Source organism: Verticiella alkaliphila (assembly GCF_018904615.1).
Taxonomy (GTDB): domain Bacteria; phylum Pseudomonadota; class Gammaproteobacteria; order Burkholderiales; family Burkholderiaceae_B; genus Verticiella; species Verticiella alkaliphila.
The window spans coordinates 110877-163582 of the sequence record NZ_JADCNH010000007.1 but is presented as its reverse complement, the minus strand read 5'-3'; the positions used below and the strand labels follow the sequence as shown (position 1 = coordinate 163582).

Annotated in this window: 43 protein-coding genes and 4 pseudogenes; 23 read left to right on the top strand and 24 right to left on the bottom strand. The window is 68.5% G+C overall.

What is annotated here, in order from left to right; genetic code table 11:
- Window positions 1-127 precede the first annotated feature (127 nt).
- The 5 genes from IMZ29_RS07705 to IMZ29_RS07685 form a co-directional block, all read right to left on the bottom strand.
- Window positions 128-1567 carry an MATE family efflux transporter gene (locus tag IMZ29_RS07705; protein WP_216182466.1) on the bottom strand — a complete coding sequence of 480 codons (1440 nt, stop codon included), beginning with the start codon at window positions 1565-1567 and terminating at the stop codon, window positions 128-130.
- An 89-nt stretch (window positions 1568-1656) separates the two neighbouring features.
- Window positions 1657-3363: an ArnT family glycosyltransferase gene (locus IMZ29_RS07700; protein ID WP_216182464.1), complete on the bottom strand. Its 1707-nt coding sequence runs from the start codon at window positions 3361-3363 to the stop codon at window positions 1657-1659.
- A 174-nt stretch (window positions 3364-3537) separates the two neighbouring features.
- Window positions 3538-3798, bottom strand: a complete 261-nt coding sequence (locus IMZ29_RS07695; protein ID WP_216182429.1) for a type B 50S ribosomal protein L31 — start codon at window positions 3796-3798, stop codon at window positions 3538-3540.
- A 159-nt stretch (window positions 3799-3957) separates the two neighbouring features.
- A complete protein-coding gene (locus tag IMZ29_RS07690) occupies window positions 3958-4809 on the bottom strand; it encodes an NAD-dependent protein deacetylase (protein WP_216182426.1) in 852 nt (283 codons plus the stop codon).
- Window positions 4810-4877: 68 nt separating this feature from the next.
- The gene (locus IMZ29_RS07685; protein ID WP_216182424.1) at window positions 4878-5549 is read right to left on the bottom strand and encodes a TetR/AcrR family transcriptional regulator; all 672 of its coding nucleotides are present in this window, start codon (window positions 5547-5549) and stop codon (window positions 4878-4880) included.
- 263 nt (window positions 5550-5812) lie between these two features.
- Between IMZ29_RS07685 and IMZ29_RS07680 the strand changes: the two genes are divergently transcribed.
- From IMZ29_RS07680 to IMZ29_RS07605, 15 genes and pseudogenes are all read left to right on the top strand, one after another.
- Window positions 5813-7456, top strand: a complete 1644-nt coding sequence (locus IMZ29_RS07680) for a 3-(methylthio)propionyl-CoA ligase (protein ID WP_216182421.1) — start codon at window positions 5813-5815, stop codon at window positions 7454-7456.
- A gap of 71 nt (window positions 7457-7527) precedes the next feature.
- Window positions 7528-8778, top strand: a complete 1251-nt coding sequence (locus tag IMZ29_RS07675) for an ABC transporter substrate-binding protein (protein ID WP_216182418.1) — start codon at window positions 7528-7530, stop codon at window positions 8776-8778.
- Window positions 8779-8791: 13 nt separating this feature from the next.
- Entirely contained in the window at window positions 8792-9688 is an 897-nt protein-coding gene (locus IMZ29_RS07670) for an SMP-30/gluconolactonase/LRE family protein (RefSeq protein WP_216182415.1), read from the top strand.
- Complete coding sequence (locus IMZ29_RS07665; protein WP_216182412.1) at window positions 9678-10451, top strand: SDR family NAD(P)-dependent oxidoreductase; 774 nt, start codon at window positions 9678-9680, stop codon at window positions 10449-10451. Before IMZ29_RS07670 ends, IMZ29_RS07665 begins: the two co-directional genes overlap by 11 nt.
- Window positions 10452-10531: 80 nt before the next feature.
- On the top strand, window positions 10532-11287 hold the full coding sequence (locus IMZ29_RS07660) for an ABC transporter ATP-binding protein (RefSeq protein WP_216182409.1): 756 nt from the start codon (window positions 10532-10534) through the stop codon (window positions 11285-11287).
- A complete protein-coding gene (locus IMZ29_RS07655) occupies window positions 11280-12011 on the top strand; it encodes an ABC transporter ATP-binding protein (protein WP_216182406.1) in 732 nt (243 codons plus the stop codon). Before IMZ29_RS07660 ends, IMZ29_RS07655 begins: the two co-directional genes overlap by 8 nt.
- A gap of 27 nt (window positions 12012-12038) precedes the next feature.
- Window positions 12039-12923: a branched-chain amino acid ABC transporter permease gene (locus IMZ29_RS07650; protein WP_253206935.1), complete on the top strand. Its 885-nt coding sequence runs from the start codon at window positions 12039-12041 to the stop codon at window positions 12921-12923.
- A gap of 9 nt (window positions 12924-12932) precedes the next feature.
- Window positions 12933-13865: a branched-chain amino acid ABC transporter permease gene (locus IMZ29_RS07645; RefSeq protein WP_216182402.1), complete on the top strand. Its 933-nt coding sequence runs from the start codon at window positions 12933-12935 to the stop codon at window positions 13863-13865.
- Window positions 13866-13995: 130 nt separating this feature from the next.
- A complete protein-coding gene (locus IMZ29_RS07640; RefSeq protein WP_253206934.1) occupies window positions 13996-15180 on the top strand; it encodes an acyl-CoA dehydrogenase family protein in 1185 nt (394 codons plus the stop codon).
- 7 nt (window positions 15181-15187) lie between these two features.
- Window positions 15188-16321 carry an acyl-CoA dehydrogenase family protein gene (locus IMZ29_RS07635; protein WP_216182396.1) on the top strand — a complete coding sequence of 378 codons (1134 nt, stop codon included), beginning with the start codon at window positions 15188-15190 and terminating at the stop codon, window positions 16319-16321.
- A gap of 38 nt (window positions 16322-16359) precedes the next feature.
- Window positions 16360-17343, top strand: a complete 984-nt coding sequence (locus tag IMZ29_RS07630; RefSeq protein ID WP_216182393.1) for a Bug family tripartite tricarboxylate transporter substrate binding protein — start codon at window positions 16360-16362, stop codon at window positions 17341-17343.
- Between the two features lie 8 nt (window positions 17344-17351).
- Window positions 17352-18091, top strand: a pseudogene (locus IMZ29_RS07625) (SDR family NAD(P)-dependent oxidoreductase).
- 29 nt (window positions 18092-18120) lie between these two features.
- Window positions 18121-18783 carry an SDR family oxidoreductase gene (locus tag IMZ29_RS07615; RefSeq protein ID WP_216182385.1) on the top strand — a complete coding sequence of 221 codons (663 nt, stop codon included), beginning with the start codon at window positions 18121-18123 and terminating at the stop codon, window positions 18781-18783.
- A gap of 31 nt (window positions 18784-18814) precedes the next feature.
- The gene (locus IMZ29_RS07610) at window positions 18815-19582 is read left to right on the top strand and encodes an enoyl-CoA hydratase/isomerase family protein (RefSeq protein WP_216182382.1); all 768 of its coding nucleotides are present in this window, start codon (window positions 18815-18817) and stop codon (window positions 19580-19582) included.
- 80 nt (window positions 19583-19662) lie between these two features.
- Window positions 19663-21276, top strand: coding sequence for an AMP-binding protein (locus tag IMZ29_RS07605; RefSeq protein ID WP_216182379.1), 1614 nt, complete (start codon window positions 19663-19665; stop codon window positions 21274-21276).
- 4 nt (window positions 21277-21280) lie between these two features.
- On the opposite strand, the gene IMZ29_RS07600 is transcribed toward IMZ29_RS07605, so the two are convergent.
- The 8 genes from IMZ29_RS07600 to mutS all read right to left on the bottom strand — a co-directional run bounded on the left by IMZ29_RS07600 (window position 21281) and on the right by mutS (window position 32910).
- Window positions 21281-22648: a DUF1254 domain-containing protein gene (locus IMZ29_RS07600; protein WP_216182377.1), complete on the bottom strand. Its 1368-nt coding sequence runs from the start codon at window positions 22646-22648 to the stop codon at window positions 21281-21283.
- A complete protein-coding gene (locus IMZ29_RS07595; protein ID WP_216182374.1) occupies window positions 22645-23958 on the bottom strand; it encodes a DUF1254 domain-containing protein in 1314 nt (437 codons plus the stop codon). The genes IMZ29_RS07600 and IMZ29_RS07595 overlap by 4 nt, the downstream gene beginning before the upstream one ends.
- A 14-nt stretch (window positions 23959-23972) precedes the next feature.
- Window positions 23973-24950, bottom strand: a complete 978-nt coding sequence (locus tag IMZ29_RS07590) for a Bug family tripartite tricarboxylate transporter substrate binding protein (protein ID WP_216182371.1) — start codon at window positions 24948-24950, stop codon at window positions 23973-23975.
- A gap of 56 nt (window positions 24951-25006) precedes the next feature.
- Entirely contained in the window at window positions 25007-27103 is a 2097-nt protein-coding gene (locus tag IMZ29_RS07585; RefSeq protein ID WP_216182369.1) for an acetate--CoA ligase family protein, read from the bottom strand.
- Window positions 27104-27122: 19 nt separating this feature from the next.
- The gene (locus tag IMZ29_RS07580; RefSeq protein ID WP_216182366.1) at window positions 27123-28379 is read right to left on the bottom strand and encodes an alkyl sulfatase dimerization domain-containing protein; all 1257 of its coding nucleotides are present in this window, start codon (window positions 28377-28379) and stop codon (window positions 27123-27125) included.
- A 176-nt stretch (window positions 28380-28555) separates the two neighbouring features.
- Window positions 28556-28783 carry a hypothetical protein gene (locus tag IMZ29_RS07575; protein ID WP_216182364.1) on the bottom strand — a complete coding sequence of 76 codons (228 nt, stop codon included), beginning with the start codon at window positions 28781-28783 and terminating at the stop codon, window positions 28556-28558.
- Between the two features lie 322 nt (window positions 28784-29105).
- Window positions 29106-30260, bottom strand: coding sequence for a JmjC domain-containing protein (locus IMZ29_RS07570; protein WP_371820159.1), 1155 nt, complete (start codon window positions 30258-30260; stop codon window positions 29106-29108).
- Window positions 30261-30267: 7 nt separating this feature from the next.
- Complete coding sequence (mutS, locus tag IMZ29_RS07565; RefSeq protein WP_443083794.1) at window positions 30268-32910, bottom strand: DNA mismatch repair protein MutS; 2643 nt, start codon at window positions 32908-32910, stop codon at window positions 30268-30270.
- A 325-nt stretch (window positions 32911-33235) separates the two neighbouring features.
- Here mutS and IMZ29_RS07560 point away from each other — a divergent pair, with 325 nt between their 5' ends.
- The gene (locus IMZ29_RS07560) at window positions 33236-34183 is read left to right on the top strand and encodes a GGDEF domain-containing protein (protein WP_216182360.1); all 948 of its coding nucleotides are present in this window, start codon (window positions 33236-33238) and stop codon (window positions 34181-34183) included.
- Between the two features lie 3 nt (window positions 34184-34186).
- Here the strand turns inward: IMZ29_RS07560 and IMZ29_RS07555 are convergent, their stop codons facing one another.
- Both IMZ29_RS07555 and IMZ29_RS07550 read right to left on the bottom strand, forming a co-directional pair.
- Window positions 34187-35269: a S1C family serine protease gene (locus IMZ29_RS07555; protein ID WP_216182359.1), complete on the bottom strand. Its 1083-nt coding sequence runs from the start codon at window positions 35267-35269 to the stop codon at window positions 34187-34189.
- A gap of 89 nt (window positions 35270-35358) precedes the next feature.
- Window positions 35359-36582: an MFS transporter gene (locus tag IMZ29_RS07550; protein WP_216182357.1), complete on the bottom strand. Its 1224-nt coding sequence runs from the start codon at window positions 36580-36582 to the stop codon at window positions 35359-35361.
- A 169-nt stretch (window positions 36583-36751) separates the two neighbouring features.
- Here IMZ29_RS07550 and IMZ29_RS07545 point away from each other — a divergent pair, with 169 nt between their 5' ends.
- Window positions 36752-37300, top strand: coding sequence for a carboxypeptidase-like regulatory domain-containing protein (locus IMZ29_RS07545; protein ID WP_216182355.1), 549 nt, complete (start codon window positions 36752-36754; stop codon window positions 37298-37300).
- A gap of 30 nt (window positions 37301-37330) precedes the next feature.
- On the opposite strand, the gene IMZ29_RS07540 is transcribed toward IMZ29_RS07545, so the two are convergent.
- The 5 genes and pseudogenes from IMZ29_RS07540 to IMZ29_RS07525 form a co-directional block, all read right to left on the bottom strand.
- Window positions 37331-37462, bottom strand: coding sequence for a DUF2474 domain-containing protein (locus tag IMZ29_RS07540; RefSeq protein WP_216182352.1), 132 nt, complete (start codon window positions 37460-37462; stop codon window positions 37331-37333).
- Window positions 37459-38469 carry a cytochrome d ubiquinol oxidase subunit II gene (gene cydB, locus IMZ29_RS07535; RefSeq protein WP_216182349.1) on the bottom strand — a complete coding sequence of 337 codons (1011 nt, stop codon included), beginning with the start codon at window positions 38467-38469 and terminating at the stop codon, window positions 37459-37461. The genes IMZ29_RS07540 and cydB overlap by 4 nt, the downstream gene beginning before the upstream one ends.
- A 5-nt stretch (window positions 38470-38474) precedes the next feature.
- Window positions 38475-39836, bottom strand: a pseudogene (locus IMZ29_RS07530) (cytochrome ubiquinol oxidase subunit I); the annotation flags it as partial.
- Window positions 39831-40949: pseudogene (locus tag IMZ29_RS22635) on the bottom strand (DEAD/DEAH box helicase); the annotation flags it as partial. The pseudogenes IMZ29_RS22635 and IMZ29_RS07530, both read right to left, overlap by 6 nt.
- Window positions 40950-41079: 130 nt before the next feature.
- Entirely contained in the window at window positions 41080-42003 is a 924-nt protein-coding gene (locus IMZ29_RS07525) for a methyltransferase domain-containing protein (RefSeq protein WP_216182346.1), read from the bottom strand.
- A 94-nt stretch (window positions 42004-42097) separates the two neighbouring features.
- On the opposite strand from IMZ29_RS07525, the gene IMZ29_RS07520 reads away from it, so the two are divergent.
- The 5 genes and pseudogenes from IMZ29_RS07520 to IMZ29_RS07500 all read left to right on the top strand — a co-directional run bounded on the left by IMZ29_RS07520 (window position 42098) and on the right by IMZ29_RS07500 (window position 48045).
- The gene (locus IMZ29_RS07520) at window positions 42098-42859 is read left to right on the top strand and encodes a ComF family protein (RefSeq protein ID WP_253206933.1); all 762 of its coding nucleotides are present in this window, start codon (window positions 42098-42100) and stop codon (window positions 42857-42859) included.
- Window positions 42860-42896: 37 nt separating this feature from the next.
- Complete coding sequence (gene dcd / locus IMZ29_RS07515) at window positions 42897-43460, top strand: dCTP deaminase (protein ID WP_216182338.1); 564 nt, start codon at window positions 42897-42899, stop codon at window positions 43458-43460.
- Between the two features lie 171 nt (window positions 43461-43631).
- Window positions 43632-45889, top strand: a pseudogene (locus IMZ29_RS07510) (Orn/Lys/Arg family decarboxylase).
- Window positions 45886-47073, top strand: a complete 1188-nt coding sequence (locus IMZ29_RS07505; RefSeq protein WP_256445163.1) for a BaiN/RdsA family NAD(P)/FAD-dependent oxidoreductase — start codon at window positions 45886-45888, stop codon at window positions 47071-47073. Before IMZ29_RS07510 ends, IMZ29_RS07505 begins: the two are co-directional and overlap by 4 nt.
- Window positions 47074-47622: 549 nt before the next feature.
- Complete coding sequence (locus IMZ29_RS07500; protein ID WP_216182335.1) at window positions 47623-48045, top strand: OsmC family protein; 423 nt, start codon at window positions 47623-47625, stop codon at window positions 48043-48045.
- A gap of 20 nt (window positions 48046-48065) precedes the next feature.
- On the opposite strand, the gene IMZ29_RS07495 is transcribed toward IMZ29_RS07500, so the two are convergent.
- From IMZ29_RS07495 to IMZ29_RS07485, 3 genes are all read right to left on the bottom strand, one after another.
- Window positions 48066-49073 carry a Bug family tripartite tricarboxylate transporter substrate binding protein gene (locus tag IMZ29_RS07495; protein WP_216182332.1) on the bottom strand — a complete coding sequence of 336 codons (1008 nt, stop codon included), beginning with the start codon at window positions 49071-49073 and terminating at the stop codon, window positions 48066-48068.
- Between the two features lie 107 nt (window positions 49074-49180).
- Window positions 49181-49669 carry a MaoC family dehydratase gene (locus IMZ29_RS07490; protein ID WP_216182329.1) on the bottom strand — a complete coding sequence of 163 codons (489 nt, stop codon included), beginning with the start codon at window positions 49667-49669 and terminating at the stop codon, window positions 49181-49183.
- 2 nt (window positions 49670-49671) lie between these two features.
- A complete protein-coding gene (locus tag IMZ29_RS07485; RefSeq protein ID WP_216182328.1) occupies window positions 49672-50892 on the bottom strand; it encodes a CaiB/BaiF CoA transferase family protein in 1221 nt (406 codons plus the stop codon).
- A 71-nt stretch (window positions 50893-50963) separates the two neighbouring features.
- Between IMZ29_RS07485 and IMZ29_RS07480 the strand changes: the two genes are divergently transcribed.
- Window positions 50964-51878 (top strand): LysR family transcriptional regulator, encoded by a 915-nt coding sequence (locus IMZ29_RS07480; RefSeq protein ID WP_216182326.1) that lies wholly within the window; start codon window positions 50964-50966, stop codon window positions 51876-51878.
- Window positions 51879-51924: 46 nt separating this feature from the next.
- On the opposite strand, the gene IMZ29_RS07475 is transcribed toward IMZ29_RS07480, so the two are convergent.
- Window positions 51925-52635: a FadR/GntR family transcriptional regulator gene (locus tag IMZ29_RS07475; protein WP_216182323.1), complete on the bottom strand. Its 711-nt coding sequence runs from the start codon at window positions 52633-52635 to the stop codon at window positions 51925-51927.
- Between the last annotated feature and the right edge of the window lie 71 nt (window positions 52636-52706).

Below are 52706 nucleotides of genomic sequence, written 5' to 3'. Positions count from 1 at the left end.
CCCCGCCCCCGACCGCCGCGCCAGCGGCGCTGCGACGCGTCGAGTTCGCCTGGCCTCGGGGCCTCGCAGATTGCAGCCCTCGGCCCGCCCGGGCGCGCCGAGGGCGTGTTCAGAACCGCGGTTTCCCTCAGTCCCCCAGCCCGATCCCCCGCTGCGCCCGCCCGACGGCGCGCCAATACAGCGGCTGCAAGAGCGCCAGCGACGTCAGCATGCCCGCAGTCGCCATCAGCCACAACGTGACCGTGCCCACCGGCACGCCGGGTGCCAGCCAGCTCGTCAGAGGCGCGAGCGCGCCTGCCCCCGGCCCGTAAGCGAGAAACCAGCCGCCCATGAGCCCGACGCCGCTCAGGGCGAACGCCTGCACGCACATGGGCACGAAGGCAATCCGGTAGGCGCGCAGTTGATAGATCGTCTGCGCGTGAAAGGCGTCGGCCAGATGAAAGAGCGGCAGCACGGCCAGCAGCGGCAGGGCGATGGCCTTCACCTGGGCACTGTTCGTGTAGAACGACAGGATCCAGGGCCCGGCCAGGATCAGGATCGTGAGTGTCAGCAGCACTTCCAGGCTCGTGAGCGCGAGCCCTGCCTGACCCATGCGCCGGGCAAGGAAGGCATCGCGCGCGCCCAGTGCCTGCGCAGCCTGCGAGGAGGCAGCGATGCCCACGGCCATCGGCGCCATGTAGCACAGGGCGGCCAGATTGGCAGTGATCTGGTGGGCGCCCGTGACGGCAATGCCTTCGCGGGCCACCAGCAGCGCCATGAATGTGAAGGCCATGACCTCGATGAGGTAGGAGCCGCCCATCGGCAGGCCCAGGCGCAGCAACTCGCGCTGGTCAGCCCAGCGCGGACGGCCGATGCGCAGGCCCAGGGTGGAGAAGACCGGGTCGCGCCGCAGCACGACGAGCCCGATGCCCACGCTGATCCAGAACACCAGCGCCGTGGCGATGCCGGCACCCACCGCGCCCAGGGCGGGCAGGCCGAACTGACCATAGATCAGCAGCCAGTTGAAGAAGGCCTTGAAGCCCACGCCTACCAACGCGATGGTGGTCATCACCTTGGGCCGCGAGATGGCTGCGCCCAGCGCATACATGCTGCGAAAGACGAGCGCGGCGGGCAGACCGCACGCGAGCGCGATGAGGTAGGCCTCGACGCGGGCGCGCACGTCCGGGTCGATGTTGCCCGACAGGCTCAGCCAAGGCCCGGGGAACAGCAGGGCCATGGCACCCACGGCGGAAAGCCCCAGGGCCAGCCACACACCCTGGCCCCAGCTCTCGCCCACGGCATGCAGCCGGCCGGCGCCGAAGTGACCCGCCAGGATGGGGATGAGGGCATGCACCACGCCCATCAGCCCGACGAACACGGTGATGTTGATGGACACGGCCAGGGCCATCGCGGCGAGATCGGTGGGCGAGGCGTGACCCGTCATGCTCGTGTCGAGCACGCCAAAGGCGATGCCGGCCCACTGGCCGATCAGAATGGGCCAGGCCTGGCCGACCAGGCGGCGCAGGATGGCTCCGAAGGGCTGGCCGGCCAGGGCCGGTACGGCTGCCGTCGAGCCTGCGCGGGCCATGGACGCCGCCGCCTGCGACGGCGTCTCTGCCGCGTCCGCCGACGGGGCGAGCGATGCCGCCCGGCCGGCCGGACGCTCGCCAGGCGCGGTCACGGCCGCACCCGCATCAGCCGATAGAACTCTTGCCGGTCGGACGGGCGGGCACCCTGCCACAGGATCTGGTAGCCGGGCGGCGCCGGGTCGACGATGTCCTGGGTAGTCTGTTGCAAGACCAGGGGGCAGCTGCTGTCGAAGCTGAACACCAGGCCTTCGAGCACGGCGAACGAGGCGCGCTGCGGCAGGTTGAGCCCGCTCGTGCGCACGCAATCCTGCGGCGGCTGCTCGGCCAGGACGCGGTTGATGTGCTCCGCCACGGGGCGATAGCTGCGGGCGTAGTCGATGTGGGGCAGCCAGAGCGTGTTGAGCAGCACCCAGGCGACCAGGACGCCGCCCGCCGACAGCATGGAGCCGCGCCAGAGCGCGACCGGCAAGGTGCGCAGGCGCCAGGTCAGCAGCACGATCCAGGCAGCGGTGGCGATGAGCGCGGCGAGCAGGGCGAGCCACACGATCTCATGCGCGAAGCCGGGTGTCTGGCGCTCGATGTTGGCGGCGATCTGGCGCGGCCAGCCCGAGAGCGCCGTCGTCCAGCCGAACCAGACGAGAAAGGCGGCCACCGAGAACGCCATGACGGCGAACCAGTCGAGCGCGTTCACCTGGCCACGGCGCAAGGTAGGCAGGGCGAGCGCGCTCAGGGTGGCGCCCGGAATGATCAGGCCGAGGAGCTCGGGCTCGCCCGGGTGCCCTACGATGAGCAGCATGGCGAGCGCGCCGCCCGCGAAGGCAAGCGGCATGCGCAGGTGCGGCGCACGCCACCAGCCGCGCCAGCGCCAGACGGCCAGCAGGGCCAGCGGCCAGAGCGGCCACAGGAACCAGGGGGCATTGCGCAGCGCACTCGTGAGGCCAGTGAACGTGACGAGGCCGAAGAAATCCGCGTGCCAGGCGCGCCAGCCTGCCATCCAGTAGGCGCTCGTGTCCGCCGCCACGCTCCACCACCACACGCTGGGAACGATGGCCAACGGCAGCGCGAGCAGCGCGGCAGCACGCAGGCCACGGCGCCCGGTGGCGGGCAGCGCGAACGGCAGCGCGATGAGAATCGGGATGAGGCTTGCGCCGCCGCGCGTGAGAAAGGCGCCGGCGAGCGCCAGGCCCAGCGTGGCGGCGCCCGTCCACGGGCGGTCGAGCATGCGCGCCACCGAGTAGAAGGCGAGCGCCTGCATCGCCACGACCGCGGGGATGATCGAGGTCTCGTGGCTGCGCCAGGCGAGCCCCAGGGTGGCGATGAGCAGCAGCAGCGCGGCATCGGCCAGCATCCGGCCGTAGTCGGCCGAGTTGGGCTGGCCCCCGAAAGGCAGTGCGAGCGGCTGCGCCTCGGCGCGTCGGCCCAGCAGATAGGTGCCGTACCAGAGCGAGCTCGACGTCAGCGCGAACCACAGCAGGTTGGGCAGGCGCCCGGCGGCGATGTCGCCGATCCAGGGCCCGAAGACCAGCATGCTGCCCGCACCCACCCACATGGAGAGCGGACCGTTCGAGGCGGAGGTGACGCCTGCCACCTGCGGCAGCAACCATGCCTCGCCCTGCAGATAGACGGCGCTCCACATCTGCGCGAGCCCGATGACGTCATCCGTCTTCCAGGGGTCGCGGGGGAACAGGCCGAAGATGATGTAGATGAAGCACACCCCCAGCAGCACCGGCCGCGACAGCTTGGCAGCGGCAGGGGCTGTCAGTCGGGCTGGCGTGGCACGAGGGGAGGGGGAGATGACGGACACAGGCGAGTCGACTCGGGTGGTGGGGCCGCGAGGCGGTCAGCCCCGTCCGGCATTATGGAACAACGACGCGCTTGCCACGCCCCGACGCTCGGCGATAAAAAAAGGCAGCGCGAGGCTGCCTTTCGGGTAAACGGGCGCGAGGCAGCGCATGGCTGCCGGGCCGATTTACTTGGCGACGGTGCCCGTCGTGCGCGCGAAGCGGGCGCGGAACTTCTCGACGCGGCCGGTTTCGACGATGCGGGTCTGGGCGCCCGTGTAGAACGGGTGCGATTCGGACGTCACGTCGCACTTGAAGAGCGGGAACGTCTTGCCGTCCACATCGATCGTGTCACGGGTCTGGACCGTGGAACGGGTCACGAACTTGTTGCCGGTCTGGACGTCGAGGAAGTAGACGTCGCGGTAGTTGGGGTGAATGCCTTCTTTCATGGCGAATCCTTGACGTAGCTCTAGCCGCTGTGGCGACTGACGTACTGTAAGTAAAGGGCAAGACTGCCTGAGACCGCATGCGCCTTGGCCCGTGAGCCGGGCAAAAACGGACGCTTTCCCGCCAACAGACAAGGCAGGCGTACCAAAGGTAACTAGCTATTATGGCTGCAACTCAGCCTGAGTGCAAGCGGAAAGTGCGCGGCTCAGTTCAGGCAAGACCCCACCGCATGGCCCTTCGACCTTGCAGGCGAAGAGCTCATCGGCGCGGGTGCGGCCAAGATTCACGCAGGCAACCGGTTTGCCAAGCGCCGCTGCCGCCCGCACGAAGCGCAGACCGGAATAGACCATGAGCGAGGAGCCCGCGACGAGCACGGCGTCCGATGCGGCCAGCGCATCCATGGCGGTGCGGACGACGTCCATCGGCACTGTGTCGCCGAAGAACACCACGTCCGGCTTGAGGATGCCGCCGCACCGTGCGCAGGGCGGCACGTCAAAGTCGTCGAAGTCGGCTTCCAGGTCGGCATCGCCATCCGGCGCCGCCTGCGCCCGCAGGGCGAGCCAGGCGGGGTTGCGCCTTCCGAGCTCCGCCTGGAAATCGGCGCGCGGCAGCCGCACGCCACAGCCGAGACACATCACCCGGTCGATCCGGCCGTGCAGGTCGATGACGGCACGACTGCCCGCAGCCTGGTGCAAGCCGTCCACGTTCTGGGTGACCAGGCACGTGATGTGACCCCGGGCCTCGAGCTGGGCCAGGGCATGGTGCGCGGCATTGGCGCTGGCCCGCCCGAAGTGCTGCCAGCCGATCAGGCTGCGCGCCCAATACCGGCGGCGCACGGCCGCATCGGCGATGAAGTCACGGTGGTCCACCGGCGGCTTGCGCTTCCAGGCGCCGGCATTGTCCCGATAGTCCGGGATGCCCGAGTCCGTGCTGCAGCCGGCCCCGGTCAGGACGAAGAGGCGAGGGTGGGCGCGAACGAGATCGACCAGGTCGGTAACGGCGTTGGCGGGCACGAGCGTGAACGGAGCAGGGAAAGACTCAGTGTAGCGGGATCCGCCCGGCCCGCCCGTGCCCTCGGCGATCAGGCCTTGCCCGGCTCGGCCGCAAGACCGTTGAGCGCGTAATCCACGAAGTGCTGCATGACGTCCTGAACGCTCAGGCGCCCCTTGGGCGAGTGCCAGCGCGCAATGACGCCGAACGAGGAGAGCAGGAACTTGCCGGCGAGCGAGGGATCGACGGCGCGAATCTCGCCGCTCTCGATGCCGTCGATCACGCACTGGCGCAGGATCTTCTCGAACTGGTCGCGCAGGGCCAGGGCCTGCTCGCGATGGGCGCCCGTCTCGGCCCAGAACGCATTGGAGCCTGCCATCCACTCATACCGGTGGTTGTCCAGGTGCTCGGCTGTCGCCTGGAAATACGCCCGGATACGGCCGATAGGCGTCGTGCCCAGCGCGGTGCGCTCACTCACGAAGGCATTCAGGCGCTGCAGCGATTCGATCACCACGCGATCGTAGAGGGCTTCCTTGTCCGGGAAATGGTAGTACAAAGCCGCCTTCGTGATGCCCGCCACTTCGGCGATGTCACGCAGGGAGGTGCGGTCGTAACCCTTCTGGCCGAAGAGGCGACAGGCGATATCGAGGAGCTGCGCTTCGCGGGTGCTGGCGCTCTCGCGCGTCTGCTTGCGGGCAGCCGGGGCGAGCGCAGCAGTGCTGGCGGCCGCGCGCGGTCGGGGGCTGGCAGGACGGGTTGTCATGTCGTGAGACGCCAAAAGGTAACGGAGCATTATCGCCACGATGGCGGGTCGGTTACAAGCCGGCCGGCAGGGCAGCAAGCGCAGTGCCGCGCCATTGGGAGAAACCCCGGCATCGTCGCGCCGCGCGCTGTATTGCCACGCGAGAACGATTGATCTAGTATCGCCTAACTTACCGGCCGGCAGGTTATTTATGGACCGACCAGGCTGGAGGACGATGCCCAGGACAAGGCCATCGTCATCGGGGCAAGACGAGGAGACAAACGATGCTGGGCCTCATGCAACAACAGCCGCTGCTGATCTCGACGCTGATCGAGCATGCCGCGCAATTCCATGGTCGGACCGAAGTCGTGTCCAGCCGGGTCGAAGGCGATGTTCACCGCAGCACCTGGGCCGAGATCGCCGATCGTGCACGCCGGCTGGCCAATGCCCTCACCCAGCTTGGCGTGGGGCCGGGGGACCGTGTCGGCACGCTCGCCTGGAACACCCACCGTCATGCAGAGCTCTACTTCGGCGTCTCCGGCATGGGCGCGGTGCTGCACACGGTCAATCCGCGGTTGTTTCCGGAGCAGATCGAGTACATCGTCAATCATGCCGAGGATCAGTACGTTTTCTTCGACCTGAGCTTCACCGACCTGATCCGCGAGCTCGCGCCGCGGCTCACGGGCGTGCGCGGCTTCGTGGCCATGACGGATCGCGCCCACATGCCGGCGCTGGATGTCCCGAATCTGCTCTGCTACGAGGAGCTGCTGGCGGCCGCGTCGCCCGAGTACACCTGGCCCGTCTTCGACGAGAACACCGCATCCTCGCTTTGCTATACCTCGGGCACCACGGGCAATCCGAAGGGCGTGCTCTACAGCCACCGCTCCACCGTGCTGCATGCCTGGACCGCCTGCGCGGCCGACGGGCTTTCCCTGTCGGCGCGGGATTCGGTGTTCGTCGCCGTGCCGCTTTTTCACGTGAACGCCTGGGGTATCCCGTATGCGGCCGCCCTGTGCGGCGCGAAGATGGTGCTGCCTGGGCCGCGCCTGGATGGCGAGAGCCTGTATCGCCTGATGCGCGACGAGGGCTGCAACTTCTCGCTCGGCGTGCCCACCGTCTGGCTGGGCTTCTTCGACTACATCGATCGGCAGCGCGCCACGCTCGATCTGGCCGAGCTCGCGCTTGCCCGTGTCGTGATCGGCGGCTCGGCCGCGCCGCGTGCCCTGATCGAGCGCTTCGATCGCGAACTCGGTGCCTACGTCATCCACGCCTGGGGCATGACGGAGACCAGCCCGCTCGCCACCATCGGCATGCCGCTGCGTCAGCACGCCGGGCTGCCCGAGGCTGAACGCCATGCGCTGCAGAGCAAGCAGGGGCGAGCGATCTACGGCGTCGGCCTGAAGATCGTCGGCGAATCCGGGGAATCCCTGCCGCACGACGGCGTGGCCTTTGGCGACCTGAAGGTGCGCGGGCCCTGGGTGGTGGAGCGCTACTACGGCGCCGACGCCTCGGCGCTCGATGCCGATGGCTGGTTCGCCACGGGCGACGTGGCCACCATCGATCCGGATGGCTACGTGCAGATCACGGACCGCTCCAAGGACGTCATCAAGTCGGGCGGGGAGTGGATCTCCTCCATCGACCTCGAGAACGCCGCGGTCGGCCATCCTGACGTGCGTGAAGCCGCTGTCATCGGCGTGGCGCACCGCAAGTGGCAGGAGCGCCCGCTGATGCTGGTGGTGCTCAAGCCGGGCGCCGTGCTTGATGCGCCCGCACTGCACGCCTTCCTGGCCGAGCGGGTGGCCAAGTGGTGGCTGCCGGACGAGATCATCGCCGTGGATGCCCTGCCGCACACCGCCACCGGCAAGCTGCAAAAGGTGCGACTGCGCGAGACCTACCGGGCCCATCAGCTGCCCACCGATACCGCCTGAGATTCCGGGGCACCTTGCCCCACCTGCTTCCTGACCCCGATAACCGACGCGATACGTCGGAGGAGACAACCATGTACCAACAAAGATCCGGCCGCGTGCTGGGGGCCGCCGTACGCCTGGGCGCAGCCATCGCAGGTGCCGCCAGTCTTGGCACCACCGCCTTGGCCCAAGGCATTTCCGATGACGTCGTGCGCATCGGGGTGCTGAACGATCAGTCCGGCTACTTCTCGACCGAACTCGGCAACGGTGCGGTCATCGCCGCGCGCATGGCCATCGAGGATTTCGGCGGCACGGTCAATGGCAAGAAGATCGACCTCATCGTGGCCGACGACCAGAACAAGCCGGACGTGGGCATGGCCATTGCCCGGCGCTGGATGGACGTCGAGAAGGTGGACGCCATCCTGGGGGGCTCCATTTCGCCGCTCGCGATCGCGGTGTCCGGCCTCATGCGCGACAAGCAGAAGCCCTATCTGATCTCTGGCTCGGGCACGGCCGATCTGACCGGCAAGGCCTGCTCACCGATGTCGATCCAGTTCGTCTACGACACTTACTCGCTGCCCAAGGCGGCGGTGAAGGCGTTGTCGGAGCAGGGCAAGAAGACCTGGTTCTTCATCACGGTGGACTACGGCTTCGGCACGCAGATGCAGGAGGACGCCACTCGCTTCATCGAAGCGGCGGGCGGCAAGGTGGTGGGCGCGATCAAGCACCCGCTGGGTGCCACGGATTACTCGTCGCACCTCATGCGGGCACAGGCGAGCGGCGCGGACGTGGTCGTCTTCGCCAATGCCGGGCCGGACTTCATCAACGCCGTCAAGCAGGCCGCCGAATATGGCCTGAACGACGGCAATCGCGTGCTGACTGGGTTCGGCGTGACGCCCAACATGGTGCTGGGCGTCGGCTTGGAGGCCACCCAGGGCATGCAGTTCGCCGATCCGCAATACTGGAACAAGGACGAGCCCTCGCGTGAATGGTCCGAGCGCTTCATGAAGCAGAACGGCGGGCGTGCACCCACCTACCAACAGGCCGGCAGCTATAGCGCCGTCATGCACTACTTGAAGGCCGTGCAGGCCGCGGGCACGGATGAAGGCCCGACGGTGATGGCCCAGATGAAAGCCACCCCGATCAACGATTTCTCGATGAAGGACGTGCACATCCGCGAGGACGGCCAGGCCATGCGCCCGATGCAGCTCGTGCAGGTGAAGTCGCCGGCGGAATCGAAGAGCCGTTACGACATCTACAACGTGCGCGGCACTCTGCCGGCCGAAAGCGTCTGGCGCCCGCTGGCCGAGGGCGGCTGCGGCTTCATCACCGCCGGCAAGTGACGCGGACCTCGCCATGACTGAGATCATCCGCTATCCCCATCACGGCATCAGTGTGCTGCCCGTGGGCATCGACCAGCTCGGCGAATGCCCCTTGTGGGACAGCCGCGAGCAGGCGCTCTACTGGGTCGACAGCAAGGGCCGTGAGGTCAAGCGCCTGGTGCCGGCCACGGGCGAGTTCAAGCGCTGGTCCGTGCCGTCGGACGTGGGCTCGATCGCGCTTGCCGACGGCAAGAGCGTAGTGCTGGCCCTGGAAGACGGCTTTCACCAGCTGGATCTCGCCTCCGGTGAGGTTCGCCTGCTCGCCGAGGTCACGCATCCTGCATCGGCCATGCGCTTCAACGACGGGCGCTGCGATCGCGGCGGCCGCTTTCTCGCCGGATCCATGGTGGTGGGGCACGCCAGCCGCGAGGCCGGACTGTACCGGCTTGATGCGAGTGGCCGCGCCGCGCTGCTCGATGGCGACATCGCCATCTCCAACAGCCTGTGCTTCAGCCCCGCGGGCGATCGCCTCTATTACAGCGACAGCCTGGCGCACGCGGTCTACGCCTATGACTACGACTCTGCCAGCGGGCGCATCGGCCAACGCGACGTGCTCATCGACACCGCGCCGTTCGGCTCGGTGCCTGATGGCGCCACCGTCGATGCGCAAGGTCATCTGTGGGTGGCGTTGGTGCAGGCCGGCCGCGTCATGCGCTTCGATCCCTCGGGCAAGGCTGTTGGTGAAGTCCTGTTCCCGGTGACCCATGTGTCGTGCCCGTGCTTTGGCGGGCCCGAACTGGACATTCTTTACGTCACGTCCATCCGCAACTCCGGCAATCTGGTGGTGGACGACCATCCCTACAGTGGCAGTGTGTTCGCCGTGCACGGCCTGGGCGTGCGTGGTCTCGAGGAGGGGCGCCATGCCCAATAGCATTCTGGAACCCCGCCTGGCGGGCAAGGTCGCGCTGGTCACCGGCGCTGCGCGCGGCATCGGCCGGGAAATCGCGTTGCGTCTGGCGCGTGAAGGTGCCGCTGTCGGCGTGCTCGATCTGAAAGCGGAACTCGCCGAGGACACGGTCGACACCATCGTCCAGGCGGGTGGCCGCGCGCGTGCCTTTGCCGGCAACGTCGCCGAGCGCCAGTCGCTCGTCGATGCGGTGGCCGCGCTGGAAGCGGACTACGGCCGCTTCGACATCCTCGTGAACAACGCGATCTGGGTGCGCTATGGCCCGCTCGAATCGATCACGCAGGAAGCCCTGGACCGCATGCTTGCCACCGGCTTTTCCTCGATCGTGTGGGGCATGCAGGCCGCCGCGCCCGCCATGGTGCGCGCGGGCGGTGGCTCGATCATCAACATCGCGTCCGTTGCGGGCTATCTCGCCATGCCTGGCGCCCTCGTGTATTGCGGCGTCAAGGCCGGCGTCATGGGACTCACGCGCTCGGCCTCGGCAGAGCTCGGCCCGCAAGGCATCCGCGTGAACGCGATTGCCCCCGGATCGGTGCCGACCCCGGGGGTCGCCGTCAACGTGGACGAGACCAAGATGCAGGGCCGCATCGAGCGCACGCCCCTGCGGCGCCTGGGGCGCGTCCAGGATATCGCCGGCGCGGCGGCGTTCCTCGCGTCTGCGGATGCGGACTTCGTCACGGGCGAAGTGCTGTCCGTGGACGGCGGCATCACGCACGCCTTCAGCTAGCGGGCCACGCCGCACGCCGGCCGCCCCGTCGCGCATGCGCCGGCGGCGTGCCGGGGCGCGGGCCCCAGGAGACGCATTCTGTGAGTCAAGACTACATTCTCCAGGCCCAGGGCCTGACCAAGACCTTTGCCGGGTTCACGGCCGTCAGCGGCGTGAACCTGGACGTGCGCCGCCACGACATCCACGCGCTGATCGGCCCGAACGGCGCAGGCAAGACCACGTGCTTCAACCTGCTCACGCGGTTTCTCAATCCCACGTCCGGGCGCATTGTCTACAACGGCCGCGACATCACCAACACCAGCGCCGCACGCGTCGCGGACGCGGGCCTCGTGCGCTCATTCCAGATTTCCTCGGTGTTCTCCGGCATGTCCGTGCTCGAGAACGTGCGCGTTGCACTGCAGCGCGCGACCGGCCTGTCCACGAAGTTCTGGCTCTCCGAGCGCCGGCTCGCCCGGCTGGACGAACCGGCCCGGGCGTTGCTGGCCGACGTCGGTCTCGCAGCCGACGCGAACCGGCTCGCGGGCTCGCTTCCGTATGGAAGGCGTCGCGCCCTGGAGCTCGCGACGACGCTTGCGCTTGCGCCGGACATGATCCTGCTCGACGAGCCCATGGCGGGCCTGGGCCATGAGGACATCGATCCGGTGATGGCGCTCATCCGCCGCGCGGCCGAGGGCCGCACCGTGCTCATGGTCGAGCACAACATGCGGGTGATCGCCCAGCTGTGCGATCGCGTCACGGTATTGCGCGCGGGCGAGACGCTCGCCGAGGGCAGCTATGCCGAGGTCGCGGCCGATCCGCGGGTGATCGAAGCCTACGTGGGAGGCACGAATGACTGAATCCCTGCACACACCGACGGCGAGCGCCACGCCCGTGATCGCGGTGCGCGGCCTGACGGCGCGCTACGGCGATACCCAGGCGCTGCATGGCGTGGACATCGAGGTGCACCGCGGCGAGCTCGTCTGCCTCACGGGGCGCAACGGCGCAGGCAAGACCACGATCATGCGTTCGCTCATGGGTCTGGTCGAGCGCACGGGCAGCGTGACGTTCGACGGCACCGAGACCGTGGGCCGTCCACCCGAGGCGATCGCGCGGCTGGGCATGGCGTATTGCCCCGAAGAGCGCGGCATCTTCTCGAGCCTGTCGGTGGAGGAGAACCTGATGCTGCCACCCGTGCTGTTCCCGGGCGGCATGACCGTGGACGAGATCTACCGGCTCTTTCCGAACCTGGAGAGCCGCCGTCGCAGCCAGGGTACGCGACTCTCCGGCGGCGAGCAGCAGATGCTGGCGATTGCCCGCATCCTGCGCACGGGTGCGCGCACGCTGCTGCTCGATGAGCCCACCGAAGGGCTCGCCCCGGTCATCGTCAAGCGCATCGGCAGCGTCATCGCAATGCTGAAGTCGCAGGGCTACACGGTGCTCCTGGTGGAGCAGAACTTCCGCTTCGCCGCCAACCTCGCGGATCGCTTCTATGTGATCGAGGAAGGCCGTGTGTGCGCCGCCGTGAGCCGCGAGGAAGTGGCCGCCGATCCGGCGAGCATCGAACGACACCTCGGCATCTAGACCGAGTCACCCCAAAGGAGAAACCCCATGGCAGCGTTCTTCGCGGACGTCTCGCCGCAGATGTTGCTGGGCCAGATCTTTCTTGGCCTCATCAATGGCTCGTTCTACGCCCTCATGAGTCTGGGCCTGGCGATCATCTTCGGCATGCTGCACGTCGTCAATTTCGCCCACGGCGCCTTCTACATGCTGGGCGCCTACTGCGCCTGGGCCCTGCTCGAGTACCTGGGCGTGAACTACTGGGCGGCGCTCATCATCGCACCGGTCGTGGTGGCCGCCCTGGGCATCGCGCTCGAGAAGCTGATGCTGCGCCGGCTGTATCGCGTGGACTACCTCTATGCGCTGCTCATGACCTTCGGGCTCGCGCTCGTGATCGAAGGGCTTTTCCGCATCCAGTTCGGCACGAGCGGCAACGCCTACGCCAATCCGCTGCCGGGTGGCATGCGCCTGGGCATCGTCTTCCTGCCGTACTACCGGCTATGGGTGATCGCCGCTTCCATCATCGTGTGTCTGGCCACCTGGTTCGTGATCGAGCGCACGCGGCTCGGCGCCTACCTGCGCGCGGCCAACGAGAACCCGGATCTCGTGCGCGCCTTCGGTCTGAACGTGCCGCGCATGATGATGCTCACCTACGGGCTGGGCGTGGGGCTCGCGGGCTTTGCCGGCGTCATGGCCGCGCCCGTCTACCAGGTGAGCCCGCTCATGGGATCGAGCCTGGTGATCGTGGTCTTCGCCGTCGTGGTGATCGGCGGGATGGGCTCCATCCTGGGCGCCATCGTCACGGGCTTCGGGCTGGGCGTGGTCGAAGCCGTGAGCAACGTGTTCTATCCCGAGGGCGCCGGCATCGTCGTCTTTCTCATCATGATTCTGACGCTGGCCGTACGCCCCAACGGGCTCTTCGGCAAGGCACGCTAGGAGCGCCGCATGTCCAAACGTCCTCTGCTGATCGGGCTCGTGCTGCTGGCCGTGTGCGCAGCCGCGCCGTTCTTCTTCTACCCCGTCTTCCTCATGAAGGTGCTGTGCTTCGCCTTGCTGGCGTCGGCGCTGAACCTGCTCGTGGGCTACGTCGGTCTCCTGTCGTTCGGCCACGCCATGTTCTTCGGCGGCGCAGCCTACGTCGCGGGCTACACGATCAAGGTGTGGCATTGGGATCCGCTCCTCGCGATTCTTGCGGGGGGCGTCGTGGCCGGCCTCCTGGCGGGCTTCGTCGGGCTGCTCGCCATCCGTCGGCATGGCATCTACTTCTCGATGATCACGCTCGCCTTCGCGCAGCTCGTGTACTTCGTGTGCCTTCGGGTGCCAGCCACCGGCGGCGAGAACGGGATACAGGACATCCCGCGCGGCACGCTCCTGGGCTGGCTCGATCTGTCCGGCAACATGACCCTCTACTACGTGGTGCTCGCCATCACCGGTCTGGGCATCTTCCTCGTCTATCGGATCGTGCATTCGCCCTTCGGGCAGGTGTTGAAGGCGATCCGCGACAACGAGCAGCGGGTGGAATCCCTGGGCTATCCCGTGCGGGCCTACAAGCACCTGGCCTTCATGCTCTCGGGCGCGCTCGCGGGTGTGGCAGGCGCCACCAAGGTGCTCGTGTTCCAGATCGCCACCCTGCAGGACGTGATGTGGCACACCTCGGGCGAGGCTGTCCTCATGGTGATCGTGGGCGGCCTGCAGACGATGCTCGGTCCGCTCGCGGGGGCGCTCATGATCGTCTCCATGCACAACGCCATGGCGTGGATGGCCGAGTGGGTGCTCGTGATCCAGGGCGCCGTCTTCATTCTCTTCGTGATGCTGTGCCGCCGCGGCATCGTCGGTCAGATCGCCTGGTGGTGGCGTGACCGGGAACGCACGTCGTGAATCCCAGCCATGCCTTCATTTCATGAGGCACCCGGGTTAGTACCGATATTTTTATTAACCGGCCGGCAGGTAAGATTCAGCCATGGAAGCGCGAGCTGCCTGGCCGCGCATCGCAAGGAACCCCACCGTCATGTTGAAGTTGACTCCTGAAGAGGCTGCGTTCTGCGAAGAGGTCCGCGCCTTCTGCGCGCAGACCTTGACGCCGTCCATCACGGCACGCGTGCGCGCCGGGATGCGTCCCACGCCGGCAGACTGGCTGTACTGGCAGGCCGCCCTGCACGCGAAGGGCTGGGGCGCGCCGACCTGGCCGCGCGAGGCCGGTGGCACCGGGTGGTCGCATCGCCAGATCTATCTGTTCGACCGCGAAGTCGCCGCCTGCGACGGCCCGCCCCAGTTCCACCAGGGGCTCGAGCTCATCGGGCCCATCATTTACGCCTTCGGCTCCGAGGCCCTGAAGTCGCGGCTCCTGCCACGCATTCTCTCGGGCGAGGACTGGTGGTGCCAGGGCTACTCGGAACCGGGCGCCGGCTCCGATCTCGCGTCATTGCGCACCCGTGCCGAACGCGTGGGCGATCACTACGTGGTCAATGGCCAGAAGCTCTGGACCAGCTATGCGCAGCACGCCTCGATGATGTTCTGCCTGGTGCGCACGGAATCCGGCGGCAGCAAGCAGTCGGGCATTTCGCTGCTGCTCGTGGACATGAAGACGCCCGGCATCCGCGTGCAGCCGATCCGCACGCTGGATGAGCAGCACCACGTGAACGAGGTGTTCCTCGACGATGTGCACGTGCCGGTGGAGAACCTGGTGGGCGAGGAGGGCAAGGGCTGGAGCTACGGTAAGGTGCTGCTCGATCGCGAGCGCGCCATCACCATCAGCTACGGCCCCCGTCTGCTGCGTCAGCTCGCCTACGTGCGCGAAGCCGCGGCCCAGGTGGCCACGCCCACGGGCCCGCTGCTCGACGAGCCGGTGTTTCAGGCGCGCATCGCGCAGCTGGAGATCGAGATCCTCACGCTGGAGGCCATGGGCCTGCGCACGCTCGAGGAGATCCAGGAGGGCCTGGACTCCGGCCCGCGCGGCTCCATGATGAAGATCCGCTGGTCCGAGCTCCTGCAGACCATGACCGAACTCTGGGTGGAGGCGCTAGGCAGCGATGCCGAGCGTTTTGCCCGGCCTGGCCAGGGCCCCGGCGAGGACGACACGTTCGAGACGGCCGGCCCGATGCTCGCCTATCTGCACGGGCGCGTCACCACCATCTACGGCGGCTCCAACGAGATCCAGCGCAACATCATCGGCCGGCGCGCGCTCGGCCTGTAGGAATCCCATGATCTTCACGTTGACCTCCGAACAGCAGATGTTGCGCGACAGCGTCGCGCGCTTCGCCCGCGATCACTACGGCTTCGAGACGTGGCGCCGCCAGGCCCAGGCCGACCAGGGCTTCGACCCGCGCCACTGGCAGCACATGGCCGACATGGGCTGGCTCGCGCTCGGCCTGCCCGAGGACGTGGGCGGCATGGGCGGCACGGCCAAGGACGTGATGGTGCTGATGGAGGAGCTGGGCCGTTGCCTGGCGCTCGAGCCCTACGTCTCGACCTGCGTGCTCGCCGCCTCGGTGCTGGCCCGGGCGGGCTCTGCCGAAGCGCGCGGCCTGTGCGAGCGCATCGCCACCGGCGCGGCGCGCGTGGCGGTCGCCAGCGAGGAGGCCGACGCCCGCTTCGATCCGGCCCACGTGCGCACGACGGCGTCGCCCAGCGGCGATGGCTTCGTCCTGTCGGGCGAGAAGTCCCATGTGCCGGACGCCGATACGGCCGGTCATCTCATCGTGTCCGCCCGCACGGCGGGCGCCGCGGGCGACGCCCAGGGCATCACGCTCTTTCTCGTGCCGGCCGAGGCCGATGGCGTGCACATCGACACCTGGCGCGGCGCGGATTATCTGCGCGCAAGCCGCGTGACGCTCCAGGGCGTGCGCGTATCGGAAAGCCAGGCCCTGGGCCCCGTGGGCGGTGGCCTCGCGCTGCTGGATGAAGCCCGCGATCGCGCCGCGCTGATGCGCATGGCCGAGGCGCTGGGGGCCATGGACGAGGCGCGCGACATCACGCTCGCCTACCTGAAGACGCGCGAGCAGTTCGGTCGCAAGATCGGCGTGTTCCAGGCCTTGCAGCATCGCATGGTGGACATGGCGATCGCCTGCGAGGAGGCGCGCGCCATCGTGTATGCCGCAGCCGCCCAGATCGACGAGCCCGCGCCCGTGCGTGCGCGCGCCGTGTCCGCGGCCAAGGTGCAGGTGGGCCGGAACGCGATGTACGTGGGTCACCAGGCCGTGCAACTGCATGGCGGCATCGGCACCAGCGACGAACTCATCATCAGTCACTACCTCAAGCGCCTGGGTCGTATCGACGCGGCGTACGGCAATCCGGCCTTCCACCTGGCGCGCTTTGCGGCGCACCCGGTGCAGTAACCCCATTCCTGCATGCCGACATCCCTCAGGAGCCTGTCATGACTGTCCGCATTGCCCGCCGTCTGTGCGTTCTTGCGCTGAGTGCTGCCACCCTGGGGGCCGTCGTGCCGCTGGCCGCGCATGCCGCCGCAGGCAACTGGCCCGACCGGCCCGTGAAGCTCGTGGTGCCGTTCCCGCCCGGTGGCGGCTCGGACACCGTGGCGCGCATCGTGGCCAAGTCGCTCTCCGAGCGCATCGGCCAGGCCGTGGTGGTGGACAACCGCGCGGGCGGTGGCGGCACCGTGGGCGTGGGCTCGGCGCTCAAGTCGCCGGCGGATGGCTACACGCTCATCTGGTGTTCGCCGGCGGCGCAGTACCTGGCGCCCTCGGACGTGCCCTACAAGCCATTCGAGGATCTGACGCCCGTGAGCCTGGCGGTGGAGGCCACCTATCTCCTGGTGACCTCGCCGGATTCGCCCTACAAGACACTGCCGGACGTGATCGCCGCGGCCAAGAAGAATCCGACCGCGATCAACTACGCCACGGCGGGCGCCAATGGCCATGGCCGTCTCATGGGCGAGTACATGAAGATGCTGGGGGGCTTCGACATGCAGGCGATCCCGTTCACGGGGGAAGGTCCGGCCATGATTGGGGTGATCGGGCAGGAAGTGCAGATCGGTTTCATCAGCAGCGCCGCGTCCTGGCCGCAGGTGCAGTCGGGCAAGATGCACGCCATCGCGAACACCTCGGCCAAGGCGTTCCCTGGCATCCCCGAGAGCATCGCCCCGGTGTCCCGGACGCTGCCGGGTTATGACGTGACCGCGATCAACTACGTCGCGGTGCGTACCGGGACGCCGCCCGAGATCGTGCAGAAGGCGAGCGAAGCCCTGCAGGCGGTGCTCGCCGATCCGGAGGTCAAGGCGCAGATCGCCAAGCTGGGCGTGATCGCCCAGGGCAGTACGCCCGATGCCTTGGGCGCGCGTGTGAAATCCGAATACGAGCAGTGGCGCGACGTGCGCAAGCAAGCCGGTCTGCCGGATTGAGGCTCGCCATGGCTGACAACGCATCCTATGCCGTGGTGACGGGCGCGGCGCGCGGCATCGGCCTCGCGGTGGCCGAAGCGCTCGCACGCCAGGGGCACGCCGTCATCGCCCTGGACCTCGATCCGCAATCGGTCGAAATGGCGGCCGCTGAGCTACGCGGCCAGGGGCTGAATGTGCGCGGTGAAGCGCTCGACATCCGTGATCGGGACGGCGCCAAGGCGCTCTTCGACCGCCTGGGGGGCGAGCTGCGCGTGCTCGTGAACAACGCGGGCGTGGCCTCGCCGCTGCTGGGCTTCGAGGCCATCACAGCCGACGCCTTTGCGCGGATGATCGACATCAACGTGCGCGGCACCTTCGTCATGGCGCAGGAGGCCGTGCGGCACATGCGGCCCGGTGCCAGCATCGTCAACGTGGCGTCGCGCGGCTATCTGGGCGGCGCAGGCTCCTCGCACTACGTGGCGAGCAAGGCCGCCGTCGTCGGGCTGACCCGCGCGATGGCGGTCGAGTTGCGCTGGGCGGGCATCCGCGTGAATGCGGTCGCGCCGGGCATGGTGCAGACGCGCATGATCGACGATTTCACCGACGACATGCGGCGCGCCTGGTGAGCCGCGAACCCGATGGCAAGCCGCTGTCGCCCGCGCAGATCGCCGCCGCCGTGGCGTTCCTCGCCTCGTCCGCCGCCGATGCCGTCAACGGCCAGGTGCTGCTGGCCGACAACGGCAAGTCCATCGGCGTGCCGATGTACTGAGCCGCGTCACGACTCTGGAGCCACTTTCCATGCCACACGCCGATCCTCGTCCCGCCGCGCTGCTCGTTGGCGCGGATCTGCCCTTTGGCAGCGACATCGCCCGCGCGCTGGACGCCGCGGGATTCGACGTCGTCGCCCCGGGCGTGCCCGCGAGCCTGACGCCAGGCCTCACCTGGCTCGGGCCGATCCCGAACGACGATCTGGCCGCGGGAGTGCCCGCCGAGATCGCCGCCCGGCTCGACGTGCTCGTCATCAACGCGCCCGTGCAGCAGGCGGGCCTGCGCTTTCTCGAGGTCAGCGACGCGGCCTTTGCGTGCGCGATGCAGCGCCAGTTGCTGGGCCCGGCCGCCTGGGTGCGCGCGTGCCTGCCCTGGCTCAAGACGCAGGCGGGGCGCATCGTGCACGTCGGCTCGCGGGGTGCGCAGGGCGCATGGGGTGGTGCGCACGATATGGCCGGCAGCGCCGGCATCGTCGGCCTTACCCGTTCGCTTGCCCTGGAGTTCGCCGAGCACGGCGTGCGCGCCAATGCCGTGGCGGCCGATTTCGTGCCGGCCGACGGCGCGCCGGCCCAGGCCGACGCCGTGGCGCGCGCCGTGGTCTACCTCGCCCAGCCTGGCGAGGGCCCGAGCGGGCATACCGTATTGATCGATGGCCTGCGCAGCCTTCGCCTGTCCGAGGCACGGCGCCGCTGAGCGCCTGCCCACCCCTTTCCCTGGAGACAACATGAGCCACATCCGTCTGGACATTCGTGACCACATCGCCGTCATCACGCTGGATTCGCCGCCCGTCAATGCGGTCTCGGCACCCTTCATGGAGGAGATGATCCGAGCGATCGACACGCTCAACGATCTGGACGAGGTCCGTGTCGGCGTGATCACGGGCGCTGGCAAGGTCTTCTGCGCCGGTGCGGACATCAAGTCGCGCGCCACGGCCACCTTCGAGCCGGGTGAGCGTTGGGCTCACTCGCGCCGTGCGCGCGAGATGAGCTACTCGATGATCGAATGCAAGAAGCCGCTCATTGCCGCGATCAACGGGCCGGCGCTGGGCGCGGGCCTGGGCATCGCCGCCTCCTGCGACATCCTGCTGTGCTCGGACAACGCGGTCATCGGGCTGCCGGAAGTCGACGTCGGCCTGATGGGCGGGGGCAAGCACACCATGCGCATCTGCGGCCATTCGCTCACGCGGCGCATGATGATGACGGGCTATCGCGTCCCAGGTGCCGAGCTGTATCGCCGGGGTATCGTCGAGGCGTGCGTGCCGCGCGAGGAACTGATGCCGCTCGCCATGGCCATGGCCTCGGAGATCGCGAGCAAGAGCCCGATCGCCACGCGCATGGCCAAGCACGCGGCCTCCACGATCGAGCACATGACGCTGCGCGACGGCTATCGCTTCGAGCAGAATCTGACGGCTGAGCTGTCCGGCACGAACGATTCGCGTGAGGCCATGCGTGCCTTTGCCGAGAAGCGCGCGCCGGTATTCACGGGTACCTGAGCGCACGCCGCGTTCAGCATCGTTCAACCGCCAAGCCGGCTGCGACCGGCGGCGAGAGGGTTAGAGGAGCAAGGCCAGTCATGGTGTGGAATATCGCGGACATCTTCGATGCGGTGGCTGCCGCCGTGCCGGGCGAGCGCCCGGCGGTCATCCAGGGTGAGCACGTCACGACCTGGGCGCAGTTCGACGTGCGCAGCAACCGTCTGGCGCGCCGCTTCCTGGCGGCGGGGCTGGTGCGGGGCGACAGCGTTGCGATGGTCAGCCGCAATCACCCCGCCTATCTGGAAGGCTTCGTCGCCTGCCTGAAGGCGCGGCTCGTGCCGGTGAACATCAACTATCGCTACCGCGCCGAGGAAGTGGCTTATGTCTGCCGTGATGCCGGCGTGCGCGGCGTGCTGTATCAGGCCGAGTTCGCGCCGCTCATGGCGGCCCTGCAGACGGCGATGCCGGAGATCCATACCTGGGTGAGCGTGGGGGGCACCGACGGCGTGGCGGGTGCCGTCGATTACGAGGCGTGGGCGGGTGACGGCGATGGCACGCCGCTCGAGATCACGCGTTCGCCCGAGGATCCCTTGCTGCTCTACACCGGTGGCACCACCGGCATGCCCAAAGGGGTCATCTGGCCCACTGGCAAGTACCGCGCGGCCCAGCTCGAATCGCCGCTCGTCGCGCGCAAGCCCGCGGATCTGGCTGAGCACGTCGCGATGGTCAAGGCCAATGCGGCGCCGGGGCGCACGTTGCCCGCCGGCCCGCTCATGCATGGCACGGGATTGAACAGCGCTCTGGGCGAACTCATGAATGGCGGCACCGCCGTCATCCTGCCCGCCACGCGCTTCGATGCCGACGGTCTCTGGCAGGTGGTGCAGGATCAGCAGGTCACGCGCGTGTCCATCGTCGGGGATGCGTTCGCGCGCCCGATGCTCGATGCCCTGGAGGCTGCGCCCGGGCGCTACGACCTCTCCCGGTTGAAGGTCATCACGTCGGCAGGGCTGATGTGGAGTCTGGAGGTCAAACAAGGGCTGCTGCGCCACGTGCCGCACGTGACGCTCTTCGATGCGCTCGGCGCGTCGGAGGCCTCCGGCATGGGCTACACCATCACTACGGTGGACAGTCAGATGCCCACGGGACGCTTTCTGCCCGGACGTCGGGTGGCGTTGCTGACCGAGGACGGTCGGCTGCTCGGTCCAGGCGTGCCCGGCGTGGGGCAGCTCGCGCAGGCCGAGCCGTTGCCGGCCGGCTATCTGGGCGATCCGGCCAAGACCGCGGCGGTCTTTCGCGAGATCGATGGCGAACGCTACTCGATTCCTGGCGACGTGGCCGAGCGTTTCGCCGACGGCACCATGACGTTGATCGGCCGGGGCAGCCTCGTCATCAACACCGGCGGCGAGAAGGTCTTCGTGGAAGAGGTCGAGGAGGCCGTCAAGCGGCTGCCGAGCATTGCCGACGCCATGGTGGTGGGCGTGGCGAGCGAGAAGTGGGGCAGCGAAGTGATCGCACTCGTGCGCCTGGCCCAGGGGGCCGTGGCGGACGAGTCGGGCTGGCGTCGCCTGCTCGATGCAGGCATGGCCAGCTACAAGGTGCCGAAGGCCTTGTTCGTGTGCGAGGACATGCCGCGGGGGGAGAACGGCAAGGGCGACTATCGCGCCGCGCGCGCCCTGGCCGAACGTCTGTACGCGGCGCGCGCAGCGGCATGAGGCGTCACGCCGGCCCGAGACGCTCGATATCGGGCAGGCGGTAGCTGCCGTCGAACCAGGCTGCGCGCGGCTGGTAGGCGCGCAGGCACAGATAGAAGCCGTCCGCCGGCGCCGGCAGCCAGTTGCCGGTATCTGTCGGCGGCGCGTGCTGGATCGTGAGCGTCACGCCGCCGTCGTCATCCCGGCGCAGGTGCTGGCTGCGGTCTCCGATGGCGTAGCGGTCCAGCACGTTGGGCACCAGCATGAAATCCGCGGTGCGGTACATCGTGAGCGACCAGAAGGCGTCCACGGGCGGCAGCATGCCGGGGGCGAAGCGCAACCGGTAGCGGTGTGCACCGGAGAGCGGCTCTCCGGAAGCATCCTCGTAAGCCATGGGATACACCGCCTCGGCGCTGCACAGCGCGCCGATGTAGCCGAGCGCAATGCGTGCGCGGGTGCGGTAATCGGTGCCGAAGCTCTCGGTCAGCAGGGCGGGCATGACCCAGCGGGACGTCGTCTCGGATGTCTCGGCCTCACGAGGCTGACGGCCCAGCCGGCGGGCGCTTTGGGCGAGCGCCTCGCGCGCGCGCAGGTATCCCGCCTGCACGGCGTCCCGATGCGCGGCCGACCCGGCGTTCGACGCCTCTGCCGGCGTGACGTCGCTGCCCAGCCCCAGGGGAGCTAGCTGCGCCACGAACGCCGCGTCCGCCGCTGGCGGCGGGTTCTCCCGCAGGCCTTCGGCCACGCGCGCAAAGTATGTCTGCGCGTCATCGGGCAGACCCCGCAGCACCGGGCCCACGTCGGTGGCGATGCCTGTCGTGTCCTCCCCGTGTGGCGTTGTCAGCGTGAACCCCGCCTGCACGGCCGCCGCCTGCGGCTGATCGTCCTCGCCGTCTACCAGCAGCCGTCCGATGATCCAGACCATGGGCGTAGGACAGCGTACCGGATGCATGCCGGGTGGCACGGTGCCTTCCCAGTCGGGGCCGCTCAGCCAGAACGCCTGAGCGCGGGTGCCGGTGGTGCGCCGTCCCAGATGGGCGAAGGGATTGGTGTAGGCATCGAGCAGGCCAAGCACGTAGTAGCGGTCTGCCGTGTCAGGCGCCTGCAGCACGAGCGGGCCTTGGCGCAGGTCGAGCCAGGCACTGCTGTAGAGCGTGTCGTAGTTCGGCGTCACGACGCGGCTCTCGCCCGCCTTGAGCAGCTGAGGCGAGTGCGCGAACGTGTTCAGCCAGCGTCGGGTGCCATCGCGCGTGTCGTCGGCAAAGCGCCCTTGCGAATTGCGGCGCGGGGCGGTTGCCGCGCGCATGCGCAGCATCTCGAAGAGTGGAAATGTATAGACAAAGGCGTCGGCGGCGAGTGTGCTCAACGTCTTGTCGGGGGCGGGTGTCGTCATGCGCTGGCCTCCTCGGGGCGCGGGTTCGCCGGTACGCGTTGGACTGGGGGAATCTGATAGGCGCGGCCCAACACGCGCTCGCCGGGACGGTACATGCGCAGGATCAGGTAGAAGGGGCCGGCGGGCGCGGGGAGCCAGTTGGCGGTACCGGCGGCGGGCGCAGCGTGCTGGATGTATAGCGTGAGCGAGCCGTCCGGGTGGTGTTCGAGCCCGCGCGTGCGATCGCCCAGGGCGTAGCGCGCGATCGGGTTGTCCACGAGGAAGAAGTCTTCGCCATACAGGGTCACCGACCAGAATGCGTCTGCAGGTGGCAACTCGCCGGCAGGAAAGTGCAGGATGTAGTCGTGCTCGCCGGACAAGGGCGCCCGGTCCGCATCGAAATCGGCCAGCGCGTAGACGGCCTCCGTGCCGGCGAGTGCGCCCAGCCCCTTCATCGCGGTCGCTGCCCGCAGGCGATAGTCGTCACCGTAGACCCCCAGGCGCAGGCTCAGGCCCCAGGGCTTGGCGCGGGCGCTGCGGGTGGCGGCGAGGATGATGTCGCGCGCGTCGTGCGCGGCCCAGGCCAGCGCCTGGCGCACATCGGGGGCGAGGGCGTCGGGCATGAACGGCACCCCGGGGCGTATGCCGATCGCCCGCCACAGTGCCACGAGACCTCGCTCGGATTCGGCCACCGGGAAGTCCGTGAGGCCGCGGGCCAGGTTGCCGAAGAAGGCGAGCGGGTCCGCGCCGTCATCGTAGGCGGTGACGCTGGCCGGTGCTCGTGCCGGGCGCCCATCGGCCGGGTGCAGCGCGAAGCCTTGCTGTAGCGCCTGAGCGGCGGCGAGATCGCTCGCGTCGTCCACCAGGATGCGGCCGATCAGCCACACGAGATCCGTCGGCGCATGAATGACCTGCACGTCGGCGGGCAGATCGCCATGCCAGTCGGGGCCGACGATGGCGTGCCGCGACGTCCCCGCGCCGCCTGCCTCGGGTCCGATGTTGCACCAATTGTTGGTATGGGCGTCCAGCAAGGCCATCACGAAGTAGCGGCCGGTGGGGGCGGGCACGTCCAGGTAGACGGGGCCGTCGGCGAGGTGGACCCACGCGGTGGAGTACAGCAGGTCATTGGCGGGTGTCACCACCCAGCGATCGTGGTGCGTGCTGGGCTGCGTATCGTGATGCAGCTGATTGACGGGCGTGTCGGCCTCGGCGAGCCGCGCCGCGCAGGTGCGTAACGTCTCGACCAGCGGATAGCCCCAGATCCAGCAGGGAAGGGCGACGGCGTAGGCTTCGCGAGCAGCGTGCGAGAGCAGCGTGCGGTGATCGGTCATGGCGTCCCCTGGACTCAGTCGATGCGGATGCTGGCCGCCTGGATGACCTTGCCCCAGGTGTCGATGTCGCGCGCAATGGTCTGGGCAAAGCCCTCCGGCGTCTTGAGCGGTGGCTCGGCCATGTTGAACTGGCGAAAGCGCTCGAGCATCTCCGGATCCTGCAGGATGGCGTTGACCGCGGCGTTGAGCTTCTGCACGATGGGTTGGGGCAGGTCTTTCGGTCCCAACAGGCCGTACCAGGCGTCGGCGTTGTAGGTGAGGCCAAGCTCGTTCAGGGTGGGCACGTCGGTCGTCACCGCGCCCCGCCGCGTGCCGCTCGTCGCGAGCGCCACGATGTCACCCGTCTGCAGCATGGGCAGCGCCGTGGTGCTGTCGACGAAGGCAATGGACAGGCGCCCGCCCTTCAGGTCGATCAGCGTGGGCATCACACCCTTGTAGGGCACGTGCTGCAGGCTGATCCCCGTCTGCTGCTTGATGCTCTCCATGGCGATGTGCCCCCCCGAGCCGGCGCCCCAGCTGCCGTAATTGTAGGCATCAGGCTTGGCTTTCACCTGGGCGACGAGCTCGGCAAAGGTGCGGGCAGGGAAGTCGCGCGAGACGACGAGCAGATTGCCGCCCGCGCCGATCTGCGCGATGGGCGTGAGGTCCTTCTGCGGATCGTGCGGCATCTTCGGCATGAGCCAGCGGTTGCCGACGATGGAGGCCGCATAGGTGAAGAGCAGGGTATAGCCATCGGGCGCGGCGCGCACCACCGCCTCGTTGCCGATCATGCCGTTGGCGCCGGGCTTGTTCTCGGCGACGATGGATTGGCCGATCTGGGCACTGAGCTTCTCGGCGAAGACACGCGCGAAGGTGTCCGTGCCGCCGCCAGGCGCCGAGGCGATGACGAGCTGGATGGGCCGCGCCCGCGGCCAGGGCTCCGCCGCCTGCAGCGTGCCGGCAAGGCACAGGGCGCCGGCGACGGCGAGGAATGCGCGGGAAGTGAACCTCATGATGGTCTCTCCTGATCCTGCGGGCAACGACGATGAGGCGCAAGCCTCGGGAACGGTCAGCCGGCGGTGCCGGCCACGATCAAGGCGTCCAGCGCGAGCCCGCCCTGACCCGCCGGGAGCGCGACGAAAGGATTGATATCGATCGATGCGACGTCCGGCCGTGCGCAGGCGAGGTGCGAGAGAGCAACCAGCGCGCGAACGATCGCGGCGATGTCGGCAGGTGGGCGCCCGCGATGGCCGGTGAGCCGGGGGTAAGCGCGGACTTCCTGAATCATGGCCAGCGCGTCAGCGTCGTTCAGCGGCGCAGGTCGAAGGCTGACGTCGCGCTGCAGCTCGACGTCGACGCCACCCAGCCCGAACAGCACCATGGGACCAAAGACCGGGTCGCGCTGCATGCCGAGGATGCACTCGACGCCGCCCTGCACGAGCGGTGCGACGAGGACGCCCGTCACGCGTGCCCCGGGCGCCGCCGCCTGCACCTGCGTCAGCATCGCGGCATGGGCAGCCTGCACGGCCGCGGCGTCCGCGAGTCCGAGGCGAACGCCCCCCACGTCGCTCTTGTGCGCAATGTCGGGTGAGACGATCTTCATGGCCACGGGGTAACCGAGCGTGTTCGCCGCGCGGGCCGCCGCGTCGGCATCGTGGGCGACGCGAAAGGGCATCACGGGGATGCCTGCGTCGCTAAGCCAGGCGAGGGCCTCGGGCTCGGTCGCAGGCAGTGGCCCGGGAGCCGTCGGTGCCGCGATATGGACGGCGGCGGTGTGCGTGCGGCGCTGATGCGCTGCCACGAAGGCCAGCCCGGCCAGGGCGCGCACGGCCGCGCTGGGGTCCGCGAAAGCGGCCACGCCCGCAGCCTGCAAACGGGCGAGCCGCTCGGCGCTGAAGAGACTGCAGAAGACCACGGCACGGTCGGGATAGTCGCGGGACAGCCCTTCGGCCATCGCTTCCAGGCGCGGCCACAACGCATCCGACAGGCCGCCGGCGGCCAGGAACACCAGCAGGCTCCCGTAGCCGCCGTCGGCCAGCATGCGCCGCGCCGTTTGCTCGATGAGCTCGGGCTGGGCTGTCACCTGGCCCGTGATGTCCACGGGATTGCCGGGCGCAGCGAACGGCACCTGCGCGCGGATCCACGCTTGCGCCTCGGCCGGCATGGGCGAGATCGTCAGGCCAGCCAGGCTTGCATCGTCGGCCATCAACGCGCCGACGCCACCCGACACCGTCAGGAGCCCGATGGTGTCGTTGGAAGGGCGCGGCGCGAGGGCGAGCAGATGGCCCACGTTGAAGAACTCGTCGATGCTGTGTGCGCGCCACACGCCGTCGGCACGCAGCACCGCGTCGTACACCGCATCGTCGCCTGCCAGCGAGGCCGTGTGCGAGGCGGCAGCGCTTGCCCCTTGCGCGGTGCGGCCCACCTTGACGGCCACCACGGCCTTGCCGGCATCACGCGCGGCGCCGAGCGCCGCGCGCAGGCGGGCACCGTCACGGCAACCTTCGAGGTAGACGAGGATCACGCGGGTGCTCGCGTCGCGGGCGAGCCAGGCGATGCCGTCGGCCACCTGGACGTCGGCCTCGTTGCCGGTCGTGATCCAGTAGGACAGACCCAGTCCGCGCGCGCGAGCAAGCGCATAGGCATAGGCGCCGAAGGCGCCGCTCTGGCTCACGACCGCCAGCGATCCGGCCGGTGCGGCACCCCCCATCACGACGGGCGAGAAGGTGGCGTACAGGTGCTGGGCCACATTCATGAAACCCAGGCAGTTCGGCCCCAGCAGACGGATGCCGTTGGCCCGGGCTCGCGCGGCGAGCCGGGCCTGTTCGGCGGCGCCCTCGGCATCGACTTCGGCATAGCCCGCCGAGAACATCACGAGATTGCCGACCTGTGCGGCGATGGCGTCGTCCAGGGCCGCGGCCACGTGCTGCGCGGGCACCGCGATGATGGCCAGATCGATCGGCTCGCCGACCGCGGCCAGACTCGGCCAGGCACGCAGGCCCTGCACGGTGTCGCGTGCGGGGTTGATCGGCAGGATGCGGCCCGTGAACCCCTGGCGCAGCAGATAGCTGATCGGGATGGCGCCGATCTTCATCGGCGTGTCCGAGGCCCCGACCACGGCAACGCTGCGGGGCGTGAAGAGACGGTCGAGCGACGCGAAGGTCATGGGGATTCCGGAGCGGGGATCAACGCAAGCCGAGTTCGACGGCGGAGCCGTCTTCCAGGCGATTGGCCACGGCGTGATAGAGGCTGCGCGACACGAAGCTCGGCACCTGGCGGGCGCGTTCGCGCAGCCATTGCGCCTTCAAGGTGCGAGCCTCGCCGATCTCTGGTGCCGCACCCGGCGCGGTGGCCAGCAGGTCGATGACATGCAGTGCCAACTGCGTCTGGCCTTGCTCGGCCAGCGCGCGAGCCGCGCGGATCACGGCCGGCTTGTCCGCGATGGCGTCGGCCATGGCCTGTGCGGCCGCCTCGGGCGGGCTGGGATGCAGGCTCGTCGCATTGCGGTCCCACCAGCCGTTCTCCGAACGGTAGATGTCACGGGCGATGTAGCTCGGGTCGCCGTAGGTGGCGCGCATCCAGGGCACATCGAAGAGCTCGGGTGGCCACTGCAGATGGGCCAGGAGTTCACGTTCGCCCATGCCCAGATTGATGAGGCGCAGCACTTCGGCATGCAGCCAGCGCAGGGCGCGGGCGGTGCCGCCCAGCACCGTCTGGATCTCGGCTTCGCCGTGCAGCGTGTCGCCGAATTCGCGCACGACGGTCACCGGCTGCAGCGCGGCCAGGCGCTCGAGCGTGTCGGCCCAGCGCAGCGTGTCGCGCATGGTGCGCAAGGGCGTGCCGATGTTCGGAATGGCGTCGATGATGGCCGGTCCGCCATAGAGCACGCGACGGCCCGGGATCCACACCGCGATCGCGTCATCGGTCTCCGAGGGCGCCCACAGCAGATGAACGGCGCGTTCGCCGTGGCCGAGGACAAGGCGGTCGTCGAATACCTCGTGCGGATCATGCACGGGCAGCTTGCCCTCGAGGCTGCGAGCCGGTGATCGGAACTGCATCTCCGCCAGCCGCTCCTGCAGGGGCATCGTGGCGCGATAGCGCGCATGACGGCGAGGTACGTTGGCGTGGGCAATGACGCGTGGCGGGCGGTGGCCCCGATCGGCGGCATCGGCGAGCCAGAGCGGCAGGCCTGCGTTGTAGCCCAGATGCCCGTGGCTGTAGACGATGGCCGCGAGCGGCGCGTCTGTGGCCGTGCGCAAGGCCGCGATCATGCCGCGCGTCACCTTGCCGCCGGGTCCCGTATCGACAAGCACGAGTCCCTCGTTCAGGCGCGCAACCAAGGACTGGCCCTGGCCGTGCAGAATCCAGCTGTCCGCGTCCAGCGGCTCCAGGCCGGCGCGGGAGACGAGAGCATTCAGGCCCGGCGTTTCTGGAAAATTCATGCGTCCCGTCTCCGGTTAATGCACAAGTTTTAATTAATCTATGTGCATTATCCACTGACGTCAACGCCGGGTTTTCCCGTGCGAGCGTGTGGGCAACGTGACGAGCGCTCATGAAAAAAGCCCGCCGAAGCGGGCTTTCTGTCGCGCCTGCAAGGCAGGCGCTGGACACGGTACGCTTATTGCGACATCGTGCCGGTGGTGCCCCCCGCAGCAGGAGCCGGGGTGGTCGTGGCCGGAGCCGAATCCATCGGGGCCGTATTCTGAGGCGCCGGGGAGGGCATCGTCACCGCACCATCGTTGGCAGCCGGGGCGCCGGTCATCGATGCCGGATCGTCTGCGCGGTCGCAGGCGGCCAGGGCGGCGGAGGCGGAGAGCAGGACGGCGAGAATCAGAGGCTTCTTCATGGTGGTCTTCTCCTTCGAGGTCGTCTGGAATTCAGTGACTGTTGACTGGTGACTGCATGGTTCCCATGGTACGGACGCCGCCGGGTTTTGTCCTCTGTTGTAAGGTTAACGTAAGTATTTAGTGGGTAAGAATGTAACGAGGCAGGTGCTCCGCGGTATTTTTCGAGCGAGCCATAAGCTAATGATTCAGAAGCTTATTTTGAGTTTGCCAAGGGCGCCGTCGCCGGTTGATCCGTAATGTCTCGATGAAAAAAGCCCGCTTCCACGCGCTGGAAACGGGCTTTTTGACGTCGTGGCGTCAGGTTTCTGACACCGGCAACACTCACCGAGCATCGTCCGGCACCCAGTGCAGCCACCCTGCCTCGCGCCATGTCTCGAGCGCCTCGCGCTCGGCCTCGCTGGGCGCGCGGCCCGCGCAGGCGAGTCGTCGCGTATCGGCCAGCGCCCGCAGCCGGGCGGATGCCGGCGCCTCGGCCGGCTCCCCATTGATGAAGAGCTTGCGGCCCGTATAGAGCACGCGTGTGCTGCGTGCAAGGACGAGCGTGCCTGACTGCGGCCAATCCGCGTCCAGCGGCGAGCAGTCCGCGTCGGCAGGCTCGAACACCACGCCGGGCTTGGGTTCGGACAGATACGCACCCAGAAAGTCCGCCGCGAGGGCGCGGTCAAGGCGCACGGCTGCGAAGGCGGTCAGCGCTTCGTCGACGAGTGCCTCAGGCAAGGCTGCCGGCGTCGCCGTAGCGGGCTGGGATGCGTCCCGGTACAGGCGTTCGCCCGCCGTGGCAGGCATGCCGGGCAAGGCGTCGGCGGCGGCTTCCAGCAGGCCGCGGGCAAGTTCTGCCCGGCGCGGTGCGCGAAATCCGATCGAGATCGTCATGCAGTCGGGATCCATGGCCACGCCGTCGTGAGCCACCTGGGGCGGCAAATACAGCATGTCTCCGGGCTCCAGCACGTACTCTTCCTCGGCCCGGAAATCCTGCAGGATGCGCAGCGGCACATCGGGTTGGAGCTCGAGATCCTTCTGCTGGCTGATGCGCCAGCGACGGCGCCCGGCCGCCTGGAGCAGGAACACGTCATAGCTGTCGACGTGCGGCCCCACGCCGCCACCGGTGCCGGCGATGCTGATCATGGCATCGTCCAGACGGGCGTCAGGTACGAAGCGGAACCGATCGCGCAACGCTGCAATGGCATCGTCGTGCAGGTCCACGCCCTGCACGAGCAGCGTCCAATCGGGTTCGCTCGCCTTGGGCAGGCGCGAGAACGGGCCGTGTTCCATCGCCCACTCGCCATCCTCGCGCCAGATCAGCCGGGATTCGACGTCATCCTCGCGCGCCAGGCGGCGCAAGGCCGTCGCACGAATCGGGGCCCGCATGCCCGGGATCGCCTGGCGAATGAGGAGCGGCTTCTTCTGCCAGTGACGGCGCATGAAGTCGGCAGGGGAAAGGCCCCCCAGCAGGGGGGTGGGCTGATCTGGCGGCAGGAGAGCGTCAGGCATGGGCGTCGGCGACTGATTTCAGGCGATACAAGGCATCGAGGGCCTCGCGAGGGGTGAGCGCGTCCGGGTCGAGCGCGGCCAGCGCCAGGGCGAGCGGATCGGGCGCGGCGCTCGCCGGTTCGGCCACGGCCGTCATGGCCGGTGGGGCATCGGGCGCATCGAACAGCGAGAGCTGCGGCTGTGGGCCTGCGCGCAGTTCCAGCTTCTCCAGTTCGCGCTGGGCGGTGCGCAGCACGGCAGGCGGCACGCCCGCGCGCTGGGCCACCTGAATCCCGTAGCTGCGGCTGGCCGGACCTTCGCGCACCTCGTGCAGGAACACGATGCCTTGCGCGGACTCGGCGGCGGCCAGGTGCACGTTGGCCGCTTCGACGCGCTCTTGCGGCAGGCGCGTGAGCTCGAAGTAGTGCGTCGCAAAGAGCGTGAGCGCCTGGTTGTGCGTGAGCAGGCGAAGCGCAATCGCCCAGGCGAGCGCCAGGCCGTCGTAGGTCGAGGTGCCGCGCCCGATCTCGTCCATCAGCACCAGGCTTTGCGCAGTGCTGGATGACAGGATCACCGCAGCTTCGGTCATCTCCATCATGAAGGTGGAGCGCCCCCCCGCCAGATCGTCCGCTGCGCCGATCCGCGTGAAGATGCGGTCGATCTGACCCACGCACGCGTCGCGCGCCGGCACGAAGCTGCCGATGCGCGCAAGCAGCGCGATCAGCGCGACCTGCCGCATGTAGGTCGATTTGCCGCCCATGTTCGGCCCGGTCACGAGCAGCATGCGCCGGGCAGGGTGCAGCAGGCAATCATTGGGCGTGAAGCGTTCGATGGTGCGCTCGACGACCGGGTGGCGGCCCTGCTCGATGTGCAGCTCGGCTGCCTCGGCCAGGCGCGGTGCGACCCAGGCGTGATCGCGCGCATGCGCGGCGAGCGACGCCAGCGCATCGATCTCGGCCAGAGCCGATGCCGCACCCGCGAGCGCCGGCACGTGCGGGGCAAGCGCATCGAGCAATTGTTCGAAGAGCCACTTCTCGCGCGCGATCGCGCGCTCCTGCGCCGACAGGATCTTGTCTTCCCAGGTCTTCAACTCCGGGGTGATGTAGCGCTCGGCGTTCTTGAGCGTCTGACGACGACGGTAATCGTCCGGGACCCGATCCACCTGGCCGCGCGTGACTTCGATGAAGAAGCCGTGCACGCGGTTGAATTCCACGCGCAGGTTGGCGATCCCGGTGCGTTCGCGTTCGCGCGCCTCGAGCTGCACGAGGAAGTCGCCGCTGTGGCTTTGCAGATGCCTCAATTCGTCGAGCTCGGCATCGAAGCCCGCGGCGATGACGCCGCCGTCGCGCACGGCCTGGGCAGGCTCGAGTGCCACGGCGGCCACGAGCCGCTCAGGCAGCGCGGGATCGAGCGTCAGGCGATCGGCCAATGTGCGGACATGGCCCACGTCCACCTCCGGCACTGTGGCAAACGGCGCCGGCGCATCGACCAGCGCATGCACGCAGGCCTGCAACGCCGGGAGCGCCTGCAGCGCGTCGCGCAGGCTCGCGAGCTCGCGCGGGCGCACCGAGCGCAAGGCCACGCGCGAGGCCATGCGCTCCAGGTCGGGCAGGCGGCCCAGCGCCTCGCGCAGGCCCTCCAGGCCATCACGCAGCAAGGCAGCGACTGCATTCTGCCGAGCCTGGGCCGGTGCATTCTCGCGCAGCGGATGATGCAGCCAGCGGCGCAAGAGACGGCTGCCCATCGGCGTGCCGCAGTGGTCCAGGGTGGAAAAGAGCGTGGGGGATTCCTCACCGCGCAAGGTCTCGGTGAGTTCGAGATTGCGCCGAGTGGCCGGATCCAGCACCACGTACTGACCGGGGCGGTCGGCGGCAAGCTGCTGCACGTGCGCCAGCGCATGCGCCTGCGTGCGCGTGACGTAGCGCAGCAGGGCGCCAGCCGCGCAGATGCCGGCGGCCATGTCCTGCACGTCGAAGCCCGCGAGGGAGTCGGTGCCGAAGTGCCCGGTGAGTTGCGCCGTCGCGCCCGTGGACTCGAAGTGCCAGGCGGGGGCGGGGCTCAACGGGGCGGTGAGGTCGCCGCAGCCATCCGGCAGGCTCTCGCCTTCGGCGAGGACGAGCTCGGCCGGCGCGATTCGGTGCAGCTCGCTCGCCAGATGCGACGTGCCGCACTCGCTCACGCGGAATTCGCCGCTCGCAAGATTCAACCAGGCCAGACCATAGCGCCGCTCGCGGCGTACCGACGCCACGTGCAGCGCCGCGATCACGCGGTCGGCCTTGGCCGGGAGCAGGGCGTCATCGGTGAGCGTACCCGGCGTCACGATACGCACGATGCGCCGCTCGACCGGCCCCTTGGACGTGGCCGGGTCGCCCACCTGTTCGCAGATCGCCACCGATTCGCCCATGGCCACGAGACGCGCCAGGTAACCTTCCAGCGCATGGAACGGCACCCCGGCCATGCGGATCGGCTGGCCCGCGGAGCTGCCGCGGGTCGTCAGGGTGAGATTGAGCAGGCGAGCCGCCTTCTCGGCATCTTCATAGAAGAGCTCGTAGAAGTCCCCCATCCGGTAAAGCAGCAGCAGCGGGCCGGCTTCGGCTTTCAGGCCGAGGTACTGCTGCATCATGGGGGTGTGGCCGGAAGGGTCGGTCTTGGGCATCGATTCCAGGGAGGGTCAGCGGTGTCGATAGCGCTCGCGCGCGATCGAGAACCGGGTATTTGACCATGTTTCGTCCGCCAGGGGCCCGTCGGTGCCGGGCTCCCGGGGAGGGGCACCGCTGACCTGCGTGCGCGGTCAGCTTTGCGCATGACGCAAATCGAAGAAGATGATGATGCGCGCAAGCTCGAGGGGCGCAGCCCGCCTCGTGTGCACGCGACTTGCTTGGCAGGTGTTCAAAAAGCGGCGGCGTTGGTCCATACTGGGTCAACGCCCTTCACGCGCCGGTGCCAAGCCAATGGCACGAAGAGGCCTTTGCGGAGTGACGATGTCCGATTCCCTGTCCGCTGTGCTGGGATCCCCACCCGAGACGCTGCATCCGGGCGGTCTGCTCGATGCCGACGATAAACCCGCCCTCATGGTGGATCGTCAGGGCCGTCATATGGTGGTGAACGCCGCGTTCGCGCGCTTGCTCGGCTTGCCCGGGATGGCCTTGATCGGCCGGCGCCTGGAGGAGTTCACGCCCGATGGCGGCGCCATGGTCGAACGGGGATTGCGCTACCTGGACGCCGGCATCGCCGTGCCGGAACAGGAGGTGGTGATCGCGGGGCGGCGCTACCTGGGCGCGGTGGTGCCGGTGCGCGACGAGCATCGCCGCGTGGTGGCGGGCCTAGTCCGGCTGACGTCCATCGGTGAAGGGGTGTTTCGCACGCGACGCCGGGAGCTGCCCGCGGAAATCCAGCGCCAGCGCAAATGGATGGATCCGCTCACCGGTCTGCCCAACGCCCGTTGCTGTGCCGCCAAGCTGGCGCGTGAGTTGGTCCTGCTGCCGCGCTCGGGCGATGCGTTGTCCCTGGTGCTCGTGGAGCTCGATGATTTCCGGTCCTACGAGGCGCCGGCCGATGGCGTCACCGCCGAAGATTGCGTGCGGCTGGTGGCCGAGACGGCGGCGGGGGTCGCGCACCGGCCCGCGGATCTGGTATGTCGCGTCGGCGAGAGTCGTTTCGGAACGATTCTGCCGCATACCGATGCCGCCGGTGCCGTGCGGGTGGCGGAGCGGATTCGCCTGGCCGTGCGTGGCCTGAGCATCGCGGCGGGCCACGTACCGGGGACGTCGGTGCTGACGGTGAGCGCAGGTGTGGTCACGGTCACGACGCGCCCGTTGCGCGCGCGCGATCAGCGTGACGCCATGCTGGCGTTGGCAAGCCAAGCGCTGGCGCAAGCCCAAACCCAGGGCACGGACCAGTGCGTGGCCCATGTCCTGGCGGGCACCTAGCGCTCAGTACATGGCGGGCGGGCGCAGATACTGGGCGCGGTCGATGGTGTCGATCGCCACCTTCTCCACGGCCACGCCCTTCACCACGTCGAGTTGAACTTTCACGCCGGCATTGCCGCTTTTCCAGAGCCGCGTGTAGAAATCGGCCGAGTCCTTGAGCGTGTTGCCTGCGAGGCCTACGATGATGTCGCCCTCGCGGATGCCGCTGTGGTCCGCCGGGCTGTCCTGCGCCACCCGGGTGACGAGCAGCTTGCCTTTCAGGTCCTGGATCGTCACGCCAATCCACGGGCGTGCCTCGCCGGCGCGCTTGCCGTTGGCCACCAGATCCTGGAGGATGGGCTTCAATTCATCCACCGGCACGAACATGTTGCCCGGTACCGGGCGGCTCGCCCCCAGGGCGTCCGGCACCAGCTGAGAGCCGATGCCGATCAGCCGGCCCTCGTTGTTCAGGAGGGCAGCGCCGCTCCAGCCGGTGGTGGCAGGGGCCGTGTACAAGGCGTCGTCGACCAGGTATTCCCAGGTGCCGGCAAAGGTGCGCTTGGAGACCACATAGGCGGGCGCCACGCCATCGAAGCCCACGACGAGGACAGGATCCGAGACTTTTACGTTGTCGGAGTCTGCGAAGGCCACGGGCTTGACGTCGAGTGGCACGGCGGCTCTCACGAGGCCCAGTCCTGTGTCGTTGTCGTAGGCAATCATCGCCGCCGGGATGCGTTCGCCGCGGCGACCCACCACTTCGATCTGCTCGGTCTCGATGACGAGATAGCCGATCGTGAGAATGAGGCCCTGATCGTCGATGACGATGCCGCCACCCTGGCGGCGTGGCCCGAGCGCGGTGGTGCGGGCATTGTGCAGACCTTTGCCACGCAATTCCACGACGGAAAAGTCGGCGATGTCCACGCGGGTGCCGCCGGCACCGCCAGGCCCGCGCTGACCTGGCTGCGGTGGTTCAGGCAGGGTGGGGGCGGGTGACGAGGGCTCGGGTGACGGGGGGGTCTGCGCGAGCGCGGTGGCGCTCATCGCGGCCAACAAGGTGAGACAGCCCAGCGTCATGCGGGGCAGGGTCAGGGGAGGGCGGATAGTCACGAGGGGCTCCTTCGCTCGACGCCCCCGAGGCGGGTGGGGCAAACCCGCGCCAGGCCGGCAGGCCGGCATCTGGCAGTCACTGCATCATCTCACGCTCCCGTAGCATGCGCCGCGCCCGCGGGCTGGCGAAACACGCGTCGTGCGCCTGTCGCAATGCCGATCATGGCCGCCACGCACACCACCAGAAAACCCAGTGTCGCGCTCATGGCACCGAAACGGTCGGTGATCGCCCCCAGCAGCAACGGCAGGAGATTGCCGACGTAGCCGGCCATGTAGAACCACGACACCATGCGGACACGCTGGCTGGGCGGAGCGACCTGCTGCAGCAGCGCCGCACCGCAGGCAAAGGCGCCACCCTGACCGAAGCTGGTGAGCACCAGTGCGCCGGCCACCCACGGCACCGAGCCCAGGAGAAGACCGGTGAACGCCAGACTGAGACCCACGGCCACGATGATCGCCCCGCGCACCAGGCCCCGGCGCAGGTGAGCGCGGCGGTGCAGCCATTGGCTCGTGGTGCCGGTGAGCGTGAAGAGGGCGACGGCATAGCCCGTGAGCGCGTAATCCGACACGCCCAGCAGGCGATCGCCGAAGAACGGCCCCAGCGCCATCAGGATCGACCCCAGGCCCCAGGACAGGATGATGAGCGCCGAACAGAGCCCGAAGGCGGCCCAGGGGATGGGATCGCGCGCGGGCCGCGGGGTGGCGGGCTGGCCGGCCACGGGCGCGGTTGCCGTGGCGGTGTCGTGCCAGCGGCGCGCAGCCGGTACGGCGGTGACGAGCGCCGCGATTGATACCAACACGAACGGCGTGACGAGCGGCCAGATGCCGAGTTGAAGGATGCCGCCGCTCAAGGCGGGCCCCAGCGCAGAGCCCGCGCCGAACGACAGGGTGGACACCATGGCCGCGTGGCGCACGTCGCGCCCCGGGGACAGATCCACCATGGCCATGTTCACCGAGGAGGTCACGCATCCCGTGCCGATGCCCGCGATGATGCGGCCCGCGAGCAAGCCCGCCAGGGAGTCGGCCTGCGCGAGCGTGAGGGCACCCAGGGTCACGATGCCCAGACCCGGCACGAGCAGACGATAGGGATTGCGAAGACGCGCGAGGATGGCAGGGGCGACGAGGAGAGCGCACAGCACGGCCGCGACGTAGACCACGAAGATCATGGTCATGGTGAGGGCGTCCAGGCCGAGCTCGGCGCGGTAGATCGGGTAAAGCGGGATGGGCGTACTGCTGCCGACCACGGCCGTCGTGAGACCACAGGCGATGAAGCGCCGCAGGCGGCGGTGCGGGTCGGGAACGGGGGACGTCATGGTGGCTGCGCGAAGGGTCACCCCCGGCAGGCGGAGGGCCGACAAGCCTAGCACAGCAGGGCGCGGCGCCGCGAAGCGGCCGCGAGCGGCATGCGGCTTGCTCCACCGTTGAGTTGACCTGCCAGACGTCAGTCCCGCAGGACGTCACCTCATGCCCCAAGGAGCCATCATGATTCGCTTTCGTCGTGCTGTGATCACCACCGTTGCCAGCGCAGGCGCCCTGGCCGCTGCGGCTGCCATCGCCCAATCCGTGCCGCCCGCGCCGTCCGCCCCTGGCGCTGCCACACCGGGCGCGATGGCCCCGGCGGGGGCCCGCGAGGCTGCCCCAGCCGGCCAGCGCACGCTGCCGCGTCCGCAGACGAACTGGACCCCGGCCGCCGAGAATGGCCTGCCCGGTGTGAAGGAAGTCAATGGCATTCGTTACGTGACCGGAGGCTTTGGCCAGACCGAGTCCAACGCCCTGCGTGACGCCATTCCGCAGTACCGCCTGAGCATGGTCTTCAGCCAGGCCTCCGGCGCCTACGTGGCGAACATCCCCGTGCGCATCCGTGGCAATGGCAATGCGCCGAGCCTGGAAGTGACCGCCGAGGGTCCATATCTGCTGATCGACCTGCCCGCAGGCCGCTACCGCATCCAGGCGACGCACGACGGGCGTGAACTCACCCGCGACGTGACCGTGTCTAGCGGGCGTGGCCAGCGCGTGGGCTTCGCCTGGTAAGACCCGAAAGGCTCGCCGGGCGTCGGGCTGTCAGGTCGTCAGCCCGACGGCATTCATGATCCATCGGATGACGAGCGCGACGCCGCTCAAGGCGCCGACGCTCGCCAGCCAGAGGCCGATGAGCCAAGCGAGGCGCTTGGCCCAGGGTGGACGTCTCGTCATCCGTGATAGCCCTCGCCGTGGCGCACCTTGCCGCGAAAGACGTAGTAGCCCCACGCGGTGTACATCAGGATGATGGGGATGATGAGCAGGGCGCCCACCAGGGCGAAGCCCAGGCTCTCGTCCGGCCCCGCGGCCTCGCGCAACGTGATGCCGGGTGGCACGACGTTGGGCCACAGACTGATCCCCAGGCCACTGTAGCCGAGGAACACCAGTGCCAGCGTCAGCACGAAGGGCGCCGCCTGCCGGCCTGTGCGCAGGCAGCGTTGCAGCCCCAGCGTGGCGGCCACGACGAGCACCGGCACCGGCGCAAACCACGCGAGGTTCGGCCAACTGAACCAGCGCTCGGCAATGCGGGTACTCAGCAGGGGGGTCCACACGCTCAGGAGCGCAATGACCGCGAGCAGCAGCCAGCCCAGCCGACGCGAGAGCACCACCATGCGATCGTGCAGGTCGCCTTCGGTCTTCATGACGAGCCAGGTGCTGCCCAGGAGCGCGTATGCCACCACGAGGCCAACCCCGGTGAAGAGGCTGAACGCGGAGACCCAGTCCAGCGGCCCGCCATCGAAGGCGCGCCCGGCGACAGGGATGCCATCGAGATAGGCCCCGAGCGTGACACCCTGGAAGAACGTCGCCATCACCGAGCCGGTGATGAAAGCTTTGTCCCACCAATGGCGGCGTGCGTCCGACGCCTTGAAGCGGAACTCGAAGGCCACCCCGCGCAGCACCAGACCAATCAGCATGAAGACCAGCGGCAGATACAGCGCACTCAGCACGACGGCGTAGGCCAGCGGGAACGCAGCCAGCAGGCCCGCGCCGCCCATGACGAGCCAGGTCTCGTTGCCGTCCCAGACGGGGGCGACCGTGTCCATCATGACGTCGCGATCCCCCTTGTCCGGCAGGAACGGATAGAGAATGCCGATGCCGAGGTCGAAGCCGTCCATCACCACGTACATCATGATGCTGAAGAGGATGATCACGGCCCAGATCACGGGAAGATCGATGCCCATCGTCCTTACTCCTGACGGGTTGGATGAGAGTGGCCGGCGCGCGGCTCGCCTTCGCCGGTGCTGGCCGCCGACAGGGGGCGCATCGGGTGACGTTCCTGCCCTGGGCCCCCGCGAAGTGGGGGTTCGTGCGCGACCGGGCCTTTGGCGATGAGGCGGAGCACGTATGCCGTGCCGGCACCGAAGACCACCAGGTAGACCGCGACGAAGAGGGCCAGCGAGACGCCGAGTTCCGTCGCCCCGTGCGGGGAGACGGCGTCGGCCGTGCGCATGAGGCCATACACCACCCAGGGTTGGCGGCCGATCTCGGTGGTATACCAGCCGGCGAGGATGGCGATGAGACCCGCCGGGCCCATCGCCACGGCAAAGCGCTGCAGGCCAGGGGAGGTATAGAGGCGGCCGCGCCAGCGTGACCACAGGCCCCAGGCGCCCAGCGCGATCATGAGCAGCCCGAGCCCCACCATAGTCCGGAACGACCAGAACACGACGGTGGCGTTGGGGCGGTCTTCCGGCGCGAAATCCTTCAGTGCCGGGATGTGGCCATCCCAGGTATGCGTGAGGATGAGACTGCCCAGGTGCGGCACGGCCACGGCAAAGCGCGTCTCCTCACGTGCCATGTCGGGCCAGCCAAAGAGGGTGAGCGGCACGGCCTTGCCCGCCGTGTTCTCCCAATGCCCCTCGATCGCCGCGATCTTGGCGGGCTGGTGTTCAAGGGTGTTCAGTCCGTGGAAGTCGCCGATCACCGCCTGCAGCGGGGCCAGCAGCAGGATCATGCCCAGCGCCATGGCGAACATCTTGCGCACGGCAGGCGTCGCGTGGCGCCTGCGCAGGTGCCAGGCGGCCGAGCCCGCGACGAGCAGCGCGGTGGCAAGAAACGCGGCCACGACCATGTGCGACAGCCGGTAGGGAAACGAGGGGTTGAAGATGACGGCGAACCAGTCCACCGGCACGGCGCGCCCGTCGATGATCTCGTGCCCGGCGGGTGTCTGCATCCAGCTGTTGGACGCCAGGATCCAGGTCGATGAAATGAGGGTACCGAGCGCCACCATGCAGGTCGACAGGAAGTGCAGGCCGGGCCCGACACGATTCCAGCCGAACAGCATCACGCCGAGGAATCCCGCCTCCAGGAAGAAGGCCGTCAGCACCTCGTAGGCGAGCAGCGGGCCCGTGATGCCCCCGGCGAAGTCCGAGAAGTAGCTCCAGTTGGTGCCGAACTGGTAGGCCATCACGATGCCTGAGACGACGCCCATGGCGAAGTTCACCGCGAAGATCTTCAGCCAGTAATGGTAGAGGTCGCGATAGACAGGCTTCTTGGTACGCAGCCACAAGCCCTCGAGCACCATGAGATAGCTCGCCAGCCCGATGTCGATGGGGCGCTTGATGAGCTTTTCGATCGCCGACAGCAGCTTGACCTCTTCGTGATCGACCAGCGACACGGCGGCGCCCGGGCTGCCTGCGCGGCCCGTGCGGCCGATGCGGTGCACGTAGTCTTCCGGCACGTTCGGCAGCTCGAAGTTCACCACTTGCGGCAGCTGGTCGATGTCCAGGCCGCGCGCGGCGATGTCCGTGGCCACGAGCACGGATACGCTGCCGTCCTTGAAGCCCGCAAGGGCCTTGGTGCGCGCAGATTGACTCTTGTTGCCGTGGATGGCCGCCGCACCGATGCCGTCCTTCACGAGCTTCTCGGCCAGGCGGTTGGCGCCATGCTTGGTGCGCGTGAAGACGAGGACCTGCTGCCAGTCGTTGCTGCGGATCAGATGCGAGAGCGCGTCACGCTTGTGGCTCTGCGGCACCAGGTGCACGCTTTGCGCGACGAGTTCGGAGGCGGTGTTGCGGCGCGCGACGGACACTTCGCCCGGGTCGCGCAGGATGCCCTTGGCCAGCGTGCGGATCTCGTCGGAGAAGGTGGCCGAGAAGAGCAGGGTCTGACGCACCTTGGGCAGGAGCGCGAGCACGCGGCGGATGTCATGGATGAAGCCCATGTCCAGCATGCGGTCGGCTTCGTCCAGCACCAGGATCTCGATGCCGGACAGATCGATCGTGCGCTGCCCGGCGTGATCCAGGAGGCGCCCCGGCGTGGCCACCAGGATGTCCACGGGCTTCTTGAGCGCGGTGATCTGCGGGTTGATGTTCACCCCGCCGAACATCACGAGCGAGGTGAGCGGCAGGTGCTTGCCGTAGGTCTTGACCGATTCCTCGACCTGCGCGGCGAGTTCGCGCGTCGGGGTGAGGATGAGGCAGCGCGGGCGGCCGGCGCGGCGCTGGGCCGGGGCAGTCTCTTGCAGGCGGTGCAGGATCGGCAGCGTGAAGCCGGCTGTCTTGCCCGTCCCCGTCTGGGCCGCGGCGAGCAGATCGCCGCCTTGCAGCACGAGCGGGATGGCCTGCAGCTGAATCGGGGTGGGGGTGGTGTAGCCCGTCTCGGTGACGGCGCGCAGCAGCGCAGGGGCGAGCCCGAGGCTCGCAAAGGTGGTATCAGTGGTCACGGCAACTCCAGCGGCAGCCTGTCGCTCGAGTTGAGAGACTCCAATCAAAGGCGGACGGCAAATCAGATCGAAAGCACGGGATTGGATCGCGCGCAATCGACCATTCTACACCGCGCCCCCTGCGGCGCGCTCACGGGCGTGGGCCGCGGCCGATGGCGCTCACCGAGATCCGGGTCTCGCCGGGCTGTGCCTGGCGGGAGGCGGCGCGCCAGGCGTGGCCATAGGCCACTTCGAGCGTGAGATGCAGCAGGCCGTCCGGCTGGCGCTGGGCTTCCAGGGCCGCGTGCAGCCGGTCACGGAACGCGCGCCCGGCCAGGCCGGCACGGCGCCCGCGCGCCGGATTGCCGCCCAGCGCGCGCACATCGGCCAGCAGCCGCTCGGGCGTGGAGTAGGTGAGGGTGAGCGTCTCCTGGTCCATGACCGGATCGTCGAAGCCGCTCTCGATGAGGATGTCGCCGAAGTCGTGCATGTCCACGAAGGGCAACGTCTGGGTCTGCAGACCGGCGGCCTCCACCGCCGCGCGCACCTCGCGCAGGGTGGCGGGGCCCAGACAGGAGAACATCGCCAGTCCGCCCACGGCGAGCACGCGGCGCCATTCACCCAGCACGGCGTGAGGCGTGGGGTGCCAGTGCAGGGCGAGGTTGGACCAGACCAGCTGAACCGATTCCGGGGCGAGGCCCGTCGCTGCGAGATCCGCGACATGGAACTCCGGTGCGGCGGCCCCGCCGGGGCGCAGGCGCTGCAGCAGCCCGCGCACCCCGCCAGGCCCGGCGTGCCGGGCCTCGGCCTGGGCGATCAGGGCCGCACAGTGGTCGATGCCCACGTAGCTCGCTGCCGGGAAGCGCTCGGCGAGGCCGTCGCGGCCGGCCGCCACGGCGCAGCCGGCATCCAGCACGCGGGCGGGTTCGAGGCGGATGTAGCGCAGGCGCTCGCGCATGCGGGTGTCGATCTCCGCATAGAGGAAGGCGGCGTCGCCCAGATCCCCGCGGCGGGCAAATTGGCGCGCCACGTGGTGCGGATCGATGGGCAGGTCGGGGTGCGTGGAATCTGACATGGTGGTGCGTGACGGGCCGCGTGCGTGGCCTAAAGTGAGAGAGTACGCCAAACGCGCAGGCGAGCCGGCGTGTGGCGCAAGCCCGGGAGAGATCATGCACGCAGCGGTACCGTGGTGGCGGCAAGCCCTGGCGGGGGTGCGCGCCATCCTGCCGAGCGATTGCCCGTTGTGCGGCGGCGCGGCACGTGCGGGCGCATTATGCCCGGGCTGCCGCCACGACGCGCTCGGCTTGGGGGGCAGACGGGCAGCCGCGGTGGCGCGCTGCCGCTGGTGTGCGGTGCGCCTGCAGCCGGGGCAGGGGTGTGCCGACTGCCTCGTGCGCGTGGCCGCCTATGATGCGGTCATCGTGGCCGCGGATTACGCGCCGCCGCTGAATGCGCTCGTGCGCCGCGCCAAGCAGTCCCGGCGTCCCGGGCCGGCCCTGGCCTTGGGCGAGCTCCTGGCCGATGCGGTGGCCCGCGATGCAGACGGTCTGCCGCCCGATACCTGGCTCGTGCCGGTGCCCGGCTCGCGCGCGCGCCTGCAGGCCCGGGGTTTCAATCCCGCCCGGGAAATCGCGCGCAGCCTGGGCGAGTACCTCGACCTGCCCGTGATGACCGGGCTTCTCGTGCCCGTGCAGGAGGACGGCCGGCGGCAGCACGCGCTGGCTCGCGCCGATCGGCTCGCCCGCGATCGTGGGCGCTTTCAGGCCACGCGCGGGCTCGCCGGACAGCCCGTGGCCATCGTGGACGACGTCATGACCACCGGCAGCACGTTCGAGGCGGCCGCGCGCGCCCTGCGCGAAGCGGGTGCGGATCCTGTCCATGCCCTGGCCGTCGCGCGCACGCCGCCCCCCGGCGCGCATTTCCCTTCATAATTCGGCCTAGAACCACCACGACTTTTCAGGTTAGCCCATGAGCATCAAAAGCGACCGCTGGATCCGCACCGCGGCCCAGTCGGGCATGATCGAACCCTTTGCTGCCGAGCAGGTGCGTGAGGTCGATGGGCGACGCATCGTGAGCTATGGCACCAGCAGCTATGGCTACGACGTGCGCTGCGCCGACGAATTCAAGATCTTCACCAACATCAACTCCACCATCGTCGACCCGAAGGCGTTCGACGAGAAATCCTTCGTGGATTTCAAGGGTGATGTCTGCATCATCCCGCCGAATTCGTTCGCCCTTGCGCGCACGGTGGAGTACTTCCGCATTCCGCGCGACGTGCTCACCATCTGCCTCGGCAAGAGCACCTATGCGCGCTGCGGCATCATCGTGAACGTGACCCCGCTCGAGCCCGAGTGGGAAGGCCACGTCACGCTGGAATTCTCCAACACCACCCCGCTGCCCGCCAAGATCTACGCGGGCGAAGGCTGCGCCCAGATGCTGTTCCTGGGTGGTGACCAGGTCTGCGAGACCTCCTACCGCGACCGCGGCGGCAAGTACCAGGGCCAGCGCGGCGTGACACTGCCGCGCACTTGAGCGAGCCGGGGCCGGCGCGGCATTCGTGCAACGCGAGCGGGCGCTGTCATCGGCTCGACGGGCCAGCAGCGTTACACTCGCCGGTTTGCATCGCCCCCCGGCGGCCCGCGCGCCGTCCACGACCCGGCGCCGCGCCCGGATCCTGCACTTTCGTCTCCCCAGGTGGACGCCATGAAATTCCGCTTCCCCATCGTCATCATCGATGAAGATTTCCGCTCCGAGAACGCTTCCGGGCTCGGCATCCGCGCGCTTGCGTCGGCCATCGAGGCCGAGGGCGTCGAAGTGCTGGGCGTCACGAGCTATGGCGATCTGAGCTCCTTCGCCCAGCAGCAGAGCCGGGCGAGCGCCTTCATCCTGTCGATCGACGACGAAGAGTTCGACGTCGATTCGCCCGAGGACGTGGCCAACGCGATCAAGAACCTGCGCGCCTTCATCGGCGAGCTGCGCTTTCGCAATGCCGACATCCCGATCTATCTGTATGGCGAGACGCGCACCTCGCAGCACATCCCGAACGACATCCTGCGCGAGCTGCACGGCTTCATCCACATGTTCGAGGACACGCCCGAGTTCGTGGCCCGGCACATCATCCGCGAAGCCCGCAGCTACCTCGATGGGCTGGCGCCGCCGTTCTTTCGCGAGCTGCTCAAGTACGCCCAGGACGGGTCGTACTCCTGGCACTGCCCGGGGCACTCGGGCGGCGTCGCCTTCCTGAAGAGCCCCGTGGGCCAGATGTTCCACCAGTTCTTCGGCGAGAACATGCTGCGCGCCGACGTGTGCAACGCCGTGGACGAACTCGGTCAATTGCTGGACCACACGGGCCCGGTGGCGCAGTCCGAACTCAACGCCGCGCGCATCTTCAATGCCGATCACTGCTACTTCGTGACCAACGGCACGTCCACCTCCAACAAGATCGTCTGGCACGCCAACGTGGCGCCCGGCGACGTGGTCGTGGTGGACCGCAACTGCCACAAGTCGATCCTGCACGCGATCACCATGACGGGCGCGATCCCGGTGTTCCTGCAGCCCACGCGCAACAACCTGGGCATCATCGGCCCGATCCCGCTGTCGGAGTTCCACCCGGACACCATCCAGAAGAAGATCGAGGCCAACCCGTTCGCGCGCGAGGCGCTGAACAAGAAGCCGCGCATCCTCACGATCACGCAGAGCACGTACGACGGGGTCATCTACAACGTCGAGATGATCAAGCAGACGCTGGGCTCGTCGGTCGACACGCTGCACTTCGATGAAGCCTGGCTGCCGCACGCCGCGTTCCACGAGTTCTACACGGACATGCACGCCATCGGCCGCAACCGTCCGCGCAGCGAGGACGCGATGGTGTTCGCCACGCACTCCACGCACAAGATGCTGGCCGGGCTGTCGCAGGCCTCGCAGATCCTCGTGCAGGAATCCGAGAACCGTCAGCTCGACCGCTACATGTTCAATGAGGCCTACCTCATGCACATGTCCACCTCGCCGCAATACGCGATCATCGCGTCCTGCGACGTGGCCGCGGCATGATGGAGCCCCCGGGCGGCACCGCGCTCGTCGAAGAGAGCATCCACGAGGCGCTCGAGTTCCGCCGCGCCATGCGCAAGGTGGAGGCCGAGTTCGGCCACAACGACTGGTGGTTCAAGGTCTGGGGTCCGGACAAGCTGGCGTCCGAGGGCGTGGGCAAGCGCGAGGATTGGGTTCTGAAGGCCAATGACCGTTGGCACGGCTTCGGCGACCTGGCCCCCGGCTTCAACATGCTGGACCCGATCAAGTCCACGGTGGTCACGCCGGGCCTGGACGTGTCCGGTCAGTTCGCCGAGACGGGCATTCCGGCGGCCGTGGTCACCAAGTACCTCGCCGAACACGGCGTCGTCGTCGAGAAGACCGGGCTCTACTCGTTCTTCATCATGTTCACCATCGGCATCACCAAGGGCCGCTGGAACACGATGCTGGCCGCCTTGCAGCAGTTCAAGGACGACTACGACCGCAACCAGCCGATGTGGCGCATCCTGCCGGAGTTCTGCAAGTCCGCGCCCACCTATGAACGTTGGGGCCTGCGCGACCTGTGCCAGCGCCTGCACGACATGTATCGTGCCAACGACGTGGCGCGCCTCACGACGGAGATGTATCTGTCGGACATGCAGCCCGCGATGAAGCCCTCGGACGCCTTTGCCAAGATGGCGCACCGCGAGATCGAGCGCGTGGAGATCGACCAGCTCGAAGGGCGCATCACCAGCGCGCTGCTCACGCCGTACCCGCCGGGCATCCCGCTGCTCATCCCGGGCGAGCGCTTCAACAAGACGATCGTGCAGTACCTGCAGTTCGCGAGCCGCTTCAACGAGCAGTTCCCGGGCTTCGAGACGGACATCCACGGTCTGGTCGAAGAGACGGTGGCGCCGGGCCAGAAGCGCTACTACGTGGATTGCGTGAAGGATTGAGCTTCGACGTCGCGGTCATCGGCGCCGGCGCAGCCGGCATGATGTGCGCGGCCGTGGCCGGCCAGCGCGGGCGGCGTGTCGTCCTCATCGACCACGCCAGCCGCCTGGCCGAGAAGATCCGCATCTCGGGAGGCGGGCGGTGCAATTTCACCAATCGCGAGACGCCGCCCAACGCGTACCTGTCGGCCAATCCGCAGTTCTGCCGCTCGCCGCTTGCGCGCTACACACCGCAGGATTTCCTCGCGCTTGTGCGCCGCCACCGCATCGCCTGGCACGAAAAGCATCGCGGGCAGCTCTTCTGCGATGATTCCAGCGAAGCCATCATCGCGATGCTGCGTGCGGAGTGCGACGCGGGTGGCGTGGCCTGGCGCATGCCGTGCTCGGTCGAGGCCGTGCGCACCGAGGGCGAGGGCTACGTGCTGGACACCAGCAGCGGGCCCATCCGCGCGGCGCGGGTGGTCGTCGCCACCGGTGGCATGGCCATTCCTCAGTTGGGGGCCACGGATTTCGGTCTGCGGCTGGCACGCCAGTTCGGGCTGAAGATCATCGAGCCGCGCCCGGCGCTCGTGCCGCTCACCTTCGACGCGCAGCAATGGGCCGGCTGGTCCGCCCTGTCGGGCGTGGCGTTGGAGGTCGACATCGCGACGGGCAAGGGCAAGACCGCTGGACAGTTCCGCGAGGACCTGCTCGTGACGCACCGGGGCCTCTCGGGGCCCGCGGTGCTGCAGATCTCCAGCTACTGGAATCCGGGTGAGCCGATCGCGGTGGATCTCGCGCCAGGCGTGGACCTGGCCGAGGCGCTCGTGCAGGCCAAACCCGGCTCACGCCAGCAGATCGACACCGTGCTGGCCGGGCTATTGCCGCGACGCCTGGCCGATCATTGGCTGGCCGCTCAGGGTCTGGCGGGCAAGCGCCTGGCGGATCTGGGCGACAAGGCACTGCGCGCGCTGGGTGCGTCGCTCCAGGCGTGGTCGCTGGTGCCCACGGGCACCGCCGGCTACCGCAAGGCGGAAGTCATGCGGGGTGGGGTGGACACGCGTGAACTCAATCAGCAGGACATGCAGTCCCGGCGTCAGCCCGGCCTGTACTTCATCGGCGAGACGGTCGATGTGACCGGCTGGCTGGGGGGCTACAACTTCCAGTGGGCGTGGGCCTCGGGTGCGGCCTGCGGGCAGGCGCTCTAGCGCCACCGGCGTCGACAACCGGCGCTTTCACATTGCTGATCTGAACCCGAGCCGCCACGGCGTGGCGGCGACATCCTCATCTTTGGCCGGAAAACAGACAAAAAAAAGCCCGAGGCCTTGCGGCTTCGGGCTAAATCCACCAAAGGAGGAGGGTGGAGGAGACACTGGTGGGAGTCGATTCGTGGCGGGTTCCGCGCTGCGTTTCGACATCCGATGACTGAATTATAGGGAAGTGCTTTGTGCAATGCAAGAACCCCAATCCAGTGCAACGTCAAGCCGGGGCAGACCCTAGAGCAGAATTTTTCCAAAAAAAGATCATTGAAATCAATGCCTTGCTGAACTGGGTATTAACCCCTACGTGCTGGCTTGGTTTCTTTTGGTTTCAATTTCACCCAAAAATCTCAGGGTTTCCCCCGCTGCGACCCCTGCGCAACCTCTGCTTGCATGTTGCACTGCACTAGCGCCATGGCAACCGATTTGACCGGGCATGCGCGGCTCTCACATACTGGCGCTCTCTCCGTACACCCCGCAACACAAAGGAAAGTCATCGTGCAATGCACAGTCAATTGGGGCGGCCCGCAGGGCATGCTCTTCACGGCACAGACGGGCAGTGGCCACGTGGCCGTCATGGATGGCGCGCCGGAGGGCGGCGGCAACAACCTCGCCCCGCGCCCCATGGAACTGCTCCTGGCCGGTACCGGCGGCTGCGCTGCCTATGACGTCGTGCTGATCCTGAAACGGGGTCGTCATGCCATCCAGGGTTGCAGCGTGGCGCTGAAAGCCGAGCGTGCCGAGACCGACCCCAAGGTCTTCACCAAGATCCACTTCGCCTTCACCGTGACGGGCAAGGGCTTGCCCCAGGCGGCCGTCGAGCGCGCGGTACAGCTCTCGCACGACAAATACTGCTCGGCCTCCGCCATGCTGGGCAAGACGGCCGAGATGAGCTGGTCGGTCGAAGTCGTCGAGGCCTGACACCGCGGCGCGCCAGGGGATCAGTCCAGCTGCACCCCGGCGGCGCGCACCACCTCGCCCCAGCGCGTGATCTCGCTCTCGAGATAGCGCGCGTAATCATCCGGCGTGGAGCCCAGCACTTGTGCTCCTTGCTGGGCCAGCTGCTGTCGCATCGTGTCCGAGGCCAGCGCCGTGCGGATCTCCTCGTTCAGTCGCGTCACCACGGCCGGCGGCGTGCCGGCGGGTGCGACCACCCCTTGCCACGCCCCCATGTCGAATCCCGGCGCCACCGTCTCCGCAAGTGTCGGCACGTCGGGAAGCACCGCGCTGCGCTGAGCGCTGGTCACAGCCAGCGCATTCACCCGCTTGTCGGCCACGAAGGCGCGCGAATCGTTGATCGTGTTGACCATGAACTGCACCTGCCCGCCCGCGAGATCCGCCAGCGCCGGCGCGCTGCCGCGATAGGGAATGTGCACCGCGTCCACCCCGGCCGACTGCAGAAAGAGAAAGGCACCCAGATGCGTCACGTTACCGGCGCTCGCCGAGGCATAGGAGAGCTTGCCCGGATGGGCGCGCGCATAGGTGACGAACTCGGCCACGCTCTGGGCCGGCACGGACGGATGGGTCAGGAGCACCATCGGCACGACGGCGGTGGTGCTGATGGGGGCGAAATCCTGGCGCGGGTCGTAGGCGAGCTTGGCATAGAGATTGGGATTGAGCGCGATGGACGACGTGTTGTAGAGCAGCGTGTAGCCATCGGCTTTGGCGGCAGCGACGTATTGCATGCCGATGTTGGCGTTGGCGCCGCCCTTGTTCTCCACCACGACCGTCTGGCCCATCTGCTGCGTGAGCTGCGTGGCCAGCACGCGCGCGATGAGGTCGGTCGGCCCGCCGGCGGGGAAGGGCACGACGAGCGTGATGGGGCGGCTGGGGTAATCGGCTGCGAGGGCAGGCGCCGTGCCTGCCAGGGAAGCGGCGGCCAGGGCCACGGGCAGCAGCAGGGGGGCGAATCGGGTCACGACAGTCTCCTCCAAAAAGCCAGGTCTCATGCCTGGTCGACATCGGTTCTGTCCTTCACGGCCATGCCACCATCGGGCAGCACGCCGGGCCCTGCGCCGCGCCGCCCGCGTTGGGCGAGCCGCCGGGCCTTGTCACGTCAGGCTGGCGTTGCTGCCGCACCGGCTAGCAGCCGGGTCGCGGTGTAGGTCATGACGCGCTGCCCCGCCTGGTTCATCACGTCGATGCGCGAGGTGACCACGGCCCGGTTGTGCCGCGACGTCGGGCGGATCGCTGTCACCTCGATCTCGCCATGCACGGTGTCGCCCACGCACACGGGGGCCTCGATCGTCTGCGTGAGCTCCAGCATGGCAAGACCGGTGCCCTGGATCATGCTCTGCAGGATGAGCCCTTCGATGAGGGTGTAGGTGAGCGCGCCCGGCACCGGGCGCCCGCGCATGGCGCCGTCCCAGGTGGTGTCGATGAAGAGGGTCTCGAGCATGCCGGTGACGTTGATGAAGCCGACGAGGTCCGCTTCGGTCACGGTGCGCCCGAACGTGCGCAGGCGCATGCCTGGGTGCAGTTGCTCCCAGGTGTAGCCCTGGCCGAGCTGGATGACCGCGGTGGCGGATGAGGCGGTGTGGGACATGCTCAGGCTCCGGTGATGTCGGGAACGGGCGCCTGCACGGCAGCACCCTCGGCGATCAGAGCCGCGATGTCGGCCTCGGACAGCCCGGCTTCGGCAAGGACGGCGCGCGTGTGCTCGCCCAGTCGCGGCGGGCGCCCGGGCGTGGCGCTGACGCCTGCGTAGCGCACCGGGCTGCGGGTGAGGCGATAGCTGCCGACGGCCGCGTCAGGCACATCGACGAAGAAGTCCACGGCCTTCAGATGCGGATCGTCTTCGAGGGCATCGAGTCGGCCGAGCGGGGCGGCGGGGATCTCCAGCCGCTGGCAGAGGTCCAGCCAGTACGCCGTGGGCTGTGTGGAGACGATCTCGCCCAGCAGGGCGTACAGCGCGGCGATATGCGTGGTCCGGGCCGACATGCTGGCAAAGCGTGCGTCGCCCACGGCGGCAGGATGGGCGTGGGCGAAGAAGCGTTGCCAGTGCGCATCGGTGTAGGGCATCAGGCAGAGGTGGCCGTCGGCCGTGCGGTACGGGCGCCGCCATGGCGCGAGCACGCGCGGGTAGCCCGTGGCGTCGGGACCGCGCTCGCCCACGTGACGGCCGTAGAAATGTTCGAGCAGGGTGAAGGACACCATGGATTCGAACATCGGGATTTCGACGAACTGGCCTTCGCCCGTGCGCTCCCTGGCGAAGAGGGCGGCGAGAATGGCTTGCGCGGCCACGAGGCCGCAGGTCTTGTCCGCGGCGATGGTCGGCAGGTAGCGGGGCTCGCCCGTCTGCCGTGCCATGAGGTCGGCAAGACCGCTCATGCCCTGCACGATATCGTCGTAGGCGGGCTGGCCCGCATAGGGGCCGGTCTCGCCAAAGCCGTGCAGGCCAGCGTAGACCAGGCGCGGATTGCGTCGGCGCAGCGTGTCGGGATCCAGACCGAGTGCGGCCATCTTCTGGGGCCGCACGCTGTGCATGAAGACGTCGGCCTGGTCCACGAGCGCGAGCAGGGCGGCGCGGGCCGAGGGCTGTTTCAGATCGAGCACCACGCTGCGCTTGCTGCGGTTCACGCCCAGGAAGATCGCCGCCATCCCGGCCTCGCGGGCCGGGCCTGTCAGGCGCGTCGAGTCGCCCGCCGGGGGCTCGATCTTGAGTACGTCCGCGCCGGCGTCGGCCAGGGACTGCGCAGCGTAGGGCCCAAAGACGACAGAGGTCAGGTCGAGGACGCGGATACCGGCGAGGGGAGGGGCAGGGGTCATGCCGGCCACTCTAGCGAGCGGTACTATGGTGGGTCCAATATCGAATCCGCAGCGAGCGATCGCGAAACCCTATGGCTATCGAGCTTCGCAGTCTCCGACAGTTCGTCGTGATCGCCGAGCTGGGCAGCTACCGGCGTGCTGCGCAGGCCTTGTTCATCGCCCAGCCGGCGCTGTCGGTGTCGATCCGCAAGCTGGAGGACGCCGTGGGTGCCACGCTCTTCGAGCGGGGTGCGCGGGGCGTGACGCTCACGGACGCCGGTGCCGCGCTCCTGGGCGACGCGCGGCGTGCGCTGTTCCATGCCGAGCAGGGCCGCGAGGCTGCGCGCATGGTGGCCCTGGGCGAAGGCGGGCGGTTGCGGGTGGGCTTCGTGGGTTCGGCCACCTATGCGTTGCTGCCCCGCTGCGTGCCGGCCTTCCGGCATCGCTACCCGCAGGTCCGGCTCGAGCTCATGGAGGCCACCAGCGTGGAGGCTGTCGCGCAACTGCGCGACAGTCGGCTCGATGCGGCGGTGGTGCGCGGTCCGGTCACGGCGGATGATGTGATCGAGGTGCACGAAGTGGAGCGCGACGACCTCTGGCTCGTCGTGCCGGCGACCCATCCTCTGGCCGCGCGCCGCACCGTCGGCCTGGCGGATTGTCGTGAGGAGTCGTTCGTCACCTATGCGGCGGGCAGTGTGCCGGGGTTGCACAACACCGCGCTGTCGGCCTGCCGCCAGGCGGGCTTCGAGCCGCACGTGGGTCAGGAAGCCACCCAGGTGCAGACGGTGGTGAGCCTGGTGGCGAGCGGGCTGGGCGTGGCGCTGGTGCCGGGGGTCACGCGCTCGTTCACGCATCCGGCCGTGCGCTTCGTGCGCTTGCGCGATGCCGCCTCGCGCGGGGCCTTGTCGCTGTCGCTCGTGTTGCTGCGGCACACGCCGAGCCCGGCAGCGCTGCGGCTGCGTGACGTGATGCTCACGGGCGCCCACGACCCCGCGGATATGGGCTGACCGACTGCCCAACTGCGCTCGCCAGGCGCGTCGTGCTCTCGGGGGCTCAACCCCCGCCCGCATGCTGGAATAGACGTTCGATCCCGCCCGTGAGATGAGCCGCCATCGCCGCGCGCGAGCCGGGGACGTCACGGGCGGCGATGGCTGCCTCGATGCGGGCGTGCTCACGGCAGACGGCAGCATGGCGCTGCTCGCGGGTGCCGGGATCGGACAAACCGCGCACCAGGTGGATGCCGAATCGCGTCTGCGCGCACAGGGCCGTCATGGTCATCGTGAAGAAACGGTTGCCGCTGGCCTGCGTGATGGCGGTGTGAAAGGCGATGTCTTCCTCGATCCCGCTGTGGCCCTCGTGCAGCGCCGTCTCGAAGCGGTCGCGTTCGCGCCGGATCTGGGCGAGCTGCTCGGCCGTGTGGTGCCGTGCCGCGTGGGCGGCGATCTCGCCTTCCACACTACAGCGGAATTCCAGGAAGCTGCGCACGTCGGGAATGCTGGTGAGCGGGCCGAAGCTCACGAGTACCGGCTCTGCGCTCAGATCCCCCACATAGTTGCCCGAGCCTTTGCGCGCCACGATGCGGCCTTCGGCGCGAAGGCGCGCGAGCGCCTGCCTCAGCACCGGTCGCGACACGCCGAAGCGCAGCGCGAGCTGCGTCTCGCCAGGCAGGCGCGATTGCGGCTCGAAGCCTCGCGTGCCGAGCAAGCCGAGGAGTTCGTCGTAGACCTTGTCGCTCAGGAGGCGATCGTGGGTGGGAGGCGTCATGTCTGCCCGGGCGATGGAGTGGATCGAAATGCAGGCATAGCAAGCGACGTATGCCAATGCTGTCAGACAGA

Excerpts from the sequence above, each read along its gene's own strand:
- IMZ29_RS07705 (WP_216182466.1), bottom strand. The coding sequence starts at position 1,567 with ATGGCCCGCGCAGGCTCGACGGCAGCCGTACCGGCCCTGGCCGGCCAG.
- IMZ29_RS07695 (WP_216182429.1), bottom strand. The coding sequence starts at position 3,798 with ATGAAAGAAGGCATTCACCCCAACTACCGCGACGTCTACTTCCTCGAC.
- IMZ29_RS07685 (WP_216182424.1), bottom strand. The coding sequence starts at position 5,549 with ATGACAACCCGTCCTGCCAGCCCCCGACCGCGCGCGGCCGCCAGCACT.
- IMZ29_RS07680 (WP_216182421.1), top strand. The coding sequence starts at position 5,813 with ATGCTGGGCCTCATGCAACAACAGCCGCTGCTGATCTCGACGCTGATC.
- IMZ29_RS07675 (WP_216182418.1), top strand. The coding sequence starts at position 7,528 with ATGTACCAACAAAGATCCGGCCGCGTGCTGGGGGCCGCCGTACGCCTG.
- IMZ29_RS07670 (WP_216182415.1), top strand. The coding sequence starts at position 8,792 with ATGACTGAGATCATCCGCTATCCCCATCACGGCATCAGTGTGCTGCCC.
- IMZ29_RS07665 (WP_216182412.1), top strand. The coding sequence starts at position 9,678 with ATGCCCAATAGCATTCTGGAACCCCGCCTGGCGGGCAAGGTCGCGCTG.
- IMZ29_RS07655 (WP_216182406.1), top strand. The coding sequence starts at position 11,280 with ATGACTGAATCCCTGCACACACCGACGGCGAGCGCCACGCCCGTGATC.
- IMZ29_RS07650 (WP_253206935.1), top strand. The coding sequence starts at position 12,039 with ATGGCAGCGTTCTTCGCGGACGTCTCGCCGCAGATGTTGCTGGGCCAG.
- IMZ29_RS07645 (WP_216182402.1), top strand. The coding sequence starts at position 12,933 with ATGTCCAAACGTCCTCTGCTGATCGGGCTCGTGCTGCTGGCCGTGTGC.
- IMZ29_RS07640 (WP_253206934.1), top strand. The coding sequence starts at position 13,996 with ATGTTGAAGTTGACTCCTGAAGAGGCTGCGTTCTGCGAAGAGGTCCGC.
- IMZ29_RS07635 (WP_216182396.1), top strand. The coding sequence starts at position 15,188 with ATGATCTTCACGTTGACCTCCGAACAGCAGATGTTGCGCGACAGCGTC.
- IMZ29_RS07630 (WP_216182393.1), top strand. The coding sequence starts at position 16,360 with ATGACTGTCCGCATTGCCCGCCGTCTGTGCGTTCTTGCGCTGAGTGCT.
- IMZ29_RS07615 (WP_216182385.1), top strand. The coding sequence starts at position 18,121 with ATGCCACACGCCGATCCTCGTCCCGCCGCGCTGCTCGTTGGCGCGGAT.
- IMZ29_RS07610 (WP_216182382.1), top strand. The coding sequence starts at position 18,815 with ATGAGCCACATCCGTCTGGACATTCGTGACCACATCGCCGTCATCACG.
- IMZ29_RS07605 (WP_216182379.1), top strand. The coding sequence starts at position 19,663 with ATGGTGTGGAATATCGCGGACATCTTCGATGCGGTGGCTGCCGCCGTG.
- IMZ29_RS07600 (WP_216182377.1), bottom strand. The coding sequence starts at position 22,648 with ATGACGACACCCGCCCCCGACAAGACGTTGAGCACACTCGCCGCCGAC.
- IMZ29_RS07595 (WP_216182374.1), bottom strand. The coding sequence starts at position 23,958 with ATGACCGATCACCGCACGCTGCTCTCGCACGCTGCTCGCGAAGCCTAC.
- IMZ29_RS07590 (WP_216182371.1), bottom strand. The coding sequence starts at position 24,950 with ATGAGGTTCACTTCCCGCGCATTCCTCGCCGTCGCCGGCGCCCTGTGC.
- IMZ29_RS07585 (WP_216182369.1), bottom strand. The coding sequence starts at position 27,103 with ATGACCTTCGCGTCGCTCGACCGTCTCTTCACGCCCCGCAGCGTTGCC.
- IMZ29_RS07580 (WP_216182366.1), bottom strand. The coding sequence starts at position 28,379 with ATGAATTTTCCAGAAACGCCGGGCCTGAATGCTCTCGTCTCCCGCGCC.
- IMZ29_RS07575 (WP_216182364.1), bottom strand. The coding sequence starts at position 28,783 with ATGAAGAAGCCTCTGATTCTCGCCGTCCTGCTCTCCGCCTCCGCCGCC.
- mutS (WP_443083794.1), bottom strand. The coding sequence starts at position 32,910 with ATGCCCAAGACCGACCCTTCCGGCCACACCCCCATGATGCAGCAGTAC.
- IMZ29_RS07560 (WP_216182360.1), top strand. The coding sequence starts at position 33,236 with ATGTCCGATTCCCTGTCCGCTGTGCTGGGATCCCCACCCGAGACGCTG.
- IMZ29_RS07550 (WP_216182357.1), bottom strand. The coding sequence starts at position 36,582 with ATGACGTCCCCCGTTCCCGACCCGCACCGCCGCCTGCGGCGCTTCATC.
- IMZ29_RS07545 (WP_216182355.1), top strand. The coding sequence starts at position 36,752 with ATGATTCGCTTTCGTCGTGCTGTGATCACCACCGTTGCCAGCGCAGGC.
- IMZ29_RS07540 (WP_216182352.1), bottom strand. The coding sequence starts at position 37,462 with ATGACGAGACGTCCACCCTGGGCCAAGCGCCTCGCTTGGCTCATCGGC.
- cydB (WP_216182349.1), bottom strand. The coding sequence starts at position 38,469 with ATGGGCATCGATCTTCCCGTGATCTGGGCCGTGATCATCCTCTTCAGC.
- IMZ29_RS07525 (WP_216182346.1), bottom strand. The coding sequence starts at position 42,003 with ATGTCAGATTCCACGCACCCCGACCTGCCCATCGATCCGCACCACGTG.
- IMZ29_RS07520 (WP_253206933.1), top strand. The coding sequence starts at position 42,098 with ATGCACGCAGCGGTACCGTGGTGGCGGCAAGCCCTGGCGGGGGTGCGC.
- dcd (WP_216182338.1), top strand. The coding sequence starts at position 42,897 with ATGAGCATCAAAAGCGACCGCTGGATCCGCACCGCGGCCCAGTCGGGC.
- IMZ29_RS07495 (WP_216182332.1), bottom strand. The coding sequence starts at position 49,073 with ATGAGACCTGGCTTTTTGGAGGAGACTGTCGTGACCCGATTCGCCCCC.
- IMZ29_RS07490 (WP_216182329.1), bottom strand. The coding sequence starts at position 49,669 with ATGTCCCACACCGCCTCATCCGCCACCGCGGTCATCCAGCTCGGCCAG.
- IMZ29_RS07485 (WP_216182328.1), bottom strand. The coding sequence starts at position 50,892 with ATGACCCCTGCCCCTCCCCTCGCCGGTATCCGCGTCCTCGACCTGACC.
- IMZ29_RS07480 (WP_216182326.1), top strand. The coding sequence starts at position 50,964 with ATGGCTATCGAGCTTCGCAGTCTCCGACAGTTCGTCGTGATCGCCGAG.
- IMZ29_RS07475 (WP_216182323.1), bottom strand. The coding sequence starts at position 52,635 with ATGACGCCTCCCACCCACGATCGCCTCCTGAGCGACAAGGTCTACGAC.